Origin of the sequence: Blastococcus sp. TF02A-26 (assembly GCF_003319125.1) — a bacterium.
GTDB lineage: Bacteria > Actinomycetota > Actinomycetes > Mycobacteriales > Geodermatophilaceae > Trujillonella.
On the sequence record NZ_QOHG01000025.1, the window covers coordinates 1 to 55536 of the forward strand.

Consider the following 55536-nt stretch of genomic DNA (forward strand, 5'->3'; position numbering starts at 1 on the left):
CTCCGGAGCTCGTGGAATGGGTGCCTTCAGCAGCTCCACTCCACGTCCGGAGGTCCTCCCCGAACAAGATCAATCAGATCGTGTCGTCACACGTCCTCGACCAACGTCTCCGGTCAGTACAGCTAGCAGCGGTCCCGTGCCCACGATCCCGGCCGGTTCCCGGCGGCTGGTCCTGAGCCTCAACGCGGGGTCGACGTCGCTCAAGGCGGCGCTGCGCGACCCCGCGCTGCGGCTGCACGTCGACATCGCCGGCCTCGACCGTGACGAGGCGTCCGTGACCGTCGACGGCACCGGCGCTCCCGCCGAGCGAGCGCTGCTGCACGGCGGCTGGCCGGCCGCGGTCCCCGAGATCGCCGACGCCGTGGCACGGCGCGGACTGCGGCCGGCGCTCGTGGCGCACCGGATCGTGCACGGCAGCGCCCTGCTGCCGGCGGCCCGCCGGGCCGACGACGCCCTGCTGTCGCGGCTGCACGCCGAGGAGGCCCTCGATCCGCTGCACCTCCCGCGGCAGCTCGCCGTCGCCGAGGAGGCCCGGGCGTGCTGGCCCGACGCCGCGGTCGTGCTGGTCCCCGACGGCGGTTTCCACGCCCGCCTGCCCCACGAGGCCGTCGCCCTGCCGTTGCCGGCCGGGGCGCGGGCCGCGGGTCTGCGCCGCCGGGGCTCCCACGGACTGGCGGTGCAGAGCGTCGTGGACACGCTGCCCGGCATGGCATCGGGCGTCGTCGTGCACCTGGGCAGCGGGTGCAGCGTCACCGCCGTGGAGGGCGGCGCCCCACGGTCGACGACGACGACCCTCAGCCCCGCCGGCGGAGTGCCCTCGCTCACCCGCAGCGGCGACCTCGACCCCGAGGTCGTCCTCCGCCTGGTCGATGCCGACGGCGGATCGGTGGCCGGGGTGCGCGAGCTGCTCACCCGGCGGTCGGGCGTCGCGGGGTTGTCCGGCGGCCGTACCGACGTGCGGGAGCTGCTGGCCGCAGACGACGGCGCCGCCGACCTGGCGCTGCGGGTCTTCGTCCGGGACGTCGCGATGGCGGTGGCCGGCGCGGTGACCACGCTCGACGGGTGGGACACCCTCGTGTTCACCGGTGGCATCGGCGTCCACTCGGCCGAGATCCGGGAGCGGGTGTGCGCCCGGCTGCTGTCCCTGCGACCCGGGACGGCACGGCAGCCGGGCATCCCCAGCGAGCGCCTGGCCGCCACGGGGCTGCGGGTCCTGGCGGTCGCGGTGGACGAGGAGGCGGTCATGGACCGCCTCACCCGCGCGGCAGTCCCCGGCTGAGCCCGGACCCGGGGATCACCAGGAGGCGTCGAACGCGTCGATGGTCTCGTCGACCGGCCGGCGGCCGGTGGCGGGAACGGGCTCGGCACTCACCGGGGCCCAGCCCAGTCGCAGCAGCACCTGGGGTGCGCGTCCCGAGGGCAGGCAGTCGGCCGCGAGCCGGGCACGCGTCGCAGCGACCTCGAGCGGCTGGCTGATCGGATCGGTGGCCAGCCCGATGGCGGTCGCGGCGAGGAGGACCGCGCTGAGCGCCTCCCCGGCGCGCAGCCGGTCCACCGTCCCGTCGCCGTCGGTGGCGAGGACGGCGAGCAGGGTGCCGTCGGACTCGCCGCGGCCGAGTTCGTTCTGCGCCATCTCGCGGCCCGCGAAGTGCCGGACGGGCACGGCCGCGGTCGCGTCGCCGGGGACGTTGGCGGCCGGCACGCCGTCGGCCGAGCCCCGGGCCCGGCCGCTCCACAGCGCGACCTCCTGCGCGAGGCCGGGGGTGAGGGCCTGCTCGACGGCGGCTCGCTCGACCAGGCGCGCCACCTCCCACTGCCGGGCCGGGTCGAGCACCACCAGCGTGGCGCCCTCGTCGGCGGCGGCCCGTGCCAGGTCGGCGGTGAACTCGTCGGGGACCGGCCAGGTGGAGAACACGCGCCGGTCGCTGCGGCGGTGCTCGATGGCCTGGGCCAGGGCGAGGTCCTCGGCGGTCGGCGGTGCGGGGGAGAGCTCCACCGCGGCGAGGTGCTGCGGGTGCGCCGGGTCCGGCAGCCGGTGGATCCGGCCGGCCGACCCGGTGGCCCGCAGGGCCACCCGGAGGTGGTGCAGGGCGGCTCCGCAGCTGATCAGCAGGCCCCGGCCCTCGGGGTCGGTGGCGGGCAGGGCCCGAGCCGGGTCGGCGAAGAGGTGGATGCTCGAGGGCCCGATCCGCCAGCGCCAGGGCTGCGAGTTGTGCACCGAGGGAGCGCGGTTGGCCAGCGCGACGGCGGCGCGCGCGGTGCTGCGGTCGAGGTGGGTCGTCAGCACGGGTCCTCCCGGGGTGGGGCCGGCGGCGCCGGCGGTCGTGCCGAGCGTGCTGTGCGCGGCCCCCCGGCGGGCAGTGACGGAGGTCCCGTCCTGGGGGGCCTCCCGGCGCGGCGGGACGGAGCGGGGCTGCGGCGGCCGCAGCCTCCCCCGGAGGGAGGACCTGCGGTGGCGATCGCGTGACGGGTGACCAGTTGTGCGCTATTCAATGGTGCGCCGGAGTGAGCGTCGTCCACCGTGGGGAGGCAGCGTGCGGGAGAGCACCGAGAGCGCCCCGGCGTCCGCACGCCCTGCGGGAGCCGGCGCGGGGCACCCGCCGGCAGCGGAGTGCGCGGCGTTGCTCGTCGTCGACCGGGACGGCGCCGCGCCCCGGATCAGCTGGGTCAACGACGCCACGGCCCGGCTGCTCGGCCACCAGCCCGAGGAGCTGCGCGGGCTGGACCTCCGGGAGCTCGTGCCGACCCTCGACGGAGCCGACCTCGCCGCTCTGCTCAGCAGCGACCGGACCGCCCAGCTGACGACGTCCGTCCGCACCCGCAGCGGCACGGCCGTCGAGGCCGTCGTGGTCGCGATGCCGGAGCCCACGGGGGTGCGGTGGACCGTCCGCATCATCTCGACCACCACCGAGCTGGAACGGGCCCTGCGGGCGACGGCGGAAGCCCTCGAGCGGCGTTTCGCCGCCGTCACGGAGCGGTCGCCGGTGCCGCTGCTGCTCTCCGAGCAGGGGATGCGGCTGGCGCACGTGAACGACGCCTTCTGCGCGCTCGTCGGTGCGGCCCCCGAGCAGCTCCTCGGCACCGGGTGGCTGGACGTCGTCGACCCCGCGGACGTCGATGCCGTCGTGGACGCCGTCGCGGCGGTGCTCGACGGCGAGGACGGCGCGGTGCGGCTCGCGCTGCACCGGCTCGACGGCGGTGTCCGGAGCGCGGTGCTGCGGCTCAACCAGGTCGTGACGCCCGGCGCCGGGGTGGGCTTCGTGGGCACCGTCGAGGACGTCACCGACCGCCTCGCCTTCGAGGCCGAGCTGGCGCACCAGGCGCACCACGACCCGCTCACCGGCCTGCCCAACCGCGCCCGCCTGGCCCAGTGGGTGGACGAGCACTTCACCCCCGGCGCGGGGCGGCTCACCTGCCTGTTCCTCGACCTCGACGACTTCAAGGTGGTCAACGACTCCCTCGGGCACACCGCCGGGGACGAGCTGCTCGTGGAGGTCGCCGTGCGGCTGCGCACCGCGGTGCGACCCGGTGACCTGGTGACGCGTTTCGGCGGGGACGAGTTCGTCGTCGTCTGCGACGGGATGGACGAGCAGGAGGCCCTGGTGCTCGCCGGCCGGCTGGTCGGTGCCCTGGCCGCCCCGGTGCGGATCTCCGGGGTGGAGGTCCGGCCGAGCGCCAGCGTGGGGATCACCCTGCAGACGGCGGACCACGCCACGGCCGAGGACCTGATCCGTGATTGCGACATCGCCCTCTACCAGGCGAAGGCGGCGGGCAAGTCCCGGGTGGCCCTGCTGGACGAGCGGGGCCGCAGCGCCGCGCGGGCGAAGCTGGAGCTGGTCGCCGACCTGCGCGACGCGATCGACTCCAGCACCCTCGCCGTCTGGTACCAGCCCATCGTCGCCGCCGACGACGGGCGGGTGGTCGCCGTCGAGTCGCTGGCCCGGTGGCTGCACCCCGTGCAGGGCGTCATCTCCCCGGCCATGTTCGTGCCGTTGGCCGAGGACAGCGGTCTCATCTCCGCGCTGGGGCTGCACGTGCTGGAGGAGTCCTGCCGGCAGCTCGCGGAGTGGGACGCGGCCCTCGGGGACCGCAGCCCGCGCGGCATCCACGTCAACGTCTCCGCGATGCAGCTGGACGGGTTCCTGCCCGGACGCGTCGCCGAGGCCCTCGCGCGGCACGGACTGGCCGCGGAGCGGCTGTCGATCGAGCTCACCGAGTCGGCCCTCATGGCCGATCCGGCCGCCGCCCGGGCGGTCCTCCAGGAGCTGCGGGACATGGGGGTGCACCTGGCCATCGACGACTTCGGGACCGGCTACTCCTCCCTCGCCTACCTGCGGCACCTGCCCGTGGACTGCCTCAAGGTCGACCGCTCCTTCGTCTCCGAGCTGGCCACCGGCGGTGCCGGGATCGCGGCCGCCGTCATCGCGCTCGCCCGGACGCTCGGCCTGTCCACCGTGGCCGAGGGCGTGGAGACCCCGAGGCAGGCCGAGGAGCTCGCGGCCCTGGGCGTCACCTACCTGCAGGGTTACTTCCTGGGCCGCCCCATGACCGGTGCCGCGTGCGCCGCCTGGTTTCTCGACCGACAGGACGCCGACCGATGACCTCTCCGACCGCGGCACCGCTGGACATGGACAGGGTGCTGGCCTCCATCGACACCATGGCGGCGAACAAGCCGGTGGCCGCGCAGCTGGTCGCCATGACGACCGCCGACGACACCGGCGCCCGCGACATCGCGGACATCCTGGCCGGGGACCTCCCGCTGGCCGGCCGGGTGATGAAGCTGGCCAACTCCGCCTACTTCGGCATGCGGGGCAGGGTGAGCTCCCTGCAGTTCGCCGTCACCGTGGTGGGGTTCATGACCGTCCGGACGATGGCGACGGTCGCCCTCACCGACCTGGACGACGAGTCGCGCCTGCCCGAGGACTTCTGGCTGACCAGCACCCATCTGGCCCAGGCCGCGGCCACACTGGCGCCCCGCTTCGGCGAACGCCCACCGGACGCCCTCTGCCTGGGCATGCTCGCCCAGCTCGGGGCCGCGCTGCTGCACCACAACGATCCCGAGGGCTACGGCGAGCTCGTGGAGCGGCACCCCGCCGGACCCGGCCGGCGGCGGGCGGAACGCCAGCGGTACGGGATGCCCGCCCTCCGCCTCACCGCCGAGGCCCTCCGGCACTGGGGCTTCCCGGCACGCATGGTCACGGCCCTGGACCACGTCGACGACCTGGCGGCCCCGGAGGGTGCGCTGCTGCGGGTCGCCTTCGAGATCGCCGCCCGCCTGGGCTCCGACGCCCACGTCCCGGTCCCCGTCGGCCCGCTGTGCGCCGGCCTGCTGACCGAGGAACCGGTCCGCGTCGTCCTCGACCGCGTCCGCACCGAGGCGGAGAAGCTCCGGTCGGCCATCCTCGGCTGAGTCGGGGTCAGGCCCGCGCGATGGCGTCGAGCACCCGCAGCTTCGCCGCCCGGCGCGCGGGACCGACGGCGGCGAGCACCCCGATCACCGCGGCGACGAGCAGGAAGACGGCCAGCCGGCCCACCGGCACGGCGAGCTCGCTGATGCCCTGGTCGGCCAGCGCCCGGCTCAGCGCGACCCCGAAGAGGGTGCCGAGCACCAGGCCGAGCACCGCGCCGTACAGCGAGATCACGACCGCCTCCAGCCGCACCATCCGGCGCAGCTGGCTCCGTCCGAGCCCCACGGCGCGCAGCAGGCCGATCTCCCGGGTCCGTTCGATGACCGACATCGCGAGGGTGTTGACGATGCCGAGCGCGGCGATGACCACCGACAGCACGAGCATGGCGTTGATCAGCAGCAGCAGCTGGTCGACCTGCGCCTTCTGCTCCTCCCGGAACTCGCCCTGGTCCTTGAGGTCGACGACCGGATAGGCCGCGAGCGCCTCGTCCAGTGCCGGCCGGACGTCGTCCGGGCCCACGCCGCCGGCCAGGTCCACGTAGAGGAACCGGTCCTGGGGGGTGCCGCCGAGCGCGGTCAGGGTGTCGAGGGAGACCAGGGTCGACCCGACCACCTGGTTGGACTCGTAGACCCCGCCCAGGACGAGGTCCTGTTCCCGGCCGTCGACGCTCAGCGCCGGCACGGTGTCCCCGACCGCCCACCCGCGGTCCTGCGCGGTCTGCTCGTCCACCACCAGCCCGTCGCCGGCCAGCCCGTCGGCCGAGCCCTCGACCCAGGTCAGCTCGATGCTCCGCTCCAGGCCGGCCGGGTCGATGCCGGTGAGGAAGGACGTGCTGCCGTCGAGCTGGACCTGGCCGAACCGCACCCGCGTGACGTCGTCGACGCCGTCGGTGCTCGCGACGGCGGTGGCCACGTCGGGGCTGAACGGCAGCCCGACGGCGCTCGAGACGACGAACTGCGACCGCACCGACCCGGTGATGAGCGCGTCGACGCTCTTGTTCGTCGAGGCGCCGATGACGCTGAACGCGCTGACCAGGGCGAGCCCGATCATCAGCGCCGAGGCGGTGGCCGCGGTGCGGCGGGGGTTGCGCAGCGCGTTCTCCCGGGCCAGCCGTCCCGTCGTCCCCCAGATCCGCGGCAGCGCCGCGCCCACGACCCGCAGGAAGGGCCGGGCCAGCACCGGGCTCAAGGCCGTGGCGCCGAGGATCAGCAGGAGGGCGCCCAGGCCCACCAGCGACGCGGCGTTCCCGCCGTCGTCCACCAGGGTCCCGCCGGCCAGTGCCGCGGCTCCGACGGTGGTCAGCACGGCACCCACGGCCGTGCGGCGGCGCAGGCTGCGCTCGCCGGTGACGACGTCGTCGCGCATCGCGGCGACCGGCGGGGTCCGGGCCGCTCGGCGCGCCGGCACGTACGCCGCGAGCACCGTCACCACGATGCCCACGACGTAGCACCACAGCACGGTGTCGGCGGCGAACACCAGGTTCCCGTCCAGCGTCAGCCCGAAGGAGCCGAACAGCGCCCGCAGCCCGGCGGCGATGCCGTAGCCGGCGGCCAGGCCGACGGTGGAGCCGAGGACGCCGAGCACGAGGGCCTCGCCCAGCACGGAGCGGGTCACCTGGGCCCGGCTGGCACCGAGCGCGCGCAGCAGCGCGAGCTCCTGGGTGCGCTGGGCGACCAGCATCGAGAACGTGTTGACGATGATGAAGGCGCCGACGAACAGCGCGACGCCGGCGAAGACGAGCAGGAAGACGTTGAAGAACGACAGCGCCTCGGCGAAGTCCGTGGCCAGGGTGTCGGCCTGCTCGGTGGCCGTCTTGACGTCGTAGTCGTCACCGATGGCGGCGGCCACCCGCTCGGCGAGGGCGTCGTCGTCCACGCCGTCGGCGGCCGCGACGCCGATGCCGGTGAGCTGACCGGGGGCGGTCAGCAGCTCCTGCGCGGTCTCCGTGTCGAACGCCGTCAGCGTGGCGCCGGCCAGGCCGCCGGAGTCACCGAAGCGGAAGGTGCCGACGAGCTCGGCCTCGATCCGCGGACCGGGCGTGAGCAGCGGGATGGTGTCGCCGACCCGGTAGCCGGTCTCCTCGGCGGCGTTCGTGTCGATCGCGACCTCGCCGGGGCCGGCCGGCGCACGCCCCTCGACGAGCGTGTTGGGCGAGACCGAACGCTCGAGGTTCCAGTTGATGCCCAGGCCCGGCGCGCCGCCGGTGTCGAGCACCTCGCCGTCCCGGTCGAGGATGTAGACACCCTCGGCCTGCACGTAGCCCTCGACAGCCGCGACGCCGTCGACGTCGGCGATCTCGTCGACCAGCTCCTCGGGGACGTAGCTGGCCGTGCCGCCCGCGCCGGTGCCGGCCAGCCCCTGGTCGAACGCGGCCGCGCGGGCGACGTTGACGTCGGCCGAGGTGCTGCGGAACAGGTCGTTGAAGGTCTTGCTGAGGGTGTCGGTGAAGATCAGCGTCCCGCCGACGAAGGCGACGCCCAGCACGATCGCCAGTCCGGACAGCAGGAGGCGCACCTTGTGCGCCAGCAGGTTCCGCCAGGTGGTGCGCCACACGTCAGTGCGTCCCCGCCGTCGTGCGGTCCGCGGCGGGCCCGGTGGGCGGGGCAGCGGGCGGGGCGGCGGCGGTCTCCGGCTCGAAGGCCTTCATCCGCTCCAGGACCCGCTCGGGGGTCGGCTCGAGCATCTCGTCGACGATCCGGCCGTCGGCCAGGAAGAGCACCCGGTCGGCGTAGCTCGCGGCCATCGGGTCGTGGGTGACCATGACGATCGTCTGGCCGAGCTCGTGCACCGAGCGGCGCAGGAAGGCCAGGATGTCCGCGCCCGCGCGGGAGTCGAGGTTCCCGGTCGGCTCGTCGGCGAAGACGATCTCCGGTCGGCCGGCCAGCGCGCGGGCGCAGGCGACCCGCTGCTGCTGCCCGCCGGAGAGCTCGCTGGGCCGGTGGGCCAGCCGGGGACGCAGGCCGACGGTGTCGACCACGAGGTCCAGCCAGGCCTGGTCGGGCTTCCGGCCGGCGATGTCCATGGGCAGCGTGATGTTCTCCAGGGCGGTCAGCGTGGGCAGCAGGTTGAACGCCTGGAACACGAAGCCGACCTGGTCGCGGCGCAGCGCGGTGAGCCGCTTGTCGTCGAGCGTGCTGAGGTCGGTGTCGCCGATGAAGGCGTGCCCCGCGGTCACCGAGTCCAGCCCGGCCATGCAGTGCATGAGCGTCGACTTGCCCGAGCCGGACGGCCCCATGATCGCGGTGAACCGGCCGCGGTCGAAGTCGACGTCGACGGAGTCGAGCGCGACGACGCGGGTGTCGCCCTCGCCGAAGACCTTCGTCAGGCCGCGGCCCCGGGCGGCGGGGACGTCGGCGTGCGGGGGGCCGGGCTGCGGCGCGGAACTCACGGGGAGGACTCCTGAGGTCGGGGGAGGGTGCCCTGGACTCCGGCCGACGCTAGAGATCGCCGGCCGCGGGAGCCAGGGACTTTCGCTGCCGGCGGATCCGCCGGTCGGCCCTATGCCGGCGCCGGCCCGTCGGCCGCCTGCTCGGGCAGCGGCACGACCGCCACCGGACAGGGCGCGCGGTGCAGCACCCCGTGCGTGGTGGACCCGAGCCGGGGGAGCAGCCGGCGCGGCCGGTGCCCCAGGACGAGCAGCGACGCCCCGGTACCGGCCTCCCGGAGGGCGGGCACCGTGCGGTCCCGGACGACGAGCTCACGGATCTCGAGATCCGGGGTGCGCTCCCGCACCGGGGCGACGAGGTCGGCGAGCTCCTGGCGGGTCCCGGCCTCCACCTCCGCCCAGTCGACCAGGCCGCCGTACGGGCCGAGGGCGACTTCGACGGCGACGTCCCGCCACGCGTGCACGACGTCCAGGCGGGCGCCGCGGCCCGCGGCCTCCGCGGCGGCGAAGGCGAGCACCTCCTCCTGGCCGGGCAGGCCGTCGACCGCCGCGACCACCGGGCCGTGGTCGGGTCCGGCCGGCTCCGCGCCGCCGGGCAGGGCGATCACCGGGCACCGCGCGTGCTGGACCACCCCACCGGCGGTGGAGCCCAGCAGGAGGCCGGGCAGCCCGGAGGCGCCGGTCGCGCCGATCACCACGAGCTCCGCCTCGGCCGACAGCGCCACCAGGCCGTCGACCGGGTGGTCGTCGACGACCCCCGCCGTCACGTCGTCCCAGCCGGTCTCGTCCCGGACCGTGGCGGCCGCGGCCTCCACCAGGCGGGTGGCGCTGCGCAGGAACTCCGCGGCGATGTCGGGCGAGGTGAGGGGCAGCGCGTCGTCGCCGGTGGCCCACGGCGTCACGTGCACCACCAGCAGGGGCAGGCGCCGGCGGCGGGCCAGACCGGCGGCGTACACGGCGGCGCGCACGGAGGGCTCGGAGCCGTCGACGCCGACGACGACGCGGCCGGCCGCGGACGGGCGGGAGGAGGGAGCAGCGCTGGTCACGCCGACATCCTGACCCGCCGCCGCCCCGACCAGCGAGGACCGGCGCCCAGGTCGGGACCGAGGTCCCGACGCTCGGCCCCTTGGTCCCTGCCCGCTGCTCCTGCCACCGGGAATCGTGGTCGGGGGGAGACCACCGGGTGCGAGGAGCGGGGATGACGCACGTCTGCGAGGTGCTGGCCGTCGACGGCGGGGTGCTGGTCGGGCACGACGGATCGCCCGACGCCCGCGAGGCGCTGTGCTGGGCGGCCGGGCTGGCCGGCCGCGCGGGGCTGGCGCTGCAGGTCGTCCGGTCCTGGGCGATCACGACGGCGCCGCGGCCACGCACCTGGGAGCCGGGCTACGTCCCGCCGCTGAGCGACTTCGAGGACGCCGTCCACGAGAGGCTGCGGGCCGACGTCGCGGCCGCCGGCCTCGACCCCGCGGTGGTCGTGCACACCCACGTGGTGCACGGCCCGGCGGCCGCCTCGCTGATCGCCGCCGCGGAGAACGCGGACCTGCTCGTGGTCGGCGCCCGGGGCCGCGGCGGGTTCGCGGGCCTGCGGCTCGGGTCGGTCAGCGACCAGTGCGTGCACCACGCCCCCTGCCCGGTGACCGTGGTCCGCCACGGCACGGGCCGGGTCATGGCAGGCCGGGAATGACCGCGGGGCGCCGGGCCTTGCGCCCGGCATGACGACCCTCGGACTCATCGGCAGTGGTCACATCGGCGGCACCGTCGCCCGGCTCGCGGTCGACGCGGGCCACGACGTGGTGCTCAGCAACAGCCGGGGGCCGGAGACCCTCGCCGACCTCGTGGCGCAGCTCGGCCCGCGCGCGCGGGCGGCCACCCCGGCCGAGGCGGCGGCGGCCGGCGACCTCGTCGTCGTCAGCGTCCCGCTGAAGGCCTACCGCCAGGTGCCGGTCGAGCCGCTGCGCGGCAAGGTCGTGATCGACACGAACAACTACTACCCCGAGCGCGACGGGCACGTCGCCGAGCTCGACGACGAGTCGACGACGGTCAGCGAGCTGCTGCAGGCGCACCTGCCCCAGTCCCGGGTGGTGAAGGCGTTCAACAACATCTCCTCCGAGCACCTGCGCACCCTGACCCGCCCCGCCGGCGCCCCCGACCGCTCGGTCCTGGCCATCGCCGGCGACGACCCCACCGCCAAGCAGGTCGTGTCCGGGTTCCTCGACTCGATCGGGTACGACGCCTACGACGTCGGGCCCCTCGCCGAGGGCTGGCGCTACCAGCGCGACACCGCCGCGTACGGGGCTCCCTACGTCCGCCCCGGCGACGACTTCCCCGGCCCGGGCCACCCGGCCACCGCGGAGCTCATGGCCGAGAAGCTCGCCGCGGCCGTGCGCTACCGGGACATGTAGCCCGCGTGAGGCTCTCCCTGCTCGACCGCTCCCGCACCCGCGCCGGCTCCCCGGAGGGCGCGGCGCTGGGGCACACGGTCGAGCGGGCGGTCGCGGCCGAGCGGCTGGGCTACGCCCGGTTCTGGGTGGCCGAGCACCACGGCGTCCCCGGCATCGCGTCCGGGGCGCCGGCGGTCCTGCTGGCGGCCATCGGAGCGCGGACGGCGACGATCCGGCTCGGCTCGGGCGGGGTGATGCTGCCCAACCACCAGCCGCTGGTCGTCGCCGAGCAGTTCCTGATGCTGGCCGGGCTGTACCCGGGCCGGGTCGACCTCGGCCTGGGCCGCTCGCTGGGCTTCACCCCTCCCGTGCGGCGGGCCCTGCGCCGCACCGGTGACGAGGACAGCTTCGCCGACGACCTCGTCGAGCTGCGCGCCTACCTGGAGCGGACGGCGCCGGTGACCGCCCACCCGGTGGTGGCTGAGCCGGTCCCGCTGTCGGTGCTCGCCACCGGGCGGGGGATCGAGGTCGCCGCCCGGCTCGGGCTGCCGGTGGTGCTCGGCGGCCCGGTGCTCGCCTCGCCGGAGCTCGGGGACGTGCTGGCGCGGTACCGCCAGGACTTCCGCCCGCACCGGGACAGCCGGCCGCACGTCACCGTCTCGCTCGACGTGCTGGTCGCCGACACCGACGCCGAGGCCCGCGAGCTGGCGCTGCCCGAGGTGTGGGCGATGGTCCGTTCGCGGCGTACCGGCGTGTTCGACGTCCTGGAGCCGGTGGCCGCGATCCGCGGCCGGCGCTGGGACGACCAGGACGCCGAGCGGGTGGAGCGCGGCCTGGACGCCGTGACCGCCGGCAGCCCGGCGACGGTGCGCCGCCGCCTAGAGCAGCTCGCCGCGCACACCGCCGCCGACGAGCTGCTGGCCAGCGGCGCCACCTTCGACCGCGCCGCGCTCGCGGCGTCTGACGCCGCCCTGGCCGCCCTGTGTTGACGGGGATTTCATTGTGAGTTGGCAAACAGTGCGCTGACGCAAAGGTTGCACGGCCGATAGCATCTCCGCCGTGTCCGACCCGTCCGACGACCTCTACGACGTCCTCGTCGACTTCCTCACGCGGTTGATGAACGCCAGCGAGGCCGACGGGCTGGACGCGCTGGTGGAGAGCGACCTGTCGTTCTCCCAGGCGCGCACGCTGTTCGTGCTCACCAAGTCCGCCGAGCCGATGCCCATCCACGCCATCGCCGAGGCCCTCGGGCTCTCGGTGGCGGCGGCGGGCCGCAACGTCGACCAGCTCCTGCGCCTGGGGATGGTCGAGCGGCGCGAGAGCGTGAGCGACCGGCGGGTCAAGCTCGTGTCGCTCGCGCCGACCGGCGAGCGGCTCACGGCACAGCACCTCGAGGCCAAGCGCACCTCGCTCAAGGCGTTCACCGACGCCCTCGCCCCGGAGCACCGCAGCCAGCTGCACCGGGCGCTGACCGACATCCTCGCGGGCGGCGTCCTCCGCCCGCGGCCCGACCAGGAGAAGTGCCTGTGACCACCCCCGCACCACCGGCTCAGCAGGCGTACCCCGAGAAGATCGACGGGCCGGTCCTCAAGATCGCCGGTGTCGTCGTCCTCGGCGCGATCATGTCGATCCTCGACATCACGGTCGTCAGCGTCGCCCTGCCGGCCTTCCAGTCCGAGTTCGACGCCAGCTACGCCACGGTCGCCTGGACCATGACGGCCTACACGCTGGCGCTGGCGACCGTCATCCCGCTCACCGGCTGGGCCGCCGACCGCTTCGGCACCAAGCGCCTCTACCTGACGGCGCTGTTCCTCTTCACCGCCGGCTCGGTGCTGTGCGCGGCGGCCGGCTCCATCGAGATGCTCGTCGCCTTCCGGGTCCTGCAGGGCCTCGGCGGCGGCATGCTCGCGCCGCTGGGCATGACGATCCTGACCCGCGCGGCGGGCCCGGACCGCATCGGCCGGCTCATGGCCGTGCTCGGCATCCCCATGCTGCTGGGCCCGATCTCCGGCCCGATCCTCGGCGGCTGGCTGATCGACGTCGCCTCGTGGCACTGGATCTTCCTGATCAACCTGCCGATCGGCCTCGCCGCCCTGGTCTTCTCGCAGCTCGTGCTGCCGAAGGACGAGCCGAGCACGACCGAGCCGTTCGACGTCATCGGCATGCTGCTGCTCTCGCCCGGTCTCGCGCTGTTCTTGTTCGGCGTCTCCTCGATCGCCGAGGGCGGCGAGGAGGGCGCCTCCTTCGGCCCGCGGGTCTGGGTGTCGGCCACCGTCGGCGCGCTGCTGATCCTCGCGTTCGTCCTGCACGCGCTGCGGACCACCAAGCCGCTGATCGACCTGCGGCTGTTCCGCAACCGCCGGCTGACGATCGCGACCGTGGCGATGTTCGTGTTCGTCATCGCCTTCATGGGCGCGGGCCTGCTGTTCCCGTCGTACTTCCTGCAGGTCCGCGGCGAGACGACGCTGATGGCCGGTCTGCTGATCGCCCCGCAGGGCCTGGGCGCGATGGTGACGATGCCGCTGGCCGGTGTCCTCGCCGACCGGGTGCCGATCGGGCGCACGGTGCCCGTCGCGCTCCTCGTCATGGCCGCCGGGTTCTTCGCCTTCACGCAGGTCGGCGCGGACACGTCCTACTGGGTCCTGTGCGGGTCGCTGTTCGTGATGGGCCTGGGCATGGGCGGCACGATGATGCCGATCATGACCTCGGCGCTGAAGTCGCTGAGCAACGCGGAGGTCGCCCGCGGCTCGACGCTGGTCAACATCGTCCAGCAGATCGGTGGGTCCATCGGCACCGCCGTCCTGTCGGTGGTGCTGACCAACCAGCTCACGGCGACGCCGTCCGGTCCGGTCGACCCGCAGGAGTTCGTGGCCGACGGGTTCGCGACGACGTTCACCGTCGCGTTCGTCCTGATCCTGCTCGCGCTGATCCCGGTGGCCTTCCTCCCGCGGAAGAAGGAGGAGTCGCACCTCCTCGACAGCGAGGACGGTGCGGTCGCGGCCCCGGTGCTCATGCACTGACCCGCTCCCGCTCCACGACGACGGCCCTCCCGGTTCCCCGGGAGGGCCGTCGTCGCGAATGGGGAGCGTCAGCCGACCACCCAGGTGTCCTTGCCGGCACCGCCCTGCGAGGCGTTGACCACCAGCTCGCCCTCGCGCAGGGAGACCCGCGTCAGGCCACCGGGGAGGACGACCGTGCCGGCGTCCGTGCAGAACGCGTACGGCCGGTAGTCCACGTGCCGCGGCACCAACGCGTCACCGACGACGGAGGGGTGCGTGGACAGGGCCACCGGCTCCTGGGCGATCCACTCCCCAGGCGCGGCGAGGACGGCGTCCCGCGCGCGCCGGAGCTGCTCGGCGTCCGCACGCGGGCCGATCACGATGCCCCAGCCGCCCGAGCCCGACCGCGGCTTGAGCACCAGCTCGTCCAGCCGGTCGAGGGCCGCGCGACAGGCCACCGGGTCGCCGAGGTCGTACGCCGGCTGAGAACGCAGCAGCGGCTCCTCGCCGAGGAAGAAGCGGACCAGGTCCTCGACGTAGGGATACGTGCGCTTGTCGTCGGCGACGCCGGTGCCGAAGGCGTTGACAACGGTCACCGTGCCGGCCCGCAGCGGGCGCAGCAGCACCTCGCCCAGCTCGTTGGGCCGGCCGTCGTCCCCGGTCAGCCGCTCCTCGCTCGTGCGCCGCCAGAGGACGTCGACCCGGCGCCCGTCCGGCAGCACCAGGGCGTCGCCGCGGGCGGTGAGCTCCGACGGCAGCACGACGGGCGCGCCGACCATCTCGCCGAACCGGTCGATCTCCCAGGCCACCGAGCTCCGCACGCCGTCCCCGAGCACGGCGACGACGGGATCGGCCAGGTCCGTGGCGTCGGCCAGCATCTGCCGCATCGCCGTGCGCGCGATGTCGCGCATCGGCGCGGGGCCAGGCTCGACACCGAGTCGCGGGGCCACCAGGTCGCGCACGGCCAGGGCGTACGCCAGCAGCGACGGCGTCCGCAGGTTGTCCTCCAGGACGACGAACCGGCCGTCGGCGCCGCGCACCAGGTCGGGCCCGGCCATCCCGATCCAGCGCCGCGGGGGCGGCAGGCCGGGCGTCAGGTAGCGGTTCGAATCGAGGACGACGGCCGGGATCACGCCGGCGCGGACCGCCTCGCGCGGGCCGTGGGCGTCGCCGACGAACGCCTCCAGCGCGCGCAGCCGCTGGGCCACCCCGGCGGCGAGCTCCGCCCACTCGGCCCGCTCGAGCACCCGCGGCACCGGGTCGACCGGGAACGGGCCGGCCTCGTCGCCCGGGCCGTTCCGCATGCCGAGCTCCTCGACCGCGCGCGCGACGTCGGCGACCAGCGCACGCGGCCCGTACGCGCGGACGGCGGCCGCCGCGTGCGCCCGCTCGCTCCCGTCCGGCAGCAGCGCCTCGTCCACGCTGCGGGTCACGCCGCCGTCCGGACGGTGGCCGCCCGCTCGGCCGCGGCCAGCGCGGCGCGGGCCACCCACCGGCCCTGCTCCGGGTCGGTGACGTCGAAGCCGAAGGGCGCGTTCGCCTCGAGCGCCACCAACCGCCCGTCCGGGGCGATCAGCACGTCGACACCCATGAGCCCGCCGCCGAGGGTGGCCACCATCCGCTGCGCCAGGTCCGCCATCTCGGGCGGGGCCTCGTACACGCGGGGGTAGACGGTCCCGGAGGTGACCAGGGCGCCGGCCTCGCGGCCCTTCTCGTAGACCAGGGAGGTCGTGGTCGGCGTGGCGAACACCCGTGCGCACGCCGGCTCGGTGATCCACTCCTGCAGCACCGACGCGCCGCGCCGGTGACCGCCGGCCGCCTCGTCGGCCCGCCAGCCCGCCTCGACCGCGCGGGCGGCGGCGAGGTCGCCGACCAGCTCGATGTAGCGGGCGCCGTCGCCCAGGGAGGGCTTGAGCACCATCTCGCGGCCGGGCACCGGCCACTCGCCGACGGCGGCGAGGTCCCACGTGGCCGGCTGCGGCAGCCCGGCGGCGGCCCACACGGCGTGGGTGACCAGCTTGTCGGCGGAGGCGACCAGCGAGGCGACCGGGTTGAGCAGCGGCACACCGGCGGTCTCGAGCAGGGTGGCCAGGGCGAACGTCGGCGCGTAGGCCACCACCTCCTCGACCAGGACGTGCGCGATCGCCAGGTCGTAGCGACCGCGGGGCGGTCCGGTGACCGACCAGTCGGCGGGCACGCGGGCCAGCCGCTCGACCTCCGCGCCCTCCGCCTCGAGCGCGCGCACCCAGGCGGCCGCGTAGCCCGCGTTCTCGTACCAGTCGACGTCGGTGATCACGAGCAGCACGCGCACGGCGTCCTCCTGCCCGGCCCCCGGCGCGGCCACACCAGGCATCACCCGCCCCGGTCGGCCACCATCCGGTCGGTGATCCGCTGGATCCGCTGCGCCTGGCGGGAGAGCACCATGTCCAGCAGCCGGTCGACGGGTGGGACCTCGCCGAGTCGGGCCAGACCCATGTACCGCGGGACGGCCACCGTCCGCGACCAGTACGAGCTCAGGCTGCGCGCCACCTGCTCGGCCACCCGCTCGGGCCGGATGCCGGGGGAGAGCCGCCCCTCGGCGTCGTCGTCGGACACCGGCGCGGCCCCCCGCCCGCGGACCAGCCACTCGGTCGACACCGGTCCCGGGGTGATGGAGTGCACGCGGACCCCGCGGGACGTCACCTCCCGCCGGAGCCCCTTCACGAAGCCGTGGGCGCCGGCCTTGGTCGCCGAGTAGATCGTCAGCGGCGGCACCTGGGCCAGCGCAGCCGAGGACGCGGTGACGAGGATGTCCGCGCGACCACGCTCGGCGGCGGCCGCCAGCAGGTGGGGGAGCGCCAGCCGGGCCAGGTCGACGACGCCGGTCAGGTTGGTGGCGATCATCGTCTCGACGGCGTCCTGCGGCGTCTCCTCCACCAGGCCGGCGTAGCCGATCGCCGCGTTGAGCACCACGGCGTCCAGCCGGCCGTGCTCGGCGACCACCCGGTCGACCAGGGCGACCCGGTCGGCGGGGGAGGAGACGTCGGCCGCGATCGCGGTCGCGCCGGCGACCCCGGAGACGGCCTCGGACAGCCGGTCGCGGCCCCGCGCGCACGCCACCACCCGGGCCCCGTCGGCGGCCAGGCGGTGGACGACGGCCCGGCCGATGCCGGTGCTCCCGCCGGTGACGAGGACGACGCGCTCCTGCAGGGATGCCATGCAGCGGTTTTGCCCCCGGTGCGGAGGGCACAACCGCATGGTGCGCACCGAGTCCCGCGTCCCGCCCACGTACGTCGACGGCACCCGGCTGTGGGTCGACTCCCGGGTCCGGGCGTTCGTGCAGCGCAGGGGAGAGGCGGCGATCCTGCGGCGGCTCGGCGGCGAGGTGCCCGGCGGCACCGTGCTGGAGCTGGGCACCGGGCGGCGGGGCACCGGCCTGCGGCTCGCCCTCGACGTCTTCGGTGCCGCCCGGGCCGAAGGGGTCGACCGGCACCCCGGCAGCGTGGCCGCCTGCCGCGCGGCGGTCCGGGACCTGGGGGACCGGGTCGAGGTGCGCGACGGCGACGCCACCGCCCTCGACGCCACGGCGGGGTCCTACGACGCGGTGTTCGGCTACCACGTGCTGCACCACGCGGAGGACTGGCGGGCCGTGGTCCGCGAGGCCGCGCGGGTGCTCCGCCCGGGCGGCCGCTTCTACTCCTGCGAGATGACCGCGCGGTTCGTCGACAGCCGCCTGCTCCGGGCCGTCGCCTTCCACCCCGACGACGCCGACCGGCCCGCCCCGGAGTCCGTGGCCGGGGCCTGCCGGGACGCCGGGCTGACCGTCCTCGCGCAGGAGACCCGGCTCGCCGGGTGCTGGACGGGCCTCGTCGCCACCCGGCCGTGACCCTCGCGGGCGCACCGCCGCGGCCGACGGCGACGGTCCGTCGCGCGCTCGGCCTGCTCCGCCGGCACGCGCGGTCGGCCTACCTCGCCGCGGTCGCGGCGACGCTGGTCAACACCGTGCCCGACGTGGTCCGGCAACTGCTGGTGTGGGACGACCCGTCGGTCGTCGCCGCGGTCGCGGTCGACGTCGTCGGGTTCCTGACCGCGCTGGTCGCCCAGCTGTGGGTCACCGGCGCCGTCGCCGACCTCCCCGACGGCGGCCCGCTGCGCCCGGCGGGAGCCCTGCGGCGGGGGACCGGCCTGGCCGGGGCCGCCGTCCGCGCGGCCACGGGCACCGTGGCCGCCGCCGTGGTCCTGGGAGGTGCGGTGTCCGCGCTGCTGACCGTGCCCGCCTCGGTGGCGGCGATCGGCTGGCAGCGCGTGCTCGGGCCGCTCGACGCCCCGTCGGTCGGCGGCTTCGTGGTCGCCACGGTCAGCGACGCCGTCGCCAGCGCGGTGACACTGCCCTTCCTGGCGCTGGTCCTGGTCCTGGCCGGCCGCCGGTCGTCCGTCCACCAACCCGAGAGAGAGGCCCGTCGTCGTGGATGAGGAGTGGGACGTCACCCGCAAGAGCATCGGCAGCCTGTCGATCTGGCTGGGCACCGCGGCGCTGTTCGCCCCGCGGTGGATCTCCGGGGTGCTCGGCGTCCGGGACGCCGCCGCGCGCACCGACATCGCGCTGCCGATGCTGGTCCGCCTCATGGCCGCCCGGAACATCACGCTCGGGGCCGCGCTCCTCGCCGTCCCCGTGTCGCAGGCCCGCCGGACGACGCAGGTCACGCTGCTGCTGACCGGGCTGGACGCCGCGGCCGTGCTGGTCGGCCGTCGCGGCGGGGACGTCGCGCCGCGCAGCGCCGCCCTGTCCCTGGCCGTCCTGATGACGGCGGCGGCCGGCGCCGTCCGGTGGCACCGTCGGTGAGGGTCCTGGTCACCGGCGCGTCCGGCTTCGTGGGCGGCCGCCTGGCCACCGCCCTCGCCGACGCCGGCCACGACGTCCGGGCGATGACCCGGCGACCGGAGGGCTACGAGGGATCCGGCACCCCGGTCGCCGGCGACGTGCGGGACGAGGCGTCGTTGCGGGAGGCGCTCGACGGCTGCGACGCCGCCTACTACCTGGTGCACTCCCTCGGCGACGAGGACTTCGAGCGCAAGGACGCCGACGCGGCGCGTGCCTTCGCCCGGGCCGCCGCCGCGGCCGGGGTCGGCCGGATCGTCTACCTCGGCGGACTGGGCCGGGACGGCGACCAGCTGTCCACGCACCTGCGCAGCCGCCGCGAGGTCGAGCGGTTGCTCGGGGAGACCGGGGTGCCGGTCACGGTGCTGCGGGCCGGGATCGTCGTCGGCCACGGCGGGGTCTCGTGGGAGATGACCCGCCAGTTGGTGGCCCACCTGCCCGCGATGGTCACCCCCCGCTGGGTGCACACGCGGACCCAGCCGATCGCGATCGCCGACGTCGTCCGCTACCTGGTCGGCGTCCTCGACGCACCGGAGGCCGAGGGCCGGGTGTTCGAGGTGGGCGGCCCCGAGGTGCTGACCTACCTGCAGATGCTCAGCCGGGTGGCCGACCTGCAGAACCGGCACCTGTTCGTCGTGCCCGTGCCGCTGCTCACCCCGCAGCTGTCCTCGCGCTGGCTGGCGCTGGTGACCGACGTCGACGTGACCACCGGCCGCTCGCTGATCGACTCCATGAGCATCGAGGTCGTCGTCACCGATGACGCCATCCGCTCGGTCGTGCCGTTCGAGCCCATGGACTACGACGAGATGGTCATGGCGGCGCTGGTCGAGCGGGCGCGCGCACGCCGGCAGCGGGACGGCGAACGGCGCGGTGGGTGGCTGAGCCGGGGAGCGCGGCGATGAGCCTGCGGAGCCGGGTCGTCCGGGCCGCCGGGCCGCTGCTGCGCAGCGTGCCGCGCGACCACCGGGAGACCGACGCGGCCTTCCGGCGCCGCCGCCGGGTCACCGGCGCGGTCGCGGTGACCGGCGCCTCGCTGCTCGGGGTGTCGCTGTCCACGCCGCCGGGCTCGCCGCGGTTCTACGGCCTGACCCTCGGGGTCGCGGCCACCTGGGTGGCCGGCGGGCTGGCCTCGGGGCCGCTGCACCTGGGGCGGATGTTCGGTCCGGGGGACCGGCTGCGCCGGCCGGTGCTCACGCCGGTCGTGTCCGGGGTCGGCGTCTTCGGCGCCTTCTACGCCGCGGCGCTGGTGGCCCGGCGGATCCCGGTGCTGGACCGGGCGATCGGCTCGGTGCTGAGCTACGCCGACCAGGGGTCGGCGCCGCTGGTGTTCACCACCACGCTGGCCAACGGCATGGCCGAGGAGGTCTTCTTCCGCGGCGCGCTGTACGCCGCGGCGGGCGCGGACCGGCCGGTGCTGGTGTCGACGTCGGTCTACGCGCTGGCGACCGTCGCGACGCGGAACCCGGCACTGGTCCTGGCGAGCGTCCCGATGGGGCTGCTCTTCGCGGTGCAGCGGAGGATCACCGGCGGGATCCAGGCGCCGATGCTCACGCACGTGGTCTGGTCGGCGCTGATGCTGCGCTACCTGCCGCCGCTGTTCGCCGACCGCCTCGCGGTGGAGCGGGCGCCCTCGCCGGGCTGACCGGAGGAGCGCGACCGGCCGGGTCGCGCGCCTCCGGCCGTCACCTGCGGCGGCGGGCCAGGAGGACTCCCAACCCCGCCGCGACGGCGCCCGCGACCAGGAGCGACCGGCCGCGACGGGCGGCGACCACCACGACCGCGGCCCGCGGTCGGACCAGCCGGGTGCCGAGCAGCAGCTCCCCGGCGCGGGAGTCGACGCCGGCGCCGGCGACGGCCACCCGGCGGGTGGGGGACTCCAGGTGCGCGGTGATGCCGTGCGCGGCCAGCGTCTCGGCCAGCCCGCCCAGGTCGCGGCGGCCCGGTGCCATGCCGGTCCGCGCCGTCGCCGCCTCCCGGACGCGGGCCACGAAGGTCCCGACGTCCGCGGCGACGATCCGCACGTCCGCGCCGTCGGCGTGCACCTGCACGTCGACGCCGTCCACCTCGAGCGTGAGGTCGCCGGAGAGGTGCAGCGGGCCGACCGGGTCGGTCATCCCCGGCTGGCGTTCTCGGCGGTCGTGATGCGCAGCGTGCCGTTGAGCTTCCAGGTGGCCCGCGGGGCCTCCGGCCCGGTCTCGCGCGGCACCTCGACGGTCATGTCGACGAACTCGTAGTTGATCGCCGCACCCTTGCCGGTGAGGTAGGACCACATCTCCTTGCCCAGGTCGGCGAAGCTCGTGGTCTCGTGGCTCTTGATGTCCCGCGACCCGGTTGCGGCGTCGCTGCTGGTCATGCTCATGGCGTCGTTCTCCTCGCGCGTCGGGACGGCCACCGGCGCTCCCGGGGGCTTCGATCGCGCGCTACCCGGTGGTGCGCGGCCCCAACCCGGGGTCGTCCCGCGGGCGCGCCGCCGGGCTCGCTGGCAGGGTGGATCGCATGCCTGACACCCCTCCCGTCGTCGTGGTGACCGGTGCGAACGGGCTGGTGGGGTCCGCCGTCTGCCGGGCCCTGGTCGAGCGGTCCGCGCACGTGCGCGCGCTCGTCCGCAGCGCCGGCAGCGCACCCCGGCTGGACGGCGTCGCCGAGCACGTCGGCGACTTCGCCGACGGGTCCGTCGCCCGTGCGGTGGCCGACGGCGCGGACGCGGTCGTCACGACCGTGCACCCCATGGGCTCGCCCCGGGACGTGCAGCACCGGGTGGGCGTCGAGGGGACGGCGCGGTTCGCCCGCACCGCCCGGGACGCCGGCGTGCCGCTGCTGGTGCACGTCTCCACCGCCGGCGTCTACGTCCGCGCGGCCGGCGGCGGGGACATCGCCGAGGACGGCGCCCTCCTCCCCGACGGCAGCGGCGACTACCCCGACACCAAGAACGCCGCCGACGTCGCCCTGGCGGAGGTGGAGGGGCTCACCACCGTGTTGGTGCGGCCGCCGGCGATCCTCGGCGCGGGGGAGACCTCGGTCTGGAACACGCTCCGGCCGCGGGCGACGCGCGAGGGCGACCGCGCGGTCAACCCGGCCAAGAGCTGGCCCTGGGTGCACGTCGAGGACCTCGCGGCCCTCGTCGCCGACGTCGCCACCGGTGCCGTCGCGGCCGCGGACGACCCGGAGCGCGGTCCGGTGCGCGGTGGCGTCACCCCGGTGGTCGTCGCGGGTGAGCCGGCGACGTGGCGGGACTACCTCGGCACCGTCACCGACGCCCTCGGCGTCGAGCCGGAGTGGACCGACGAGCCGGTGTGGACCGGGCAGCTGCGCGCCGACCGCGCGCGCCGCTGGGGGTGGGCGCCCCGGGTGGGGCTGGCGCAGGCCATGGCGGAGCTCCGGCAGGGGCTGCGACCGGGCGCCTGACCATGTCCGCCGTCCACGGGGAGCCCGGGGCGCGCGCCCCGGGTCTGCGCATGGGGACCGCGCAGGCCCGGTGGGTGCTCCTCGCCACGGTGCTCGGGTCGGGCATGGCCATGCTCGACGCGACGGTCGTCAACGTCGCCCTCGAGCGGATCGGCAGCGACCTGGACACCGGGTTCGCCGGGCTGCAGTGGACGGTCAACGCCTACACGCTGACCCTCGCCGCGCTGATCCTGCTGGGCGGGGCGCTGAGCGACCGGCTCGGCCGCCGGCGGGTCTTCGTCGTGGGCGTCTGCTGGTTCGCCTCCGCGTCCCTGCTGTGCGGACTGGCCTGGGACGTCGAGACCCTGGTCGCGGCCCGTGCGCTGCAGGGGGTGGGCGGCGCGCTCCTCACCCCGGGCAGCCTCGCGATCATCTCCGCGTCCTTCGCCGCCACGGACCGCGCGGCCGCGGTGGGGGCCTGGTCGGGACTCGGCGGGGTCGCGGGCGCGGCCGGTCCCGTTCTCGGCGGCTGGCTCGTCGAGTGGAACTGGCGCGCGGTGTTCCTGCTCAACCTGCCGCTGGCGCTGCTCGTCGTCCTGGTGGCCGCGCGGCACGTCCCCGAGACCCGCGACCCGGACGCCGCGCCGCACCTGGACCTGACCGGCACCGCGCTGGTCACCGTGGCCCTGGGGACGCTGACCTACGCGCTGACGGCGGCCGGCGGGCAGACGTCTGCGGCGGTCGTGGGGGTCGCCGCCGGCACCGGCGTGCTGGCGCTGCTGCTGTTCGTCCGGGTCGAGCTCCGCTCGCCGCACCCGCTGGTCCCGCCGGCGCTGTTCCGCGACCGCCGGTTCACCGCCGCCAACCTCACGACCCTGCTCGTGTACGCCGCGCTCGGCGTGGTCTTCGTCCTGCTGGTGCTGCACCTGCAGGTGGTCGCCGGGTTCAGCCCGCTGCTGGCCGGCACGGCGCTGCTGCCGGTGACCGTGCTGATGCTGCTGTTCTCCGCGCGCGTCGGTGCCCTGGCGCAGCGGATCGGTCCCCGACCGCTGCTGACGGCCGGCCCGCTGGTCGCCGCGGGTGGCGTGCTGCTGATGCTCCGGATCGGACCCGGCGCCTCCTACCCGGCCGACGTGCTGCCGGCCGTCGTCGTCTTCGGGTCGGGGCTGACGCTGCTGGTCGCCCCGCTGACCGCGACGGTGCTGGCGTCGGCGCCGGACCGCGCCGCCGGGGTCGCGTCGGGCGTGAACAACGCCGTGGCCCGCGCGGCCGGTCTGCTCGCCGTCGCGGTCGTCCCGGTGGTGGCGGGGATCGGCGGGGAGGACCACACCGATCCGGCCGCCTTCGCCGACGGCTTCCGGACGGCGGTGGTCGTCCTCACCGGTCTGCTGGTGGCGGGTTCGCTGGTGTCGGCGGTGCTCATCGGCGGGCGGGGAGGCGCCCGCCGCCCGGACCGCATCCCGGTCGAGGAGTGCGCGCACTGCGGGGTCACCGGCCCACCGGTGCACCCGCCGACGCGCGCTTAGGGGTGGTCCTCCGGGTCCTCCCCGATGTGCCCGACCCGGTCCGACCGAGAGCCTCGTCGCATGGCACAGACCGGCAGGCTGCCGAGGGACCGGCCGGCCGCTCAGTTCGTCCGGTTCGTCCTGGTCGGGGGCTCGGCCAACCTGGTATACGCCGCGCTGTTCCTCGCGCTGGCCGGGCTCGGCGACCAGGCGGCCAACGTGGTCGGGGTGCTGGCGTCCACCGCGCTGGCCAAGGAGCTGCACCGCCGGCTGACCTTCCGCGCCGGCGACCGGGTCGGCTGGGCGACGGCGCAGTGGGCCGGCGGCGGCATGGCCGCCGTCGGGCTGGCGGCCTCGAGCTCCACCCTGGCCGCGCTCGCTGCCTGGACCGGCTCGTCGGGACCTCTCGTGCCGGTGCTCGCGGTCTGCGCGGTCAGCGGCGCCATCGGGCTCGCCCGTTTCGTCGGGCTCCGCTGGGTGCTCGTCGTCCGCCCGGGACGCCGGTCGCTCCCCGGGACGCCCGCTCCCGGCAGGATCGGGACCGGGGCGCGACCGCGTCCCGAGGGCACGACGAGGAGGCTCCGTGACGAACCAGGTGATCGACGACGTGATCGCCCGCTGGCACCGGTTCCTGGCGGGGGAGCTCCCCGGTGGGCTGGCGGAGCTGCTCGCCGACGACGTCGTCTTCCACTCGCCGGTCGTGTTCACCCCGCAGCGCGGCAGGGACATCACGACGGTGTACCTGCAGGCGGCGTCCCGGGTCCTGAACGGCGCGGAGTTCCGCTATGCGAAGGAGGTCCTGGCCGGGGACACCGCGGTGCTCGAGTTCGAGACCAGCGTGGGCGGCCGGTACGTGAACGGCGTCGACATCATCCGGTGCGACGACGCCGGCCGGATCGTCGAGTTCCGCGTGATGATCCGTCCGCTGCAGGGGATCCAGGCCGTGCACGAGGAGATGGGCCGGCTCCTGACCGCCGGCTGACGGCCGGGAGCCGGCCCGCAGTCAGCGCAGGGTCGAGGCGTCGATGACGAACCGGTAGCGGACGTCGGAGGCGAGCACCCGCTCGTAGGCCTCGTTGACCGTCTCCGCGGCGATGACCTCGACGTCGGCGCCGAGGCCGTGCTCGGCGCAGAAGTCGAGCATCTCCTGGGTCTCGCGGATGCCGCCGATCGACGAGCCGGCGAACGTGCGCCGGCGGCCGATCAGGGTCATCGCGTTGACCGACAGCGGCTCGGGCGGGGCACCGACGTTGACCAGGGCGCCGTCGACGGCCAGCAGCGAGAGGTAGGCGTCCACGTCGATCGACGCGCTCACGGTGTTGACGATCAGGTCGAACCGGCCGGCCAGCTGGGTGAACGTGTCGGGGTCCGACGTCGCGAAGTAGGCGTCGGCACCCAGGCGCAGGCCGTCCTCCTGCTTCTTCAGCGACTGCGACAGCACGGTCACCTCCGCCCCCATGGCGTGGGCGAGCTTGACGGCCATGTGACCCAGCCCGCCCAGGCCGACGACGGCGACCTGCTTGCCGGGGCCGGCGCCCCAGTGGCGCAGCGGCGAGTAGGTGGTGATGCCCGCGCACAGCAGCGGCGCGACGGTCGAGGGCTCGATGCCGTCGGGCACGTGCAGCACGTAGCCGGCGTCGACCACGACGTGGGTGGAGTAGCCGCCCTGGGTGGTGGTGCCGTCGCGGTCGGTGGAGGCGTAGGCCTCGACCGTGCCCTCGAGGCAGTACTGCTCGTCCCCGCGCAGGCAGCTGGTGCACCGCCCGCAGCTGTTCACCAGGACGCCGACGCCGACGCGCTCGCCGACCCGGTGCGTGGTGACCCCGGCGCCGACCTCGCGGACGATGCCGACGACCTCGTGGCCCGGGACCAGGGGGAAGGGCCTCGGGCCCCACTCGCCGCGGACGGTGTGGATGTCGGAGTGGCAGATGCCGGCGTACTCGATCTCGATGAGGACGTCGTTCGCGCCGACCGCGCGGCGCTCGATGGTGGTGGGGGTCAGGGGCTCGCCGGCGGCAGGGGCGGCATGGGCGTTGACGCGCATGCCGGTGATCCTCGTCGGCCCCGAGCCGGAGGTGGTCGCGGGGGCCCGGCGCCGGCTCACGGCCGGCGGCGGAGGAGCGGCCCGGACGCGGCGAGGCGGGCGAGGGCGATCGTGGGGACCAGGGGCAGGACGGCGCAGCCGAGCCCGACCAGCGCGGGGCCGGTCGCGCCGAGCCCCGACTCGAGGGCGGAGCCGGCGATCCCCGAGCCGACGGCGGTGCCGAGGTTGTACGCCGCCACGGACAGCGCCACGCCCAGGGTGGGGGCCACGCCGGCGAAGCGGACGGCCAGCGCGGACAGCACCGGGTTGGCGCTCAGCCCGATCAGACCGAGCAGCACCACCAGCAGCACCGTCGGCACCGGGGAGGCGCCCAGCACGCAGATCGCCAGCAGGACGACCGCGGTCGACGCCGCGACGGTGATGGTCGTCGCGTGCGGGTGGGTGTCTCCCAGGCGGCCGCCGACGATCGTGCCGATCAGCGAGCCCACGCCGAAGCCCACGAGCACGACGGGCACCCACCCCGGTGCGATGCCGGCCCGGTCGGTCAGCAGCGGGGAGACGTAGGAGTAGGCCGAGAGCACGCCGCCGGTGGTCGTCGCGCAGGCCGCCAGCACCAGCCACAGCCGGCCGGACCGCATCGCGCCGAGCTCCGCCCGCAGGGACACCGGCTGCGGGCGGGACTCCTGGCGCGGGACGTACCGGGCGACGAGCGGCGCGGCGGCCAGGGCCAGGACGGCCAGGGCCCAGAACGGCCCGCGCCACCCCGACAGCTGACCGGCGAAGGCCCCCAGCGGGACGCCCACGACGTTGGCGAGCATGCCGCCGGCTCCGACCAGGCCGAGCGCGCGGGCGCTGGCACCGGGACCGGCGGCCCGGGTGGCCGCCACCGACGCGACGGACCAGAAGGCGCCGGTCGCGAAGGCGGTGCCGAACCGGGCCGCCAGCACCAGCGCGAAGCTGGACGCGAGGGCGACCACGAGGTGGCCCACCGCGAAGACCACGAGGGCCAGCACCAGCGTCGTCCGGGCGGGCATCCGCCGGGTCAGCAGCGCCATGGCCGGTGACCCGACGACCATGCCGACCGCGAACACCGTGATCAGCAGACCGGCCCGGGCCACCGTCACCTGCAGGTCGCCGGCGATCTCGGGGAGCAGACCGGCGACGACGAACTCGGTGGTGAGCATGAGGAACGTGCCGACGGCCAGGACGTGGACGACCAGCGGGAGGCGACGCCGTGGCGCCGGCGTCGCCGTCCCGGCCGGGAGGGTGAGGGAGTCCGGGCTCACCGCAGGGTCGAGGCGTCGATGACGAACCGGTAGCGGACGTCGGAGGCGAGCACCCGCTCGTAGGCCTCGTTGACCCGGTCGGCGGCGATGACCTCGACGTCGGCGCCGAGACCGTGCTCGGCGCAGAAGTCGAGCATCTCCTGGGTCTCGGCGATGCCGCCGATCATCGAGCCGGCGAAGGTCCGCCGTCCGCCGATCAGCGACATGGCGTTCACCGGGAGCGGGTCGGCGGGGGCGCCCACGTTGACCAGCGCGCCGTCGACCGCGAGCAGCGAGAGGTACGCGTCCACGTCGACGGCCGCGCTGACGGTGTTCACGATCAGGTCGAACCGGCCGGCCAGTTGGGTGAAGGTGTCGGGGTCCGACGTGGCGAAGTAGGCGTCGGCGCCCAGCCGCAGGCCGTCCTCCTGCTTCTTCAGCGACTGCGACAGCACGGTCACCTCCGCCCCCATGGCGTGCGCGAGCTTGACGGCCATGTGGCCCAGCCCGCCGAGCCCGACGACGGCGACCCGCGTGCCGGGGCCGGCGCCCCAGCGGCGCAGCGGCGAGTAGGTGGTGATGCCGGCGCACAGCAGCGGCGCGGTGGCGGCCGGGTCGATGCCGTCGGGGACGCGCAGCACGTAGCCCGCGTCGACCACGACGTGGGTGGAGTAGCCGCCCTGGGTCGTGGTGCCGTCGCGGTCGGTGCCGGCGTAGGTCGGCACCATGCCCGACAGGCAGTACTGCTCGTCGCCGTTGCGGCAGTTGGCGCACTCACCGCAGCTGTTCACCATGCAGCCGACGCCGACGCGGTCGCCGACCCGGTGGGTGGTGACGTCGGATCCGATCTCGCGGACGGTCCCGACGATCTCGTGGCCGGGGACCACGGGGAAGGGCTGCGGTCCCCAGTCGCCGTTGACGGTGTGGATGTCGGAGTGGCAGATGCCGGCGTACTCGATCTCGATGAGGACGTCGGCCGGGCCGACGTCCCGGCGCTCGATGGTGGTCCGGGCGAGCGGCTCGCCGGCGGCGGGGGCGGCGTAGGCGTGGACGCGCATGGGGGAGTGCTCCTCTTCCAGGATCAGACGGTGGGAGGGGCGGCCGCGTACTCGTCGTCGGTGACGGGCGTCAGCCAGTGGACGACGGCGTGGTCGTCGTCGCCCTCGTTGATGGCCACGTGGACCATGAGGCGGTTCGGGGCGGCGCCGTGCCAGTGCTCCTCGTCGGCCTCGAACAGGACGCGGTCGCCGGGGCGGATGACCTCGACCGGTCCGCCGCGGCGCTGGCACAGGCCGACGCCCTCGGTGACGAAGACCGTCTGGCCCAGCGGGTGGCGGTGCCAGTGGGTGCGGGCGCCCGGCATGAAGTGCACGAGGTTGGCGCTGACCCGCGACGGCGGGGGAGCGGCGGCGACGACGTCGATGTGGACGTCGCCGGTGAACCAGTCGGCCGGGCCCTTCGCGGTGTCGATCGAGCTGCGGGTGATCTGCACGGCCTCTCCTCGGGGTGGGGACTGACTCCACCGAACGCCGCTGCGCGGGCGCGTGGGAGGGCGGGTCTGTCGGGGGGAGAACCACGACCCCCTAGCCGCGGGCGGACCTCCGTACCGTCGGATCCGTGGACAACCGCTCCGACATCAGGGACTTCCTGTCCAGCCGGCGCGCCCGCATCACCCCCGAGCAGGCGGGTGTCCTCCCCGGCGGGGGCCGCCGGCGGGTGCCGGGGCTGCGCCGCGAGGAGGTCGCCGTCCTCGCCGGGGTGAGTACCGACTGGTACACCCGGCTGGAGAAGGGTCACATCGCCGGCGTCTCCGAGGACGTGCTGCTCGCCGTCGCCCGGGCGCTGCAGCTGACCGAGGCCGAGCGGACCCACCTGTTCAACCTGGCGCGCGCGGCCACCCGGCCCGCCCGTGCGCCGCAGCGGCGCAGCCGGCCGCAGATCCAGCCGCGCGTGCAGTGGATGCTCGACTCGATGACCGGGTCGGCGGCGTTCGTGGCCGACGGCCGGCTGGACATCCTCGCGACCAACACCCTGGGGCGGGCGCTGCACTCACCGCTGTTCACCGATCCGGGCCGGCCGGCCAACTTCGCCCGGTTCCAGTTCCTCGACCCGCAGGCCGACGACTTCTACCTCGACCGCCAGGCCGCGGCCGACGTCACGGTGGCGCTGCTGCGCGCCGAGGCCGGCCGCCGCCCGCACGACGCGCCCCTGCGCGAGCTGGTCGGGGAGCTCTCCACGGTCAGCGCGGAGTTCCGCACCCGGTGGGCGGCCCACGACGTGCGCATCCACCACGACGGCGTCAAGCAGTTCCGCCACCCCGTCGTCGGGGAGCTGGAGCTGACCTACGGCACCTTCGACATGCCGCCCGAGGACGGCTCCGTCCTCCGCCTCACCATCTACACCGCCGAGCCCGGCTCGGCGTCGGAGGACGGCCTGCGGCTGCTGGCCAGCTGGGCGACGACGGACGCGGGAGCGGCGCAGGAGGTCACGCCGTCATGAACCCGCTCTCGTAGGCGGCGATGACCGCCTGCGTGCGGTCCCGGGCGCCGAGCTTGAGCAGCACACTGCTGACGTGCGTCTTCACCGTCTCGCGGGCGAGGACCAGCTCGGCGGCGATCTCCGCGTTGGACAGCCCGCCGGCGACCAGGCGGAGCACGTCGGCCTCGCGCCCGGTGAGCTCGGGCAGCGCCGCCGCCCCCCGCGCCCGCGACGGCGCGTGGGAGGCGATGAGCCGGCGGGTGAGGTCCGGCAGCACGAGCGAGCTGCCCCGGGCCACGATCCGGATCGCGTCGACGAGCTCGTCGGGGTCCGACCGCTTGAGCGCGAACCCGCTCGCTCCGGCCTGCAGCGAGCGGAACAGGTAGTCGTCGTCCTCGAAGGTGGTCAGCACGAGCACCCGCGGTCGCTGCGGATCGCGGGCGACCAGTGCCGCGGTCGCCGCGATGCCGTCCATGTCGGGCATCCGCACGTCCATGAGGACGACGTCGGGGTCGGTGTCGGCAGCGACCTCCAGCGCCTCCCGCCCGGTGCCGGCCTCGCCCACCACGGTCAGGTCCGGCTCGCTGCCGAGGATCACCCGTAGCCCCGAGCGGACGAGGACGTCGTCGTCGACGAGGACCAGCCGCAGCGTCACCGTGCACCGGCCAGGGGGAGGACGACGAGGAGCTCGAAACCGCCGGACGGGGTCGGCCCGGCGTCGAGCGTGCCGCCGGCCGCCGCGGTGCGCTCGCGCAGGCCGGCCAGGCCGCGGCCCCCGCCCGGCCCCGGGCGGCTGTCCAGCTGCGACGCCCGCTCGTTGGTGACGCGGACGGCGAGGACGTCGCCGTCGCGCAGCACCTGTGCCACCGTCAGCGGCGTGCCCGCGTGCCGAAGCACGTTGGTCGTCCCCTCCTGCACCACGCGGTAGGCCAGCTCCTGCACGGCCGGCGGGACGTCGTCGGTCGCGCCGTCGACCACGAGCGCCACCGGCAGACCGCCGTCGCGCAGGCCGGCGAGGAGGTCCTCCAGGTCGGCGAGCGTCGGCGCGGCGAACGGCGCGGGGTCGCGGCCGTCCTCCTCGGCGCGCAGCACGGTGAGCACGCGGTCGAGCTCGGCGAGCGCGGCGCGGGTGTTGGTCTCGATGTGCTGCAGCGCCTGGCGGGCGAACTCCGGCTGCACCGGCCGGTCCGCGGCGGCGGGGGTCAGCGTGCGGCGGGCGGCGGTGGCCTGCAGCAGGCTGGCGGTGAGCGCGTGGCCGATGGTGTCGTGCAGGTCGCGGGCCAGCCGGTTGCGGTCGGCCAGCCGGCGGCTGCTGTGCTGCAGTGCGGCGATCTGCTGCTCCGCGCCCGGCCCGAGCAGCCGTGGGGCGACCGCGGTGGCCACCCGCACGACCAGGTCCAGCAGGACCAGGGCCCCGAGGACGACGAGGGTCAGCAGGGCGAGCAGGGGCAGGGCGTTGAGCACGTTCCAGTCGATGCCGGCGGTGAGCCCGGCGCAGAGCACCGTGCCGAAGAAGAGGACGGCGAGCGTGGCCGCGCCGAGCAGCACCCGTGCGCCGAGCCAGCCGACGGCCCGCCACGTGCCGGCCGAGGCGACCAGTCGGCGCACCCGGCCGAGGAGTCCCCGCTGGGAGCGGATGCGCTCGCCGGCGGCGATGTCGACGCCCAGCAGGGTGCGGGCGAGCTCGCGCTCCAGCCCGGCGAACCCGCGGATCGTCGCCAGCACGAGCAGGACGAGCAGCAGGCCGATGCCGTAGATGACGGCGACGACCGACCCGAACAGCGCGAAGTACAGGGCGAGGCTCAGGGCACCGATCGGCAGACCGGCCAGCGCGTACAGGAGGCGGCCGGGCCAGCCCGGGCTGGCGGCGGTCCGCAGCACCCGGCGCAGCCCGGCGGCGATCTCGGCCCCGGAGCGGGGGAACGTCGAGGACACGGTCCGATCCTGGCGCGCTGCGCCGCCGGGCGATTCCCCCGGGAGCGCGCTCCCGACCTCCCCCGCGCGGGGGAGCGAGGTCGGCGCTGCGGGGTGATCCGCGCGCACCGCTCCGCTCGACAGGCTCCTGGCCATGACCTCATCCCTCTCCCGGAGGCCCGCATGATCGAGGTGCGCGGGCTCACCAAGCAGTACGGCACTCCCTCCCGAGCGCACGGGTCCAGCGCGGTGCGCGCCGTCGACGACCTCACCTTCGACGTCCAGCCGGGCAAGGTGACCGGCTTCCTCGGACCGAACGGCGCGGGGAAGTCCACCACGATGCGCATGTTGCTGGGGCTGGACCGGCCCACCGCCGGGTCCGCGCTGGTCGGCGGCCGGCCCTTCGCCCGGCTCGGCGAGCCGCTCCGCGCGGCCGGGGCGCTGCTGGACGCGCAGGCCGTGCACCCCGGACGCAGCGGGCGCGACCACCTGCGGGTCGCCGCCCGGGCGAACGGGATCCCGCTCCGGCGGGTGGACGCCGTGATCGAGCAGGTCGGCCTCGGCGCCGCGGCGAAGCGGCGGGTGAAGGGCTACTCGCTGGGCATGCGGCAGCGGCTCGGCATCGCCGGCGCGCTCCTCGGCGACCCCGCCGTCCTGCTGTTCGACGAGCCGATGAACGGCCTGGACCTCGACGGCGTCCGCTGGGTGCGCGCGCTGGTGCGCCGGCTGGCCGACGAGGGGCGCACGGTGCTGCTGTCCAGCCACCTGATGAGCGAGATGGAGCAGACCGCCGACCACCTGGTGATCATCGGTCGCGGCCGGCTGATCGCCGACGCCCCGATCACCGAGGTGATGGGCGGGCAGCACGCGAACCGCAGGGTGCGGGTGCGGACGCCCTCGCCCGACGACCTGGCCGGTGCCCTCCTGCGCCGCGGCTTCCGCGTGCACCCCACCGGGGACGGCGACCTGCTCGTCGAGGGCGCGCCGGCCGAGACGGTCGGGGACGTCGCGCTGGAGCTCGGCGTCGCCGTGCACCGGCTGGCCGAGCAGACCTCCTCGCTGGAGGAGGTCTACCTGGGCCTCACCGGCGACAGCGTCCAGTACGGCGCCACCGAGCCGGCCGAGCTGACCGGGCAGGGCGTCCGATGACCGCCGCGACGGTCCTCCGGCCCGCCGAGCCCGGCACCGCGGCGGTGTTCGCGCGGGCCGCGGGCGCCGAGTGGGTGCGGCTGCGGACCGTGCGGACGACGTGGTGGTGCCTGCTGGTCGCCACGGTCACCATCGTCGGGCTGGGTGCCATCGCGGCCGCCGACGAGGCCGAGGGGACCTCCACCGCGGCCGACCCCATCGCGTCGACGTTCGCCGGCGAGTACGGCGTCCTGCTGGGTCAGTTCGGCCTGCTGGTGCTGGCCCTGCTCGCGGTCACCTCGGAGTACGCGAGCGGGTCGATCGGGCCGACGCTGCAGTGGACGCCGCGCCGGGGCGTGCTGCTGGCCGCCCGGGTCGCCGTCCCCGCGGTGGTCGTGACCGTGGTCGGCGTGCTGCTGGCGCTCGCCGCCGACGTCCTCGCCCTGCTGGTCGACCCGGATCTCACGCTGTCGGCCGGCGACGCGGTGGGCGGTCTGGCGCGGGTCGCCGCGGTGCTGGCCGCCGGGTCGACGCTCTCCGTCGGCGTCGGGCTGCTGCTGCGGTCGACGGCGGCCGGTCTGGCCACGGTCTTCCTGCTCCAGCTGGTCCTGCCCTTCCTCATGCAGTCGTTCAACGTGGGCTGGCTGGCCGACCTCGCCGAGTGGCTGCCGGGCACGGGCGCGGTCCGCACGCTGCTCGGGGAGCCGGACTCCCTGTCCCTGGGCGGGGCGCTGGCGCTGCTGGCCGGCTGGTCGGCCGCGGCCCTGGCCGCCGGTGGCTGGCGGCTGCTGCGCCGCGACGCCGGCTGACCCGCTCCGTCGTCCGTCCGCTCGCCGCGAGCGGACGGACGACGGACGTCAGCGGGCGGCGTTCCAGTAGCCGGTGACCCGGACGCGGTCGCGGGCGAGGCCGGTGTCGCGGCGCAGCGTGGTGCGCAGCTCCCGCATGCGGGCGGCCTCCCCGGCGCCGAAGACGAACACCCCGTCGAGGTCGGCGAGCAGTGGGCTCTCGGCCAGCGCCGCCCGCACGCCGTCGAACAGCGCCGGGGTGCTGCCCGCCGCGGCCCCGGACCGGTGCACCCAACGGAGCTCGACCCCGGGTCGCACGGGCAGGTCGGGTCGGACGCCGGCGTCGGCGGTCTCTGCCACGACGACCGCCGGGGCATCGGCGGGGAGTTCGTCGAGGACGGCGGCGACGGCACCCAGCGCCGTCTCGTCGGCGACCAGCAGGTGGGTCCGGACGCCCGCCGGCGGGTCGTAGCTGCGGCGGGTGCCCCAGACCGCGACCGGAGCGCCCGGCTCGGCGGCGGCGAGGCGGCTGCTCACCGCGCCCTCGTCGCCGTGCAGCACGAGCCAGACGTCGGCCTCGCCGGCGGCGCGACGCCGGGTGCGCAGGGTGTACGCGGCGCGGGGGGCGGCGTCCTCGGCGATCCCGGCCAGGTCGTGGACGGTGAAGCCGGGTCGCAGGACCTCGGCCGGCGGGTCGGGCATGAGGACGACGTACTCGTCCCCGCCGTGCAGCGGCAGCGGGGCCAGCCCGGCGAGGGTGATCTCGAGCAGGTCCGGCGCGATCAGGCGGCGGGCGGAGACCGTCGCGGCCACGGTGGTCATCGACTGGTCCTCGAGGAACTCGGCCTCGATGGAGGTGAGCGGCTCGCTCTCGCCGACCACCCCGCGTGCGGCGGCGACCAGGCCCATGAGCGCGCCGTAGATCTCCAGCGACGTGCGGGCCGGTGACGTGAAGGGCACCTGCACTGCGTGCTCGGAGCCGTCGGCGACCGCGACGCTCAGCCGGAGGCCGTCGGTGCCCACGCCGGTGATCTCGACCGACCGGGCGTGCGGCTGCCCACCGAGCGCACGGGCGACGAGGAGCACCGTGTCGGCGTGCTCGTCGGCGACGTGGTCGAGCCCCTCGGCCAGCTCGGCGGCCTCCTCGGCCGGCAGGTCGACGTCGACGACCGGCAGCACGGGCGCCGTGGTGGCGGTCACCGGGCGGTCCGGGTCGCGGTCGGGGTCGCGGTCGGGGTCTGGAGCGTGCGCGCGGGCATGGCGTTCTCCCGGTCGGGGGACGGAGGCCGGCTTAGGGTAGCCTCACCTCGCCGTTCGGGGGAGGGGTCCGCGACGCCGGCCGGGGGATCCGGCGGGTCTGCCGGACACGGGCGAGCAGGGCGCCGTCCTCGGTCCGCAGCTCCGCGTCGTCGACGGCCACGTCGGCGTCGTGCCACACCGTCCACTGGTCGATGCGCACCCAGGCCTCGGGACCCGGTGCCGCGCCCGCCACGTGGGCGGTCAGCTCGGCGGTCGGCATCGGCAGCGGGGTGGTGCGGACGGCGAACAGCGACGGGGGGAGCGCGTCGAACAGGACGCCCAGCCGCACGAGCGGTGGCAGGTCGCCGTGGATGCGCACCCACGCGGTGAGCCGCGGTTCGTCCCCACCCGCGAGCGGCCGGTGGGCTCCCAGCGCCCGGATCTCGATCTGGTCGGCGATCGGGACCAGGTCGCGGGGGAGGGCGAACGGCTCGCCGTCCCCGGGGCGGTCGCCGGGCCGGGGCGACCCGTGGACGGACACCGGCGTCGCCGGGACGGCCACCGTGAGCACCTGTGCCGTCGCCCGCAGGACGCCGTCCTGGGTCAGGGTGGCGCGCACGCTCGCCGTCCGGCCGGGCCGGTCGACCGACGCCCCGAGGGTGACCGCCGCCTCGGGTCGCACCGGGCCGAGCAGGTGGGCGGCCACCGTTCGCGGCGGCGCCCCCGCCAGGCCGGTGGCGGCGTCGAGCAGGTGCCCGACCAGCAGGCCGCCCTGGATGCTGCTGAACGACCGCCAGCTCGGCTCGAAGGCGAGGATCCGCGAGCCCACCACGATGCCGGTCACGACTCGTCCCCGGTGCCGGGCCGAACGGACGACGCGATGGCGACGGCGCGCAGGTCGGGGTGGTGGGCACGGCCCACGGCGAGGGCGGACCCGCTGGCGACGAGCGAGAGCACGGCGAGCAGCACCCACCCGCGGTCGGCGCCCGCGGCCGACACGGACGTCTCCGCTTCGGAGGTCGTGACGGCGAGCAGGAGGGCGACCCCGAGCGTCGCGCCGAGCTGACGGGCGGCGCCGAAGGTCGCGGAGCCGGTGGCCAGCGCGGCCGGCGGGAGCGTGGAGGACATGGCCGCCGACAGGTTGGTCAGGGTCAGCCCCACCCCGATCCCGGCCAGCAGCTGCCCGGGCAGGAAGTCGGCCGCGTAGTGGGCGTCGGGCCCGATCTGCCACACCCACCAGAGCCCGCCGAGCGCGAACAGGGCGGTCCCCGCGGCCGCCACCGGCCCGCAGCCGATCCGGGCGCCCAGCCGACCGGCCGGCACCGCGGACAGCGCGGCGAGGGCCGGTCCCGGGACGAGCGCGAACCCGGCCTCCGTCGCGGACATGCCCCAGCCGCCGGTCAGCCAGAGGACGTTGCCGAGCAGCATCGCCGCGAAGGCGGCCATGAACGCGGCCATGGAGAGGGTGGCCAGCGTGAAGGTGCGCGCCCGGAACAGGGGGAGCGGCAGCACCGGCACCAGGCCGTGCGGCGCGCGCGCGGCGCGGACGACGGCCAGGGCGCCGGCGGCGGTCGCCCCGGCCAGTGCGCCGAGCACGACACCGCTCGTCCAGCCACGCCCCGGCGCATCGACGAGCGCGAAGGCCACGAGCCCGACGGCCGTGACCAGCAGTGCCGTGCCGAGCGCGTCCGGGCGGCGGGTCTCCGCCTCGTCCCGCGACTCCGGGAGCACCCGCAGGCCGACGACGAGTGCGAGCAGGCCGACCGGCAGGTTGATCAGGAAGACCCACCGCCACGACGCCTCCACCAGCAGCCCGCCGATCGGTGGGCCCAGGGCGGCGGCGACCCCGCCGACCGCGGACCAGACGGCGATGGCCGACGCCCGGCGCGCCGGGGGGAAGGTGTGCAGGAGCAGCGCGAGCGACGTGGCCGTCACCATCGCCGCGCCCGCCGACTGCCCGACCCGGAACGCGACCAGGGAGGGGATGTCCCAGGCCGCTGCGCAGCCGAGCGACGCGGCGCTGAACACCACCAGTCCGGTCAGGAAGACGCGCCGCCGGCCGATGCGGTCGGCGATCCGGCCGGCCGGGGCGAGCAGGGCCGCGAACCCGATCGTGTAGCCGTTCAGCACCCAGGACAGCCCCGCTGCGTCCGTGTCGAAGGACCGGCTCAGGGCCGGGAACGCGACGTTGACGACGAAGAGGTCGAGGCTGGCGAGGAACACCGCGGCGGAGACGACGGACAGCACCAGGGCCGGTCGTCGGTCTCCGGCGGTGTCCGCCGGGACGAGTGAGGGCGTCGCAGTCGCGTCGGCCACGTGGGTCCTCCCGTCGATTCGGTTCGGTTGTCAAACCGAGTCGAGGGCACGCTACACGAGTCGGTTCGGATGTCGAACCGACGTGCGGACCGGTGAGAGGATGCAGCCGGGTCCCGAGCCGAGGAGAGGTGGACGACGTGCAGGTGACGATGGTCGACGCTGCCGAGCAGCACCGGTACGAGGGACGCGTCGACGGCGAGCTCGCCGCGATCGCGGAGTACATCAGGACGGCCGAGATGGTGGTGTTCACCCACACCGAGGTGCTGCCGGGCCACGAGGGCCGGGGGATCTCGTCGGACCTGGTGCGCCAGGCCCTCGACGACGTGCGGCGGCAGCAGCTGAAGGTGCTGCCGCTGTGCCCCTTCGTGGCCGGGTGGATGCAGCGGCACAGCGAGGACTACGGCGACCTGGAGTACCGCTCCCGGACGACGATCACGGCCGAGACCGCCTGAGCGGTCAGCGGTCGGTGACGCGGAAGACCGGCCAGCCGATCTCCGTCCGCCACGTCGTCGGATCGGTCGTGTCGCGCGGGCCGACGAGGTAGGTCTCGCGCACGGGGCCGGCCACGGCCAGCGCGTTGGCCACGACCCACGAGCCCAGCTGGCCGTAGGTGACGGCGATGTCGTCGTGGTCCCCGGCGTGGGTGGTGACGGCCAGCTCGACGGCGGGCAGGGTCACCGGGTGCACGCGCCCGACGCGCGGGGGAGCGGCGGTCGGGCGGTGCACGAGCACGTGCCCGCGGCCGTCCTCGAACAGCGCGTTGTCGTACAGGCCCCCCGGCGGGCCGGTCGGGGCGTCCACGGCGGCGTCCAGCTCGGCCGTGGCACCGGCGTACCAGGCGAGCACGTCGTCCAGCGCGACGTCGTCCTCGACGGCGGCCACCGTCGTCGCCGGGACGGCGCGCAGCTCGACGTCCAGCGGCGGTTGCGCCGGCTGCAGCAGCCGGCGCAGCGACACCACCGCGGCCCGGGTGCGGTCCAGCTCGGCCTCGAGTCGCCGGAGGTGGTCGGCGACCAGGGCGGCGCGGGCGCCCGGGTCGGGGGAGCGGAGGATGCGCTGGACGTCGGGCAGCGGGACGTCGAGCTCGCGCAGCCGGTGGATGACCTGCGCGGTCGGGATCTGCTCGGCGGTGTAGTAGCGGTAGCCGCTCGCCGCGTCCACGATGGCCGGCTCGAGCAGTCCCGCGTCGTGGTAGCGGCGGAGGGTGCGCACGCTGAGGTGGGTCAGCCGGGAGAACTCACCGATGGCCAGCACCCCGCCACGATGCACCCTCCCCCCGGGGGAGGGTCCAGGGGTCGACCCTCTCGGCCGGGGAAGCCGCACGGTGGGGCCATGACCACATCGACCGGCATCCGGCCCGACCAGCTCCCCGCGGTGATCCGCGGCTACCTCGACGCGCACGCGGCGCACGACACCGACGCGGCGCTGGCCGCGTTCACGCCCAGCGCCGTGGTGGTCGACGACGGCAGCACCCACCGGGGCGCCGAGGAGATCCGCCGCTTCCTCAGCAGGGCCGGCGCGCAGTTCACCTACACCACGACCCTCGTCGGTTCGGAGCGCACCGACGAGACGCACTGGACGGTCACCAACCGCCTGGAGGGCGACTTCCCCGGGGGCGTCGTCGACCTGCGCTACCGCTTCGTGCTCGACGGCGACCGGATCGCGGAGCTCGTCATCGCGCCCTGAACGGCGCCCGCCGTGCCGCTGACCCGCCGCGGAGCCCGGCCGGGGACGTCGTCGACGTCCCGTTCGTCAGGGAGGTGACGCAGCGGCGCGATCGGGGGGAGCACGGTGGCACCGGGAACCGCCCAGGAGCAGGGACCGCCCCCGGCGTGGGGGACATGGCTGCCGCTCGTGCTGGTCGCCGGCCTCGTGGCGGCGGCACTCGTGCTGCTGACGGGCCGGGAGGACGACGATCCCCCGCCGTCCGCGGAGTGCTCGTCGGGCGAGGCGGGGGTGCGGGTGGACCCCCGCGCGGTGCCGGCCGGGCCGGTCGCCGGTTACGCCGGTGAGCAGTTGCTGAACGCGGCCGCGATCGTGAACGCCGGTCACGCGGCGGGCATGGACACCTGTGCCCAGACGATCGGGATCATGACCGCCATGGGGGAGTCCTCGCTGCGGGTCCTGGACCGGGGTGACGCCGTGGGGCCGGACTCGCGTGGGCTGTTCCAGCAGCGGGACAACGGTGCCTGGGGCTCCTACGCCGACCGGATGGACCCCACGACGAGCGCGACCAACTTCTTCCGGGCCCTGCGGGAGGTGCCGGACTGGCCGTCGCTGCCCCCGACGATCGCCGCGCACCGCACGCAGCGCAACGCCGACCCCCAGCACTACGCGGGCTACTGGGCCGCCGCGGTCGAGGTGATGACGGCGCTCGCGGGGCGACCGGTCATCGGGGCCCGCTCGTAGTGCCGGACGCCGGTCCGGGAACCGCCGGATCGCGTCTGCCCCGTCGGAGGTCCTTGGTCCCGTGGTCACCGACCAAGAGCCCGGCCGGCGGCGCGGTCCGGGCGGCCACGATGGCGGCATGACGAGCGCCGCCGACCTGCTCGAGACGATCCCCGCGGAGGAGTGCTATGCGCTCCTGGCCGACCACGAGGTCGGCCGGATCGGCGTGATCGCCGAGCACCACCCGCTGATCATCCCGGTCAACTACGGGATGGACGGCCGGACGATCGTCATCCGGACCCACCCGGGTTCCACCCTCAGCGCGGTGGAGCACGCCAACGTGACCTTCGAGGTCGACGACATCGACCGGAGGACCCGGACCGGCTGGAACGTGCTCGTGCGCGGCCTGGCCGAGGAGGTCGGACCCCGGCACCGGGCCGGCCTCGTCCGGCGCACCCACGCCGCGGGCGTGGAGCCCTGGGCCCCGGGCGGGCACGGCAGCTGGCTGCGGATCATCCCGCAGTCGGTGAGCGGCCGGCGCATCGTCCGCGGCCAGCTCCCGTGGGGAGTCGACGACCGGGCCTATCTCTGACGCGACCTGTCCGCCGGGGCCGACCTCCGCGCTCCTGACAGGCAGGACCGTGGGGCCGATCCACAGGAGGCAGGAACCGGCGATGCGACTCCTCGGACGGGAGACCGTGTCACTCGGCGGGCTGGCGGTGTCCGCCGGGGCGCGCAGACGGTCGACGGAGCGTGGCTGGCCCGGCTGGGCTTCCTGATGGCGGCGGCGGCAGCGTTCTCGCACCGCCCCTGGCAGCCGGGCCGGGACTTCGACCGCACCGAGGACCTGCTCCACTCGGTCGCCGCCACCACCATGGGCATCGCCTTCGCCGCGGGGGTCGTTGCCACCGCCGTGCTCGCGGCCCGCCGCGGTCGGCGCCGGGCCAGGGTGCTCGACGCCGTGGCGCTCGCCGCCTCCGTCGTCCTGCCGCTGGGGATGTCCGCGCTGCCCGAGGCCGACGGTGTCCTGCAGCGGCTCATGTTCGCCGTCGCCTACGTCTGGTACGGGCGTGAGGCGTTGGTGCTGCGGCGGACGCCGGACGAGGTGGGGACCCGTCGGCCCGGCTGAGCTCCGGCCCCGACCACGCCGGGGAGTCCCGCCACGGCGGTCGTCACAGCGCCGACCAGCCGCCGTCGCAGGCGAGGACGACGCCGTTGACGTTGCTCGCGTCGTCGGAGGCGATCCAGGTGATGGCGGCGGCCAGCTGCTCGGAGGTGGCGATGGGCGGGATGGTGGCCGCCATGATCGGGCCGAGGACCTCGCCGGCGAGGGTCGACCGGAACGGCGCCTCGATCTCGGTCGCGACCGGTCCCGGCGCGACGGCGTTGCAGCGGATCCCCTGTGGCCGGTAGAAGAGCGCGGTGCTGCGGGCGAGGCTGTTCACCGCCGCCTTGGACGCGGCGTAGGCGACTCCGGACGCCGAGGCGCGGAAGCCGGCCTCGGAGGAGACGTTCACGATCGAGCCCCCTCCGGCGGCCAGCATCACGGGCAGGACCGCGCGCGTCATGCGCATGGTCGCGGTCAGGTTCACCGCCAGGACGCGCTCCCAGGTGTCGTCGTCCATCTCGGCCGGCGGCAGGAAGCCGTCCATGATCCCGACGTTGTTGACCAGGACGTCGATCCGCTCGCCGGCGGCGGCCACCAGGGCGGCGGGGCTGTCCAGGGAGGCGATGTCGCCGGGCACGGGCACGAGCGGCAGGTCACCGTGCTCGGCGACCAACTGCTCCAGGCGCGGCGCGGAGACGTCGGCGGCGACCACCCGCGCGCCCTCCCGGGCCAGCCGCAGCGCGGTGGCCCGTCCGATGCCGGCCCCCGCCCCGGTCACGATCGCGGTGCGTCCCTCGAATCGGCCGGCGGTGTGTTCGGTCATGTCAGCAGCTCACCCGCCGAGTGGCGCTCCCGGTCAGGGACCAAGGGCCCGCCCGGACCGGGAGAGGTCCCCGCGCGACCGTGGCCGTCGAACCGGGTCCCGAGCGGTCCCGGGCGTGCGGCCCTACCGGTCGGCGACCTTGGTCCCTGGGACGACGTGATCTCCCGCGGCCAGCGTGTTCCCGTCCGCAACGGAGCAGGTCAGGACCGAGGAGTCCCCATGAGCACGACGTCCCCAGCGGTGGAGCCGGACTCCGCCGCTCCCGGCGAGCACCGCTTCGGCCTACCGACGGCCACGGCGCTCGTGGTCGGGTCGGTGATCGGCACCGGCGTGTTCGCCCTGCCGTCGGCGCTCGCGGCCTACGGGCCCGTCAGCCTCGTCGCCTTCGTCGTGGTGACCGTCGGCGCGCTCGCCCTCGCCCTGACCTTCGGCTCGCTGTCCCGGCGGCTGCCGGGCTCGGGTGGCCCCTACGTCTACGCCCGGGACGCCTTCGGTGACTTCGCCGGCTTCCTCAACGCCTGGTCGTACTGGATCACCGCCTGGGCGGGCAACGCCGCGATCGCCGTGGCCTGGGTCGGCTACGTCGAGGTGTTCGTCAACGAGGGGCACGCCACCGGCTGGTCGATCGCCATCGCCCTCGCCGGCCTGTGGATCCCGGCGGTGGTCAACCTCTCCGGCCTGCGCAACACCGGCGCCCTCCAGGTCGTGACGACGGTGCTGAAGTTCATCCCGCTCCTCTTTATGGCCACCGTCGGGCTGCTGTTCGTCGAGAGCGGCAACTTCGGCGAGTTCAACGCCTCGGGCATGTCCGTGGGCGGCGCCATCTCCGCGGCGGCCGCGATCGCGCTGTTCAGCTACCTCGGCATCGAGGCCGCCTCCGTCGCCGCCGGCCGGGTCCGCGACCCGCGCCGCAACGTCGGCCGGGCCACGGTCCTGGGCACCCTGGCCTGCGCGGCCGTCTACATCCTGGGCACGCTCGCCGTCTTCGGGACCGTCTCCAACGCCGACCTCCAGGCGTCCACGGCTCCCTTCACCGACTCGGCGAACGCGATCTTCGGCGGTGAGTGGGCCGGGCAGGTCGTGGCGGTCGCCGCGGTCGTCTCCGGTCTGGGTGCGCTGATCGGCTGGACGCTGATCGTCGCGGAGATGCCCAAGGCCGCCGCGGAGGACCGGCTGTTCCCGCGGCAGTTCGCGACCACCCGCCGCGGGGTGCCGGCCTTCGCCGTCGTCGTCTCCACGCTCCTGGCCTCGGTGCTGGTGGTCGTGAGCTACACGAGCTTCTCCAACGTCTTCACCACCGTCGTCCTGCTGACCGTGCTGACCGCCGTGATCCCGTACCTGTTCAGCGCGGCGGCGCAGCTCTACTGGCTGGCCACCCACGGCCGCGCCACCCGGTGGCCGCACCTGGTGCGCGACGTCGTGATCTCGGTCCTGGCCCTCGGCTTCTCGTTCTGGGCGCTGGCCGGCAGCGGGTACCAGGCCGTGTACTACGGCGTCTTCGGCTTCTTCCTCGGCGTGCCCGTCTACGTCTGGCTGAAGGTCCAGCGTCGCGAGTACGGCGAGCCCGGCCGCGCCGAGGTCGCGGTCGCGCCCCCGGTCCTGCCCCCGGCCGACGCCGCGGTCGTGCAGGTGACCGGCGTCCTCCTGCCCGAGCAGCGGCAGACCACCAACGGATCCTCCGCGGCGGCTGCGCCGACGCGGGTCTCCTGAGAACCGGACGGAGAACCCCTCATGACGCACGGACTCGGTGTCCACTCGGAGGTCGGCCGGCTCCGCCAGGCGATCGTCCACCGCCCGGGCCTGGAACTGTCCCGGCTCACCCCGGCGAACTGCCGCGACCTGCTCTTCGACGACGTCCTCTGGACCGAGCGGGCGCAGGAGGAGCACGACGTGTTCGCCGGCGTCCTGCGCGACGCCGGCGTCACGGTCCACCACTTCGGCGAGCTCTTCGCCGAGACGCTCAAGTCGGCCGAGGCCCGGGCCTTCGTCCTGGACCGTGTCTGCACCGACCACGCCCTCGGGCCGGCCCTGGCCCGCTCGGTGCGTGCCCTGGCCGCCGATCTCGGCCCCGCCGACCTCGCCGAGCTCATGATCGGCGGGATCACGAAGGCCGACGTCTCACCGCTGTCGCTGCACAGCCTCCGCTGGGCCAGCCTCCAGCTCGACGAGTTCGTGCTCCCGCCACTGCCCAACACGCTCTTCCAGCGCGACAACTCGGCCTGGGTCTACGGCGGCGTCACCGTGAACCCCATGGCCATGCCGGCCCGGCGCCGGGAGACGGTGCACAGCCGGGCCGTGTACCGCTACCACCCGCTCTTCGCCGGCGCGGCGTTCTCCACCTACTACGGCGACGACGACGCCGACCACCAGCCCGCCACGCTCGAGGGCGGCGACGTCCACGTGCTCGGCCGCGGTGCCGTGCTCGTCGGCATGGGTGAGCGGACGACGCCGATGGCCGTGGAGATCCTCGCCCGGCAGCTGTTCCGCCAGGGCGCCGCGCGGGTCGTCGTCGCCGTCGAGCTCCCGCGGTCGCACGCGTTCATGCACCTCGACACCGTCATGACGATGGTCGACACCGACACCTTCGTCCGTTATCCCTACCTCGACCCGGCGTCCCTGCGGCCCTGGGTGGTCACGCCGGCCGATCCCGACGAGGTGCTCGAACGAGGGGACGCCGGCCTGCACGTGGAGCGCCGCGACGACCTCGTCGACACCCTCGCCGAGGTACTGGGGCTCGACCGGGTCCGGGTGCTCACCGCCGACGAGGACGAGCGCGCCGCCCAGCGCGAGCAGTGGGACGACGCGGACAACTTCCTCGCCGTGGCACCCGGCGTCGTCGTCGGCTACGAGCGCAACGTCGTCACGAACACGATGCTCGCCGACGCCGGCATCCGGGTGCTGCCCATCCCCGGGGAGGAGCTCGGCCGCGGCCGCGGCGGCGCCCGGTGCATGACCTGCCCGATCCAGCGCGACGGCATCTGAGGGAGCCCCGACATGGACACCGCACGTCACCCCGGGTCGCTCACCAAGGAGCTCGACCTGGACGCCAAGCAGTTCCTCGGCCTGCTCGACCGGGCCGCGCAGCTCAAGGCCGCGAAGGCGGCCCGGGCCGAGGACCGGCTCCTGGAGGGCCGGAACATCGCGCTGGTCTTCGAGAAGGACTCCACGCGCACCCGGTGCGCGTTCGAGGTCGCGGCCGCCGACCAGGGCGCGCGGACGACCTACCTCGGCCCGGCCGGCAGCCATCTGGGGCGGGAGGAGTCCGTGCGCGACACCGCCCGGGTGCTGGGCCGGATGTACGACGCCATCGAGTTCCGCGGCTTCGCCCAGGAGACGGTCGAGGAGATGGCCGGCGCCGCCGGCGTCCCGGTGTGGAACGGCCTGACCGACAGCTGGCACCCGACCCAGATGCTCGCCGACGTGCTCACGATGCTCGAGCACTGCTCGGGCTTCGTGCAGGACATCCGCTTCTGCTTCACCGGCGACGGGCGCAACAACGTCGCGCGGTCCCTGCTGGTCACCGGCGCGCTGCTGGGCATGGACGTGCGGATCGCCGCGCCGGCGCAGCTGCAGCCGCCGGCCGACGTGGTCGCCACGGCCCGGGAGCTGGCCGCCGCCAGCGGTGCGCGGGTGCTGGTCACCGACGACCCGCGCGAGGGGGTGGCCGGCGCCGACTTCGTGTACACCGACGTGTGGGTTCAGCATGGGTGAGCCGCAGGAGGAGTGGGACCGCCGGGTTCCGTTGCTGACCCCGTTCCGCGTCACCGCGGACCTCATGGCCGCCACCGGCCGGCCGGAGAGCCGCTTCCTGCACTGCCTGCCCGCGGTCCACGACCGCCGGACCGTGCTGGGCCGGCGGGTGTACGACCGTTACGGGCTCGACGGCGCCGAGGTCACCGACGAGGTGTTCGAGTCGGCCCGGTCGGTGGTGTTCGACCAGGCGGAGAACCGGCTGCACACCATCAAGGCGGTCATGGTCGCCGCACTGGCCGGCTGAGGTGCGGGTCCTCGTCGCCCTCGGCGGCAACGCACTGCTGGAGCGCGGGGAGGCCCCGGACGAGGCGGTGCAGCGGCGGCACGTGCGGCGGGCCGCCGCGGCGCTGGCCCCGCTCGCGGCCGCGCACCAGCTCGTGGTCAGCCACGGCAACGGCCCCCAGGTCGGGGTGCTGGCGCTCGAGTCGGTCCGCGACCCCTCGCTGCACCACCCCTACCCGCTGGACGCCCTGGGGGCGGCCACCCAGGGCATGATCGGCTACTGGCTGGCGCAGGAGCTGGCGAATGCGGGAGTGCGGGCGCCGGTCCTGGCGGTGGTCACGCAGACCGTGGTCGACGCCGACGATCCCGCGTTCGGGGCGCCGTCGAAGTTCATCGGCGAGTCCTACGACCGGGCGGCGGCCGAGTCGCTCGCCGCCGCCCACGGCTGGCGCATCGCCCCGGACGGGGACCGCTGGCGCCGGGTGGTGCCCTCCCCGCGGCCCCTGCGGATCGTGGAGGAGGGCTGCCTGCGGGCGCTCGTCGCCGGCGGCGCCGTGCTCGTCTGCGGCGGCGGGGGCGGCGTGCCGGTCGTGGCCGACGGGCGCGGGGCCACCCGCGGCGTGGAGGCCGTCGTCGACAAGGACATGACGGCGGCGCTGCTGGCCCAGCGGCTGGGTGCCGACCGGCTGCTCCTGCTCACCGACGTCCCCGCGGTGATGCGCGACTTCGGCACGCCGGCCGCGAGCGAGGTGCGGCGGATGGACCTCGCGGAGGCCGGTGCCCTCTCCCTCCCGGCCGGGTCCATGGGGCCGAAGGTCGAGGCCTGCCGCGAGTTCGTCCTGCGGACCGGTGGTGTCGCGGCGATCGGCGCGCTCGGGGACGCCGCGGCGATCCTGGACGGACGGGCCGGGACGACGGTGGTCCCCGGGCCGTGACGGACGGGACCCGATCGGCGAGCCGGCCGGGTCCGTTCAGGGTCGCGGCGTGGCGGTCGCGGAGGGGAGGGCGGCGGCGATCCCGTCGGCCCACGCCTCGATCGCCGCCCAGTCGCGGTGGTCGCCGGCACGCTGGCGGGCGAGGAGGTAGAACACCCGGCCCCACAGGGGGACGCCGTCCATGCGGACGACGCCACCGAAGAGCCGGTGGTCGCGCGGACGGAGCTCCCGGGGCAGTCCCGACGCGACGCGGGCGACCTCCTGCCGGGCCATCCACCCCCGGATCCGGCCGCGGGGGTCGATCCCGGCGACGCTGAACAGCCAGACCGGGCGGCCCCGGAGCGCCGGCGCGAGGCGTCCGGCCAGGTCGCGGGCCTCGGGGAGCCAGGCCATGTCGTGCACGGCGCTGCCGAGCACGAAGGCGTCGAACCGGTCCAGGTCGACGTCCAGGTCGAGGTCCGGGCCGGCCGGCCGGACGTCGACGACGACGCTGACGGTGCGCAGCCGGGCCGCGATCCGCTCGGCGACCTCTGCGGTGGAGCCGTGGGCACTCGCGTGCACGACGAGGACGTGCCTGCCGGGATCTGCCATGTCCCCACCGTGGCGCCGCACGGACGGCGTCGGGAGGGGCGGAGGCCCGCGGTGGAGGAGACGGAGGTCGCGCCGGGGGTCACGCCGGACGGGACCTTCGACTCTGAGCACGGCGGGCCGGGCTACGCCTAGCCTCGGGCGCAGGTGCACCGCCGGACACGCCGGTGGTCGGACGGCCGCGTGCGCGGCAGGGACGGAGCGACATCGGTGGAGCCATCCGTGGACGACGCCCCGGGGACCATCCGGGTCTTCCTCTTGGACGACCACGAGATCGTCCGTCGCGGGGTCGCCGACCTCCTCGAGAGCGACCCGGCCATCACCGTGGTCGGGGAGGCCAAGAACGCCAAGGAGGCGGTCGCCCGCATCCCGGCGCTCCGGCCGGACGTCGCGATCCTCGACGTGCGCCTGCCCGACGGCGACGGGGTGTCGGTCTGCCGTGACGTGCGCTCCCTCCTGCCGGAGCTGAAGGTCATCATGCTGACCAGCTACAGCGACGACGAGGCCCTGTTCGAGGCGATCATGGCCGGGGCCTCGGGGTACATGCTCAAGCAGATCCTCGGTCAGGACCTGGTCAACGGCGTCCGCACGGTGGCCGCGGGCGGGTCGCTGCTGGACCCCACGGCGACGACCGCGGTCCTCGAGCGGATGCGGCGGGCGGCCGAGCCCGCCGGGCCCCTGGCCAAGCTCAGCGAGCAGGAGCGGACCGTCCTGGAGCTCATCGGAGAGGGCCTGACCAACCGGCAGATCGGCGAGCGCATGTTCCTGGCCGAGAAGACCGTGAAGAACTACGTCTCCCACCTGCTGGCCAAGCTGGGCCTGGAGCGCCGCACCCAGGCGGCGGTGCTGGCGACGGAGCTCCGCGGCTCCCAGTCCTCGCGCTGACCCGGGGGCCCTCAGCCGAGGGGCGCCCACCACCGCAGCCGGGTGCCGCCGTCGGGCAGCGCCTCGACGGTGGCACCGCCGCCACGGCGGGCGGCCCGCTCGCTGAGGTTGCGCAGACCGCTGCGCGCCGCGCGCGGGTCGATGCCGCGGCCGTCGTCGACCACCTCCAGCACCACCTCGTCGGTGACGTCCAGGGTGACGGTGACGTGGGCGGCGCCGGAGTGCCGGGCGGCGTTGCTGACCGCCTCCCGGGTCACGGCCTCCACATCGGCGGCCAGCTCCCCGGCGACCAGGTTGTCCACCGCCCCGGACATGCGCACGGTGGGGGACAGCCCGCTGCCGGCGGTCTCGGTGACGATGTCGAGCACCCGGCGGCGCAGGCTGCTGCCGGCGTCGTCGTCCTCGGCGGTGTGCAGGTCGAAGATCGTGGTGCGGATGTCGCGGACGGTGCCGTCCAGCTGCTGGACGACGTCGCGGATGCGCCGCTGCGCCTGGGGGTCGGTCACCCGCGGCAGCACCGACTGCAGGCTCAGGCCGGCGGCGAAGACCCGCTGGATCACCAGGTCGTGGAGGTCCTGGGCGATGCGGTCGCGGTCCTCGAACACGTCGAGCCGGCGGGCGGTGCGCTGCTGCTCCGCCAGGTCCAGGGCCACGGCCATCTGGTCGGCGAACGTGCCCATGAGCGGCGCCAGCGACGGGTCGAACGGCTGCCCGCCGACCCGCCTGGCGGCGACGAGGAGCGCGTCGGCCGCGTGCAGCGGCACGGCGATGCAGGGCCCCCAGTCGACGTGGGCGTTGGGGCCGTCGTACGCGATGCCGCTCATGTCGAGGACGACGACGGACTGGGCCTGGGTCGCGGCCGCCAGCAGGGGGGCCTCCGACGGCAGGATGCGAGCCCCGTCGACCTCCTCGAGCCCCTCGCCGACCTGGGCGCGGAACTCGTAGCGACCGTCGGCCGGGTCCGGACCCACGAGGAGCCACACCGCATCGGCCCGGGTCAGCTCGCGGACGCGGGAGACGATCAGGTCCAGGGCCGCCTCGGGCGGTGCGTCGCCGAGCAGGCGCTCGCGCACGTCCCCGGCCGCCGCCGTCCACCGCCGCCGGACCTCGGCCTCCTCGAACAGGCGGGCGTTGTCGATGGCGATGCCGGCCGCGCCGGCCAGCGCGGTGAGCACGGCCTCGTCCTCGGCGGTGAACTCCCCGTCCCGCTTCTCGGTCAGGTAGAGGTTGCCGTACACCTGGCCGCGCACCAGGACCGGGACGCCGAGGAAGGTGCGCATCGGCGGGTGGCCCTCCGGGAACCCGACGGACGACGGGTGACCGGACAGATCGGCGACGCGCAGCGGGTACGGCTCGGTGATCACCTGGCCGAGCACGCCCTTGCCCTCGGGCAGGTGGGGCATCCGCGCGGCCGCCTCGGGGTCCATCCCGGCGTGGATGAAGGCCGACAGGCCGCCGTGGGCGCCGAGCACGCCGAGCGCGCCGTAGCGGGCGTCCACCAGGCCGATCGCGGCCTCGACGATCCGGCGGAGCGTCGAGTCCAGGTCCAGGCCGGTGGAGACGCTGAGGAAGGCGTCGAGCAGGCCCTGCACACGCTCCTGGGTCCGCGCCACGGCCTGCAGCCGCTCCCGGACCTCGTCGAGCAGTTCGGTCAGGCGCATGCCCGACAGGAGGTCACGGGTCGGCGCCGTGCCGTCGGTCAGGTCGTCCGCCATCGTCCGTTCCGTTCTCCGGCATCCCTCCGCCAGGACGCTCGCACTGCGGGAGGCGACGGTCAAGGAGTGGGCAACCGGTCGGGGGACGACGGCGGGGAGACCTCGCTCACGGGGTGGGGCGGGACAGCCGCCGCCCGGTGACCCGCGCCATCCGGACGACGACGATGCAGCCGTTCGGACCGGGCGCCCACGGGGTGAGCCCGGACTCCTCGAGGGCGGCGACCTCGGCGGCGTCGGACAGCACACGGGAGGGGCCGACGACGGTCACGCTCCAGCCGCTGCGGGTGGCGGCGTCGTACTCGTCGACCTCGAAGGCGACGACCGCCCCGCGGCTCGCCGCCTCCACCTTGCCGCCGCGGCGGGCGGGGATGAGGACCTCGTCGCCCCGGACCGTGAAGTGCACCGGCTGGATGGTCGGCAGTGCGTCGACCGTGAAGCCCAGGCGCCCGATCGGGACGGAGCCCAGCAGGCGCCGGCACTCGGCGGGGGAGAGCGGGTCGAGCACGGCCTCGGGCGTCGGGAGCATGCGGTTCCTCGTCTTCCTTCCCCGGCGCCCCCGGTCGGCCGCCCCGTCGACGATGCCCGCTGCCACCGCTGGACATGCCGGGTCCAAGGTCCCGGAGAAGCTGCCGGTGGTCCCCCATCCGGTCGGGCGCCACCTTTCCACGGGTCAGCCGGACGGGACAGGCGCCACTGCGGCTGGGGTCGCGGGCGCCGCGACGAGAGCCGCGGCGATCTCGTCGGCCCACGCCCGCACCTGGGTCCAGTCACGGGCGTCGCCGACCGGCGCCCGCATGGCCGTCACGACGGCGCGCTCGGCGAAGGTGAGCAGCGCCGGCTCCAGCCGACCGGGGAGCACCCGCGTCCCGCGGGGGGACAGCAGGGCCGTCAGCGTGGCGATGTCGTAGGGCTCGCCGTCCGGGAAGGGCGGCTGCCCGATCGGCCCGCTGGAGAACAGCCACAGCGGGCGGGCGCGCAGGACGGCCGCGGAGGCAGTGGCGAACTCCCGGGCGGCCGACAGCCAGGCACCGCCGTACACCGCACTGCCCAGCACGACCGCGTCGTAGTGCCGGGGATCCGGTCGGCGGTCGACGGGGACGACGGAGGCCTGCACGTCCAGTCCGGGAGCGGCGGGGTTGCCCGTCAGGTCGCGTGCCAGTGCCGCGGCGATCTCCCGGGTGGCGCCGTGCCGGCTGGCGACCGCGACCAGCACCCGGGTGACGGTCACCGGGGACCACCCACGGCGGAGGACAGCACCTGCACGGCGACGACGCCGCCGACCGTCCGCGCCAGCGCCGTCAGCGCCCGCTCCTCGGTGCCGGGCGGGTCGTGCGACTCGCCGCGGGTCCGGCGGACGGTCGCGACCCCCTCCGTGACCGTGACGTCCCACGCGCCGAGCTCCCCGGTGTAGCGCTCGACGAGGTCCGTGAGCTCGGCGCGGATCTCGGAGTCGGTCCGGACGAGGGCCCGGAGCAGGTCGCGGCGGCTGACGATGCCGACCAGGCGCTGCCCGTCGACGACCGGCACGCTGCGCAACCGCTCGTCGACGAAGAGCTTGGCGACGTCGGACACGTCGGCCCCGGACTCCACGCAGCGGACGTCCTCGGTCATGACGCCGCGGACCAGCAGCGGCAGCGCGTGCTCCTGCTCGCCGTCCCGGCGCAGGTGCAGCCGCGGATCCCGGGGCAGCCGGTCGCGGAGCACGTCGGCCTCGGCGACGATGCCGATCAGCTGGGCGTCCTCGTCGAGCACCGGGAGCGCGGCGAAGCCGTGCTCGGCCAGCAGCTCGCCGGCGTACTTGGCCGACGTGTCGGGCCCCACGGTGACGACCTCGCGCGTCATGACGTCTCTGACCTGCACACTTCCTCCTCCGGCCGGGTCCGGACCCGACGCTAGGCAGCAGCGGCCGGCGGTCCCAGGGTCGGCGGACCGGCGATCCCGTGACCCAGGGCCCTGGGGTCCGGGACGTCCGGCCCGGCGACGGCCCCGCTGCCGCACCGACACCCTGCGGGGAGACGGACCGGGACCCGCCCGGCGCCTCGACCGACAGGACGGCCGGCGTGGACACACTCGACCAGCGCGACACCCCTCGGCCGCGGATCGTGGTGGGCGTCGACGGCTCGGACGGCGCCCGGGCCGCCCTCCGTCACGCGCTCGCGGCCGCGGCCGCGCGGGGGGCCTCCCTCGAGGTGGTGGCCGGGTGCGCCCCGGAGCTGTACTGGACCGGCGGCGCTCCGCTGGTCGTCCCCGACGTGCCCGCTCTCCGGGACACCACGCGGGAGCGCACCCTGGAGGCGGTGGCCGCGGCGCGCCGGTCGGCGCCCGAGACCGCGGACGTGCCGGTCGACGTGCTCGTCACGGTGGAGCCGGCGGCCGGGGAGCTGGTGCGGCGCTCGGAGGGGGCCGCCCTGGTCGTCGTCGGCAGCCGCGGACACGGTGCGGTCCGCAGTGCCCTGCTCGGCTCGGTCGCCCTGCACGTGAGCACGCACGCCGCCTGTCCCGTGCTCGTGGTCCACGCCGCGCCGGACGACCCGGCCGCGACGGCCGGCCCGAGCCGTGTCGTGGTGGGGGTGGACGGCTCCTCGACCGGGCGCGCCGCGCTCGCGGCGGCCGTCGAGGAGGCCGTCCGGCTGCACGCCGATCTCGACGTCGTCGCCTGCTTCAGCATGGGCGCGTACTGGGCGGACCTCGTCGGTGGTGGTGCCCACCACCGACGAGGTCCGGCAGGACGTGCGGCGGGAGGCCGAGACGCAGGTGGCGGCGGTCCTGGCCGACCGCCCCGACGGAGCCGTCACGCCGCGGGTGCACCTCGAGGTCACCCAGGGAGCTCCCTCGGACGTGCTGGTGCAACGGGCACGGGGGGCGGCGCTGCTCGTGGTCGGCAGCCGCGGGCGTGGTGCCGTGCGGGCCGCGCTCCTGGGTTCGGTGGCCCTGCACTGCGTCATGCACGCACCCTGCCCCGTGCTCGTCGTCCACCCGGAGCGGACCGCGACGACCCCGGCGGCCCTCACCGGCACCGCGTCCGCGTGACCGGGGCCGCCGCGGAGCGGGCCCTACCGTGCGGGACATGACCTCTCGTCCGCAGCCGGGACGGCGCATCCTGCCCAGCGTGTGGCAGCGCCACCCGGCGGTCCGCACCGGTGACCAGTTGACCGTGGGGGAGCGGGCGGCCGACCGCCTGCGCAACGGCATGGGCTCGTGGACGTTCGTCTTCGGGGCGCTGCTGTTCCTCGCCGGCTGGATGCTCGGCAACGGCAGCTCCGGCTTCGACCCCTACCCGTTCATCCTGCTCAACCTCGTCCTGAGCTGCCTCGCCGCGATGCAGGGGGCGATCCTGCTGATCGCGGCGAAGCGCGCGGACTCCATCTCCTCGGAGCTGGCCGCGCACGACTACGCGGCCGACGTGGAGAGCGCCGCGACCGTGCGGGAGGTGCGCGCCCTGGTCCGGGCGCTGCACCGCCACGCGGGGGCCCCGCGCCCGGCGGACGGCGACTTCGACGACGTCGAGCCGGTCACGGGGCGGCGGTAGGGCTCTCGACCGGTACGGGGGCGCCCTCGGCGAACCGCCGCTCGGCGCGGTGCTTGATGCCGTGCAGCATCCGGCGGGTCATGACGAGGGTGACCGGCTCCATGACCCGGTTCGCCAGGCGGAGTCCGATCCCCGACGGCCGGCGGGCGATCGAGCGGGAGAGCAGCCGGCTCCGGCCGGGCCCGTGCGGGACGAGGTGGAAGGACCACACGGCGTTCCACGGGTGCTCCGGCGGCGCCTGGCGGAGCACCAGCGCGCGCCCGGGGAGCACCTGCGCCACGGGGAACGAGTACCCCTGGGGGATCGGCCCGTACCCGGCGGGGACCACCTCGACGCGGTCGCCGGGCGCGAGGTGCTGCCACTCCTCCCGGATCTCGTCGGTGGAGTGGATGTCCAGACCGATCAGGTTCTCCAGCCGGTCGTAGCTGTACATCCCGCCGCGGCCCCTGCCGATCTGCACCAGCCACGGCCAGACCGCCTCCGGCGGAGCCTCGACGGTGACGGCCAGGGTCGTCTGCTCCACCGAGCCGGGGACGAGCTCGTCCCCGGGGAGGACCCGGGTGGCCTCGCCGCGGGTGGCGCCCCAGTCCCGCGTGGCGTGCAGCAGCTGGTCGGCCAGCGCGACCGTGCCGGCCGTCGCCGCGAGCGCGCGGATCATCGGACGGTCCTCCCGGGGTCGACGTCGAGAGCGTCGTCGAGGGCGAGGTCGAGCAGGCTCAGCTCGGCGTAGACCAGCCGGCTGCCGTCGGGCAGGTGCCAGAGGGCGCAGGCCCGGCCCAGGCGGGGCAGCCCGTCCACGGTGGTCCAGTCCAGGACCGGGGTGCTCCAGGTGGCGCGCACGAGACCACCGGGCAGGTCCGCCCAGCGGTCCTCGGTCCGGAAGTCCCGCGGGCGGTCGCGGGCGCCGAGCAGCACCTCCGCGGAGACGGTCCGGCCGGCGTCGGTGACCGCGACCCGGAAGGAGTCCTCCCCGGTCTCCTCCCAGCGCACCCGCGGGTCCAGCAGCATCCCCGGTGCCAGGAGGACGGCGTCGTTGAGCCACGTGACCAGCTCGCTGGTGTCGAACTCCGGGCCCGAGCCGTCGGCCACCGGTACGACACCCAGCAGCTTCCCGCGCATCCGGCCGTGCCCGGACCGGTAGGTGTCCCAGCCCCACATCGGTACGGCGCCACCGAGCAGCAGCCGCATCCGGAACAGGCGTGCGATCTCGTCGACGGTGTTGACCTGCCAGGCCTCGCACGGCATCCAGCGCCCGCCCGGACCGCGCCGGAAGCGGCCGCCCAGGTGGGCCCGGAACGACCGGGTGCGCGGCCGGCCCACGACGCCCATCGCCGTCAGGTACCGGCGCACGGGGTGCGGCAACCCGGCCAGGTCCCCCTCGGCGACGGGCTCGCCGGGCGGGGGCGCGGCAGCCGCGGTCGCGGGGGCGTGCGCAGCACCCTGCTGGGTTCGGTGGCGCTGCACTGCGTCGCGCACGCCCCGTGCCCGGTCGTCGTCGTGCACCCCGCGGCCGTGCAGGTGCCCCTCCGCGTCGTCGTCGGGATCGACGACTCCGCCATGTCGCGGGCGGCGCTGGCACGGGCCGCCGCGGAGGCACGCCGGCTGGGCGGGGAGCTCGAGGTCGTCGCGGTCCAGCCCCCGGTGGCGTACTGGAGCGAGGTGCAGGCCGTGGTCCTGCCGCCGATCGCGGAGGCGCGCGAGCAGCTGCGGCAGCGGGCCGGGGAGATCGTGGCCGAGGTGCTGGGAAACGCGACGCCGGCCCGGGTCCGCGTGGAGGACGGTGCGCCGGGCGAGGTGCTGCCCCGCGTGGCCGCCGGCGCGGCCCTGCTCGTGGTGGGCAGCCGCAGCCGCAGCCGCGTCGCGGGGATGCTGCTCGGCTCCGTCGCGCTGCACTGCGCGGTCTCCGCACCCTGCCCGGTCATGGTGGTGCACCCGGAGCGCACCCGGGCGGCGGATCGACCGGCGACGGCGGAGGAGCCGGCCGCTGCGTCCGCGGGCTGACCGGCGCGTGCGCGCCTGGGTGGTCGGCATCCCGGCGCCGATCGCGGCGGGGCCGCTCCAGCGGGTCGAGCGGCCCCTGCCCGAGCCCGGTCCCGGGCAGGTCCGCGTCGACGTGAGCTGCTGCGGTGTCTGCCGCACCGACCTGCACCTGGCGGAGGGCGACCTGCTCCCGCGCCGGCGCGGGGTCGTCCCCGGGCACGAGGTCGTCGGCCGCGTCGGGGCGGTCGGAGCCGGAGCCACCCGCTTCCGGCCGGGCGAGCGGGTGGGCGTGCCCTGGCTGGGGCGGACCGACGGCACCTGCCGCTTCTGCCGTCGCGGCGACGAGAACCTGTGCACCGCGCCGCTGTTCACCGGCTGGGACGTCGACGGCGGGTACGCCGACGCCTGCCTGGTCGACGAGCGGTTCGCCTACCGGCTGCCCGAGGGCCTCGACGACGAGCAGGCCGCGCCGCTGCTGTGCGCCGGCATCATCGGTTACCGGGCGCTGCGCTGCGCCG

Annotated in this window: 58 protein-coding genes and 4 pseudogenes (1 of these 62 only partly in view); 35 read left to right on the plus strand and 27 right to left on the minus strand. The window is 75.6% G+C overall.

All coding sequences use genetic code 11. From position 1 onward, the window contains the following. Positions 1–136 precede the first annotated feature (136 nt). On the plus strand, positions 137–1279 hold the full coding sequence (locus DQ240_RS20895) for an acetate kinase (protein WP_158548833.1): 1143 nt from the start codon (positions 137–139) through the stop codon (positions 1277–1279). A gap of 15 nt (positions 1280–1294) precedes the next feature. Here the strand turns inward: DQ240_RS20895 and DQ240_RS20900 are convergent, their stop codons facing one another. Continuing rightward, entirely contained in the window at positions 1295–2287 is a 993-nt protein-coding gene (locus DQ240_RS20900; protein ID WP_113841646.1) for an NAD(P)H nitroreductase, read from the minus strand. A 247-nt stretch (positions 2288–2534) separates the two neighbouring features. Between DQ240_RS20900 and DQ240_RS20905 the strand changes: the two genes are divergently transcribed. Together DQ240_RS20905 and DQ240_RS20910 are read left to right on the plus strand one after the other, a co-directional pair. After that, positions 2535–4601 carry a bifunctional diguanylate cyclase/phosphodiesterase gene (locus DQ240_RS20905; protein WP_233498875.1) on the plus strand — a complete coding sequence of 689 codons (2067 nt, stop codon included), beginning with the start codon at positions 2535–2537 and terminating at the stop codon, positions 4599–4601. Further along, the gene (locus DQ240_RS20910) at positions 4598–5410 is read left to right on the plus strand and encodes an HDOD domain-containing protein (RefSeq protein ID WP_113841648.1); all 813 of its coding nucleotides are present in this window, start codon (positions 4598–4600) and stop codon (positions 5408–5410) included. The genes DQ240_RS20905 and DQ240_RS20910 overlap by 4 nt, the downstream gene beginning before the upstream one ends. Positions 5411–5417: 7 nt before the next feature. On the opposite strand, the gene DQ240_RS20915 is transcribed toward DQ240_RS20910, so the two are convergent. The 3 genes from DQ240_RS20915 to DQ240_RS20925 form a co-directional block, all read right to left on the minus strand. Beyond that, positions 5418–7961 (minus strand): ABC transporter permease, encoded by a 2544-nt coding sequence (locus tag DQ240_RS20915; protein WP_113841649.1) that lies wholly within the window; start codon positions 7959–7961, stop codon positions 5418–5420. 1 nt (position 7962) lies between these two features. Beyond that, positions 7963–8796 carry an ABC transporter ATP-binding protein gene (locus DQ240_RS20920; RefSeq protein WP_113841650.1) on the minus strand — a complete coding sequence of 278 codons (834 nt, stop codon included), beginning with the start codon at positions 8794–8796 and terminating at the stop codon, positions 7963–7965. Positions 8797–8906: 110 nt separating this feature from the next. Beyond that, positions 8907–9839 (minus strand): universal stress protein, encoded by a 933-nt coding sequence (locus DQ240_RS20925; RefSeq protein ID WP_158548836.1) that lies wholly within the window; start codon positions 9837–9839, stop codon positions 8907–8909. A 152-nt stretch (positions 9840–9991) separates the two neighbouring features. Here DQ240_RS20925 and DQ240_RS20930 point away from each other — a divergent pair, with 152 nt between their 5' ends. The 5 genes and pseudogenes from DQ240_RS20930 (at position 9992) to DQ240_RS20950 (ending at position 14194) form a co-directional block, all read left to right on the plus strand. Then, positions 9992–10477 (plus strand): universal stress protein, encoded by a 486-nt coding sequence (locus tag DQ240_RS20930; RefSeq protein ID WP_113841652.1) that lies wholly within the window; start codon positions 9992–9994, stop codon positions 10475–10477. A 22-nt stretch (positions 10478–10499) separates the two neighbouring features. Continuing rightward, positions 10500–11195, plus strand: a pseudogene (locus DQ240_RS20935) (NADPH-dependent F420 reductase); the annotation flags it as partial. 5 nt (positions 11196–11200) lie between these two features. Continuing rightward, complete coding sequence (locus DQ240_RS20940; RefSeq protein ID WP_113841654.1) at positions 11201–12163, plus strand: MsnO8 family LLM class oxidoreductase; 963 nt, start codon at positions 11201–11203, stop codon at positions 12161–12163. 70 nt (positions 12164–12233) lie between these two features. Continuing rightward, a complete protein-coding gene (locus DQ240_RS20945) occupies positions 12234–12704 on the plus strand; it encodes a MarR family winged helix-turn-helix transcriptional regulator (protein ID WP_113841655.1) in 471 nt (156 codons plus the stop codon). After that, the gene (locus DQ240_RS20950; protein WP_113841656.1) at positions 12701–14194 is read left to right on the plus strand and encodes a DHA2 family efflux MFS transporter permease subunit; all 1494 of its coding nucleotides are present in this window, start codon (positions 12701–12703) and stop codon (positions 14192–14194) included. The genes DQ240_RS20945 and DQ240_RS20950 overlap by 4 nt, the downstream gene beginning before the upstream one ends. A 68-nt stretch (positions 14195–14262) precedes the next feature. On the opposite strand, the gene DQ240_RS20955 is transcribed toward DQ240_RS20950, so the two are convergent. Genes DQ240_RS20955 through DQ240_RS20965 form a run of 3 tightly spaced genes read right to left on the minus strand, consistent with a single transcriptional unit; the run spans position 14263 to position 17371 of the window. Then, on the minus strand, positions 14263–15606 hold the full coding sequence (locus DQ240_RS20955) for a circularly permuted type 2 ATP-grasp protein (protein ID WP_147262051.1): 1344 nt from the start codon (positions 15604–15606) through the stop codon (positions 14263–14265). Then, positions 15603–16484 carry a RimK family alpha-L-glutamate ligase gene (locus DQ240_RS20960; RefSeq protein WP_147262052.1) on the minus strand — a complete coding sequence of 294 codons (882 nt, stop codon included), beginning with the start codon at positions 16482–16484 and terminating at the stop codon, positions 15603–15605. The genes DQ240_RS20955 and DQ240_RS20960 overlap by 4 nt, the downstream gene beginning before the upstream one ends. Positions 16485–16525: 41 nt before the next feature. After that, positions 16526–17371, minus strand: a complete 846-nt coding sequence (locus tag DQ240_RS20965; RefSeq protein ID WP_113841659.1) for an SDR family oxidoreductase — start codon at positions 17369–17371, stop codon at positions 16526–16528. Between the two features lie 37 nt (positions 17372–17408). Between DQ240_RS20965 and DQ240_RS20970 the strand changes: the two genes are divergently transcribed. From DQ240_RS20970 to DQ240_RS20990, 5 genes are read left to right on the plus strand one after another with little or no spacing between them, the layout of a single operon-like run. Then, on the plus strand, positions 17409–18038 hold the full coding sequence (locus tag DQ240_RS20970; RefSeq protein ID WP_113841660.1) for a class I SAM-dependent methyltransferase: 630 nt from the start codon (positions 17409–17411) through the stop codon (positions 18036–18038). Further along, positions 18035–18625 (plus strand): hypothetical protein, encoded by a 591-nt coding sequence (locus DQ240_RS20975; protein ID WP_147262053.1) that lies wholly within the window; start codon positions 18035–18037, stop codon positions 18623–18625. Before DQ240_RS20970 ends, DQ240_RS20975 begins: the two co-directional genes overlap by 4 nt. After that, positions 18618–18995, plus strand: a complete 378-nt coding sequence (locus DQ240_RS20980) for a hypothetical protein (RefSeq protein ID WP_113841662.1) — start codon at positions 18618–18620, stop codon at positions 18993–18995. Before DQ240_RS20975 ends, DQ240_RS20980 begins: the two co-directional genes overlap by 8 nt. Then, positions 18992–19933: an NAD(P)H-binding protein gene (locus tag DQ240_RS20985; protein ID WP_113841703.1), complete on the plus strand. Its 942-nt coding sequence runs from the start codon at positions 18992–18994 to the stop codon at positions 19931–19933. The genes DQ240_RS20980 and DQ240_RS20985 overlap by 4 nt, the downstream gene beginning before the upstream one ends. Continuing rightward, a complete protein-coding gene (locus DQ240_RS20990; RefSeq protein WP_113841663.1) occupies positions 19930–20673 on the plus strand; it encodes a CPBP family intramembrane glutamic endopeptidase in 744 nt (247 codons plus the stop codon). Before DQ240_RS20985 ends, DQ240_RS20990 begins: the two co-directional genes overlap by 4 nt. 40 nt (positions 20674–20713) lie before the next feature. Here the strand turns inward: DQ240_RS20990 and DQ240_RS23455 are convergent, their stop codons facing one another. Together DQ240_RS23455 and DQ240_RS21000 are read right to left on the minus strand one after the other, a co-directional pair. Then, positions 20714–21145, minus strand: coding sequence for a hypothetical protein (locus tag DQ240_RS23455; protein WP_158548838.1), 432 nt, complete (start codon positions 21143–21145; stop codon positions 20714–20716). Next, positions 21142–21423 (minus strand): hypothetical protein, encoded by a 282-nt coding sequence (locus tag DQ240_RS21000; protein ID WP_233498876.1) that lies wholly within the window; start codon positions 21421–21423, stop codon positions 21142–21144. The genes DQ240_RS23455 and DQ240_RS21000 overlap by 4 nt, the downstream gene beginning before the upstream one ends. Positions 21424–21527: 104 nt before the next feature. Between DQ240_RS21000 and DQ240_RS21005 the strand changes: the two genes are divergently transcribed. From DQ240_RS21005 to DQ240_RS21020, 4 genes and pseudogenes are all read left to right on the plus strand, one after another. Then, a complete protein-coding gene (locus DQ240_RS21005) occupies positions 21528–22436 on the plus strand; it encodes an NAD(P)-dependent oxidoreductase (protein ID WP_113841665.1) in 909 nt (302 codons plus the stop codon). A 50-nt stretch (positions 22437–22486) separates the two neighbouring features. Then, a complete protein-coding gene (locus tag DQ240_RS21010) occupies positions 22487–23941 on the plus strand; it encodes an MFS transporter (protein ID WP_233498877.1) in 1455 nt (484 codons plus the stop codon). Between the two features lie 60 nt (positions 23942–24001). After that, positions 24002–24340 (plus strand): annotated as a pseudogene (locus DQ240_RS21015) (GtrA family protein); the annotation flags it as partial. A 163-nt stretch (positions 24341–24503) separates the two neighbouring features. Then, on the plus strand, positions 24504–24902 hold the full coding sequence (locus tag DQ240_RS21020; protein WP_199589443.1) for a nuclear transport factor 2 family protein: 399 nt from the start codon (positions 24504–24506) through the stop codon (positions 24900–24902). Positions 24903–24923: 21 nt separating this feature from the next. Here DQ240_RS21020 and DQ240_RS21025 read toward each other — a convergent pair whose 3' ends face one another. From DQ240_RS21025 to DQ240_RS21040, 4 genes are read right to left on the minus strand one after another with little or no spacing between them, the layout of a single operon-like run. Next, positions 24924–25964, minus strand: coding sequence for an NAD(P)-dependent alcohol dehydrogenase (locus DQ240_RS21025; protein WP_113841667.1), 1041 nt, complete (start codon positions 25962–25964; stop codon positions 24924–24926). A gap of 56 nt (positions 25965–26020) precedes the next feature. Then, on the minus strand, positions 26021–27250 hold the full coding sequence (locus tag DQ240_RS21030) for an MFS transporter (RefSeq protein ID WP_233498878.1): 1230 nt from the start codon (positions 27248–27250) through the stop codon (positions 26021–26023). Next, complete coding sequence (locus DQ240_RS21035) at positions 27247–28287, minus strand: NAD(P)-dependent alcohol dehydrogenase (RefSeq protein ID WP_113841668.1); 1041 nt, start codon at positions 28285–28287, stop codon at positions 27247–27249. The genes DQ240_RS21030 and DQ240_RS21035 overlap by 4 nt, the downstream gene beginning before the upstream one ends. A 23-nt stretch (positions 28288–28310) precedes the next feature. Beyond that, entirely contained in the window at positions 28311–28721 is a 411-nt protein-coding gene (locus DQ240_RS21040; RefSeq protein WP_113841669.1) for a cupin domain-containing protein, read from the minus strand. 125 nt (positions 28722–28846) lie between these two features. Between DQ240_RS21040 and DQ240_RS21045 the strand changes: the two genes are divergently transcribed. Further along, positions 28847–29728 carry a helix-turn-helix transcriptional regulator gene (locus DQ240_RS21045; RefSeq protein ID WP_113841670.1) on the plus strand — a complete coding sequence of 294 codons (882 nt, stop codon included), beginning with the start codon at positions 28847–28849 and terminating at the stop codon, positions 29726–29728. Here DQ240_RS21045 and DQ240_RS21050 read toward each other — a convergent pair. Together DQ240_RS21050 and DQ240_RS21055 are read right to left on the minus strand one after the other, a co-directional pair. Next, the gene (locus DQ240_RS21050) at positions 29715–30362 is read right to left on the minus strand and encodes a response regulator transcription factor (protein WP_113841671.1); all 648 of its coding nucleotides are present in this window, start codon (positions 30360–30362) and stop codon (positions 29715–29717) included. The genes DQ240_RS21045 and DQ240_RS21050 overlap by 14 nt on opposite strands. Further along, complete coding sequence (locus DQ240_RS21055) at positions 30359–31642, minus strand: sensor domain-containing protein (protein ID WP_158548840.1); 1284 nt, start codon at positions 31640–31642, stop codon at positions 30359–30361. Before DQ240_RS21055 ends, DQ240_RS21050 begins: the two co-directional genes overlap by 4 nt. A gap of 162 nt (positions 31643–31804) precedes the next feature. Here DQ240_RS21055 and DQ240_RS21060 point away from each other — a divergent pair, with 162 nt between their 5' ends. Together DQ240_RS21060 and DQ240_RS21065 are read left to right on the plus strand one after the other, a co-directional pair. Continuing rightward, positions 31805–32770: an ABC transporter ATP-binding protein gene (locus DQ240_RS21060; protein ID WP_113841673.1), complete on the plus strand. Its 966-nt coding sequence runs from the start codon at positions 31805–31807 to the stop codon at positions 32768–32770. Further along, the gene (locus tag DQ240_RS21065) at positions 32767–33558 is read left to right on the plus strand and encodes a hypothetical protein (RefSeq protein ID WP_113841674.1); all 792 of its coding nucleotides are present in this window, start codon (positions 32767–32769) and stop codon (positions 33556–33558) included. Before DQ240_RS21060 ends, DQ240_RS21065 begins: the two co-directional genes overlap by 4 nt. Before the next feature lie 48 nt (positions 33559–33606). Here the strand turns inward: DQ240_RS21065 and DQ240_RS21070 are convergent, their stop codons facing one another. The 3 genes from DQ240_RS21070 to DQ240_RS21080 form a co-directional block, all read right to left on the minus strand. Next, entirely contained in the window at positions 33607–34737 is a 1131-nt protein-coding gene (locus DQ240_RS21070) for a siderophore-interacting protein (protein WP_113841675.1), read from the minus strand. 91 nt (positions 34738–34828) lie between these two features. Continuing rightward, positions 34829–35620, minus strand: a complete 792-nt coding sequence (locus DQ240_RS21075; protein ID WP_113841676.1) for a thioesterase family protein — start codon at positions 35618–35620, stop codon at positions 34829–34831. Beyond that, positions 35617–37092, minus strand: coding sequence for an MFS transporter (locus DQ240_RS21080; protein ID WP_113841677.1), 1476 nt, complete (start codon positions 37090–37092; stop codon positions 35617–35619). Before DQ240_RS21080 ends, DQ240_RS21075 begins: the two co-directional genes overlap by 4 nt. Positions 37093–37220: 128 nt before the next feature. On the opposite strand from DQ240_RS21080, the gene DQ240_RS21085 reads away from it, so the two are divergent. Continuing rightward, positions 37221–37544 (plus strand): GNAT family N-acetyltransferase, encoded by a 324-nt coding sequence (locus DQ240_RS21085; protein WP_233498879.1) that lies wholly within the window; start codon positions 37221–37223, stop codon positions 37542–37544. 4 nt (positions 37545–37548) lie between these two features. On the opposite strand, the gene DQ240_RS21090 is transcribed toward DQ240_RS21085, so the two are convergent. After that, positions 37549–38346, minus strand: a complete 798-nt coding sequence (locus DQ240_RS21090) for a MerR family transcriptional regulator (protein WP_113841678.1) — start codon at positions 38344–38346, stop codon at positions 37549–37551. A 78-nt stretch (positions 38347–38424) separates the two neighbouring features. Between DQ240_RS21090 and DQ240_RS21095 the strand changes: the two genes are divergently transcribed. The 4 genes from DQ240_RS21095 (at position 38425) to DQ240_RS21110 (ending at position 40609) form a co-directional block, all read left to right on the plus strand. Continuing rightward, positions 38425–38778 carry a nuclear transport factor 2 family protein gene (locus DQ240_RS21095; RefSeq protein ID WP_113841679.1) on the plus strand — a complete coding sequence of 118 codons (354 nt, stop codon included), beginning with the start codon at positions 38425–38427 and terminating at the stop codon, positions 38776–38778. A gap of 105 nt (positions 38779–38883) precedes the next feature. Next, positions 38884–39501 (plus strand): hypothetical protein, encoded by a 618-nt coding sequence (locus DQ240_RS23760; protein WP_199589445.1) that lies wholly within the window; start codon positions 38884–38886, stop codon positions 39499–39501. Between the two features lie 118 nt (positions 39502–39619). Then, the gene (locus tag DQ240_RS21105) at positions 39620–40072 is read left to right on the plus strand and encodes a pyridoxamine 5'-phosphate oxidase family protein (RefSeq protein ID WP_147262054.1); all 453 of its coding nucleotides are present in this window, start codon (positions 39620–39622) and stop codon (positions 40070–40072) included. A 6-nt stretch (positions 40073–40078) separates the two neighbouring features. Next, the gene (locus DQ240_RS21110) at positions 40079–40609 is read left to right on the plus strand and encodes a DUF998 domain-containing protein (RefSeq protein ID WP_113841681.1); all 531 of its coding nucleotides are present in this window, start codon (positions 40079–40081) and stop codon (positions 40607–40609) included. A gap of 43 nt (positions 40610–40652) precedes the next feature. Here the strand turns inward: DQ240_RS21110 and DQ240_RS21115 are convergent, their stop codons facing one another. Continuing rightward, positions 40653–41411: an SDR family NAD(P)-dependent oxidoreductase gene (locus tag DQ240_RS21115; RefSeq protein WP_113841682.1), complete on the minus strand. Its 759-nt coding sequence runs from the start codon at positions 41409–41411 to the stop codon at positions 40653–40655. A 219-nt stretch (positions 41412–41630) separates the two neighbouring features. Here DQ240_RS21115 and DQ240_RS21120 point away from each other — a divergent pair, with 219 nt between their 5' ends. The 4 genes and pseudogenes from DQ240_RS21120 to DQ240_RS21135 all read left to right on the plus strand — a co-directional run bounded on the left by DQ240_RS21120 (position 41631) and on the right by DQ240_RS21135 (position 46321). Further along, positions 41631–43121 (plus strand): amino acid permease, encoded by a 1491-nt coding sequence (locus DQ240_RS21120; protein WP_113841683.1) that lies wholly within the window; start codon positions 41631–41633, stop codon positions 43119–43121. Between the two features lie 21 nt (positions 43122–43142). Continuing rightward, positions 43143–44393 (plus strand): arginine deiminase, encoded by a 1251-nt coding sequence (locus DQ240_RS21125; RefSeq protein ID WP_113841684.1) that lies wholly within the window; start codon positions 43143–43145, stop codon positions 44391–44393. A 12-nt stretch (positions 44394–44405) separates the two neighbouring features. Next, a pseudogene (gene argF / locus DQ240_RS21130) lies at positions 44406–45408 on the plus strand (ornithine carbamoyltransferase). 1 nt (position 45409) lies between these two features. Then, positions 45410–46321 carry a carbamate kinase gene (locus DQ240_RS21135; RefSeq protein WP_113841685.1) on the plus strand — a complete coding sequence of 304 codons (912 nt, stop codon included), beginning with the start codon at positions 45410–45412 and terminating at the stop codon, positions 46319–46321. 36 nt (positions 46322–46357) lie between these two features. Here DQ240_RS21135 and DQ240_RS21140 read toward each other — a convergent pair whose 3' ends face one another. Then, positions 46358–46912: a flavodoxin domain-containing protein gene (locus DQ240_RS21140; protein WP_113841686.1), complete on the minus strand. Its 555-nt coding sequence runs from the start codon at positions 46910–46912 to the stop codon at positions 46358–46360. A 219-nt stretch (positions 46913–47131) separates the two neighbouring features. Between DQ240_RS21140 and DQ240_RS21145 the strand changes: the two genes are divergently transcribed. Further along, on the plus strand, positions 47132–47794 hold the full coding sequence (locus DQ240_RS21145) for a response regulator transcription factor (protein WP_113841687.1): 663 nt from the start codon (positions 47132–47134) through the stop codon (positions 47792–47794). Between the two features lie 11 nt (positions 47795–47805). Here the strand turns inward: DQ240_RS21145 and DQ240_RS21150 are convergent, their stop codons facing one another. From DQ240_RS21150 to DQ240_RS21165, 4 genes are all read right to left on the minus strand, one after another. Continuing rightward, positions 47806–49509: a GAF domain-containing sensor histidine kinase gene (locus DQ240_RS21150; protein WP_113841688.1), complete on the minus strand. Its 1704-nt coding sequence runs from the start codon at positions 49507–49509 to the stop codon at positions 47806–47808. 106 nt (positions 49510–49615) lie between these two features. Beyond that, positions 49616–50035, minus strand: a complete 420-nt coding sequence (locus DQ240_RS21155; RefSeq protein ID WP_113841689.1) for a pyridoxamine 5'-phosphate oxidase family protein — start codon at positions 50033–50035, stop codon at positions 49616–49618. 144 nt (positions 50036–50179) lie between these two features. Next, positions 50180–50737 (minus strand): flavodoxin domain-containing protein, encoded by a 558-nt coding sequence (locus tag DQ240_RS21160; RefSeq protein ID WP_113841690.1) that lies wholly within the window; start codon positions 50735–50737, stop codon positions 50180–50182. After that, positions 50734–51369: an HPP family protein gene (locus tag DQ240_RS21165; RefSeq protein WP_113841691.1), complete on the minus strand. Its 636-nt coding sequence runs from the start codon at positions 51367–51369 to the stop codon at positions 50734–50736. The genes DQ240_RS21160 and DQ240_RS21165 overlap by 4 nt, the downstream gene beginning before the upstream one ends. A gap of 245 nt (positions 51370–51614) precedes the next feature. Between DQ240_RS21165 and DQ240_RS24560 the strand changes: the two are divergent. The 3 genes and pseudogenes from DQ240_RS24560 to DQ240_RS21180 all read left to right on the plus strand — a co-directional run. Beyond that, positions 51615–51743: pseudogene (locus tag DQ240_RS24560) on the plus strand (universal stress protein); the annotation flags it as partial. A gap of 460 nt (positions 51744–52203) precedes the next feature. Then, positions 52204–52539, plus strand: a complete 336-nt coding sequence (locus tag DQ240_RS21175) for a universal stress protein (protein ID WP_233498881.1) — start codon at positions 52204–52206, stop codon at positions 52537–52539. Positions 52540–52576: 37 nt separating this feature from the next. Continuing rightward, positions 52577–53038 (plus strand): DUF1003 domain-containing protein, encoded by a 462-nt coding sequence (locus DQ240_RS21180; RefSeq protein ID WP_113841693.1) that lies wholly within the window; start codon positions 52577–52579, stop codon positions 53036–53038. Here DQ240_RS21180 and DQ240_RS21185 read toward each other — a convergent pair. Together DQ240_RS21185 and DQ240_RS21190 are read right to left on the minus strand one after the other, a co-directional pair. Next, positions 53022–53696, minus strand: coding sequence for an SRPBCC family protein (locus DQ240_RS21185; protein WP_113841694.1), 675 nt, complete (start codon positions 53694–53696; stop codon positions 53022–53024). The two genes, DQ240_RS21180 and DQ240_RS21185, sit on opposite strands and share 17 nt — an antisense overlap. Beyond that, positions 53693–54502, minus strand: a complete 810-nt coding sequence (locus tag DQ240_RS21190) for a DUF6544 family protein (RefSeq protein ID WP_369832028.1) — start codon at positions 54500–54502, stop codon at positions 53693–53695. Before DQ240_RS21190 ends, DQ240_RS21185 begins: the two co-directional genes overlap by 4 nt. On the opposite strand from DQ240_RS21190, the gene DQ240_RS21195 reads away from it, so the two are divergent. Together DQ240_RS21195 and DQ240_RS21200 are read left to right on the plus strand one after the other, a co-directional pair. After that, the gene (locus tag DQ240_RS21195; protein ID WP_255410924.1) at positions 54392–55039 is read left to right on the plus strand and encodes a universal stress protein; all 648 of its coding nucleotides are present in this window, start codon (positions 54392–54394) and stop codon (positions 55037–55039) included. The two genes, DQ240_RS21190 and DQ240_RS21195, sit on opposite strands and share 111 nt — an antisense overlap. 7 nt (positions 55040–55046) lie before the next feature. After that, on the plus strand, positions 55047–55536 hold the 5' end (the start) of the coding sequence (locus tag DQ240_RS21200) for a zinc-dependent alcohol dehydrogenase family protein (RefSeq protein WP_113841697.1). 509 nt of this gene lie beyond the right edge of the window; 490 of the gene's 999 nt are visible here — the first part of the coding sequence; its start codon is at positions 55047–55049; the stop codon falls past the right edge of the window.

Excerpts from the sequence above, each read along its gene's own strand:
- DQ240_RS20930 (WP_113841652.1), top strand. The coding sequence starts at position 9,992 with ATGACGCACGTCTGCGAGGTGCTGGCCGTCGACGGCGGGGTGCTGGTC.
- DQ240_RS21140 (WP_113841686.1), bottom strand. The coding sequence starts at position 46,912 with ATGGCAGATCCCGGCAGGCACGTCCTCGTCGTGCACGCGAGTGCCCAC.
- DQ240_RS20965 (WP_113841659.1), bottom strand. The coding sequence starts at position 17,371 with ATGGCATCCCTGCAGGAGCGCGTCGTCCTCGTCACCGGCGGGAGCACC.
- DQ240_RS21065 (WP_113841674.1), top strand. The coding sequence starts at position 32,767 with ATGACCGCCGCGACGGTCCTCCGGCCCGCCGAGCCCGGCACCGCGGCG.
- DQ240_RS21005 (WP_113841665.1), top strand. The coding sequence starts at position 21,528 with ATGCCTGACACCCCTCCCGTCGTCGTGGTGACCGGTGCGAACGGGCTG.
- DQ240_RS21155 (WP_113841689.1), bottom strand. The coding sequence starts at position 50,035 with ATGCTCCCGACGCCCGAGGCCGTGCTCGACCCGCTCTCCCCCGCCGAG.
- DQ240_RS21185 (WP_113841694.1), bottom strand. The coding sequence starts at position 53,696 with ATGATCCGCGCGCTCGCGGCGACGGCCGGCACGGTCGCGCTGGCCGAC.
- DQ240_RS21150 (WP_113841688.1), bottom strand. The coding sequence starts at position 49,509 with ATGGCGGACGACCTGACCGACGGCACGGCGCCGACCCGTGACCTCCTG.
- DQ240_RS21105 (WP_147262054.1), top strand. The coding sequence starts at position 39,620 with ATGACGAGCGCCGCCGACCTGCTCGAGACGATCCCCGCGGAGGAGTGC.
- DQ240_RS23455 (WP_158548838.1), bottom strand. The coding sequence starts at position 21,145 with ATGACCGACCCGGTCGGCCCGCTGCACCTCTCCGGCGACCTCACGCTC.
- DQ240_RS21035 (WP_113841668.1), bottom strand. The coding sequence starts at position 28,287 with ATGCGCGTCCACGCCTACGCCGCCCCCGCCGCCGGCGAGCCGCTCGCC.
- DQ240_RS21180 (WP_113841693.1), top strand. The coding sequence starts at position 52,577 with ATGACCTCTCGTCCGCAGCCGGGACGGCGCATCCTGCCCAGCGTGTGG.
- DQ240_RS21125 (WP_113841684.1), top strand. The coding sequence starts at position 43,143 with ATGACGCACGGACTCGGTGTCCACTCGGAGGTCGGCCGGCTCCGCCAG.
- DQ240_RS21010 (WP_233498877.1), top strand. The coding sequence starts at position 22,487 with ATGGGGACCGCGCAGGCCCGGTGGGTGCTCCTCGCCACGGTGCTCGGG.
- DQ240_RS21120 (WP_113841683.1), top strand. The coding sequence starts at position 41,631 with ATGAGCACGACGTCCCCAGCGGTGGAGCCGGACTCCGCCGCTCCCGGC.
- DQ240_RS20910 (WP_113841648.1), top strand. The coding sequence starts at position 4,598 with ATGACCTCTCCGACCGCGGCACCGCTGGACATGGACAGGGTGCTGGCC.
- DQ240_RS21060 (WP_113841673.1), top strand. The coding sequence starts at position 31,805 with ATGATCGAGGTGCGCGGGCTCACCAAGCAGTACGGCACTCCCTCCCGA.
- DQ240_RS20990 (WP_113841663.1), top strand. The coding sequence starts at position 19,930 with ATGAGCCTGCGGAGCCGGGTCGTCCGGGCCGCCGGGCCGCTGCTGCGC.
- DQ240_RS21025 (WP_113841667.1), bottom strand. The coding sequence starts at position 25,964 with ATGCGCGTCAACGCCCATGCCGCCCCTGCCGCCGGCGAGCCCCTGACC.
- DQ240_RS21095 (WP_113841679.1), top strand. The coding sequence starts at position 38,425 with ATGACCACATCGACCGGCATCCGGCCCGACCAGCTCCCCGCGGTGATC.
- DQ240_RS20970 (WP_113841660.1), top strand. The coding sequence starts at position 17,409 with ATGGTGCGCACCGAGTCCCGCGTCCCGCCCACGTACGTCGACGGCACC.
- DQ240_RS21115 (WP_113841682.1), bottom strand. The coding sequence starts at position 41,411 with ATGACCGAACACACCGCCGGCCGATTCGAGGGACGCACCGCGATCGTG.